The organism is Candidatus Arsenophonus triatominarum (assembly GCF_001640365.1).
GTDB lineage: Bacteria > Pseudomonadota > Gammaproteobacteria > Enterobacterales > Enterobacteriaceae > Arsenophonus > Arsenophonus triatominarum.
The window spans coordinates 171,437-229,107 of sequence record NZ_LWMI01000014.1 but is presented as its reverse complement, the minus strand read 5'-3'; the positions used below and the strand labels follow the sequence as shown (position 1 = coordinate 229,107).

The following is a 57,671-nucleotide window of genomic DNA, read 5'->3' as shown; positions in this document are numbered from 1 at the left end:
ATTGATGAAGTCAGTGAGATGCGTGGATGAATTTACTCTATTTAACCATTCTGCTGCCACTATTGGGATTTCTACTGCTCGCATTCTCTCGCGGACGTTGGTCGGAAAATGTGTCCGCTATCATCGGGGTTGGTTCGGTAGGGTTGGCAGCACTGGTAACATTTTGGCTAGCAATTGATTTTTGCGCTAATAATACTGACGGTGGTTATGCTTATCGTCAGACATTGTGGCACTGGATAGCAGTAGGCAACTTTAACATTCCAATTACACTGGTGCTTGATGGTTTATCGTTAACCATGTTGGCAGTTGTGACAGGCGTCGGCTTTTTAATTCATCTATACGCTTCTTGGTATATGCGTGGTGAAGAAGGTTATTCTCGTTTTTTTGCTTATACCAATTTGTTTATTGCCAGTATGGTTGTTTTAGTTTTGGCTGATAACATGATACTAATGTACCTAGGTTGGGAAGGCGTCGGGTTATGTAGTTACTTGCTAATCGGTTTTTATTATACCAATCCAGAAAATGGCAAAGCAGCCATGAAGGCTTTTTTTGTCACGCGGATTGGTGATGTATTTTTAGCCATTGGCATGTTTATTCTCTATAACCAATTTGGCACCCTCAATTTCCATCAATTGAGCATACTGGTACCACAACAAATTAGTGCAGGCTCTTCGCTGATTAATTGGGCTACGCTAATGATCCTTGGCGGTGCAGTCGGTAAATCTGCCCAGTTACCTTTGCAGACCTGGTTAGCCGATGCAATGGCGGGGCCAACCCCAGTATCTGCGCTTATTCATGCAGCAACGATGGTAACTGCCGGGGTTTATTTAATCGCTCGCACGCATAGCCTATTTTTGATGGCGGCGGAAATATTGCACTTAGTCGCTATTATTGGTGCAGTCACCCTGATATTGGCTGGATTTGCGGCCTTAGTACAAACAGATATCAAGCGCGTATTGGCTTATTCGACGATGAGTCAAATAGGTTATATGTTTTTAGCTCTAGGTGTTCAGGCTTGGGATGCGGCTATTTTTCATTTAATGACCCACGCTTTCTTTAAAGCTTTACTCTTTTTATCCGCAGGGTCAGTGATTGTTGCCTGTCACCATGAACAAAATATATTCAAGATGGGTGGTTTACGTAAAACGTTACCTTTTGTTTATGGTTGTTTTTTAATCGGCGGCGGCGCGCTAGCGGCAATACCACTAGTTACTGCTGGTTTTTATAGTAAAGACGATATCTTATGGGGAGCAGCCCTTCAAGGAGAAACAGTTTTACTCTGGGCTGGTATAGTTGGCGCATTTATGACCGCACTTTATACCTTCCGTATGATTTTTATTGTCTTCCATGGCAAAAAACAGACCTCAGCTCAAACTGTCGGCGGTATTAGTCATACTCTGCCGTTAGCGGTATTAGCAGTATTATCTACGGTTGTTGGTGCACAGATTGTTCAACCGTTAGCGGGCATATTTCCTGTCAATGAAATAATCAATGAGTCGGGTAAAGTTAGGCTAGAAATAATTTCAGCAATTGTTGCATTATTGGGGTTGGCACTGGCGGTATTCTTCTATATGGGCAAACGTAAGGTTGTTAAATCAATTGCTAAAAGCGCAGCAGGGCGTTTCTTTACTGTTTGGGGGTATCAGGCTTGGGGATTTGACCAACTTTATAACCTTATTTTTGTAAAACCATTTAAAGCAATTGCTCAATTATTGGCAAATGATCCTGTCAATTCATTAATGAATATTCCCGCTGTGATGTCACGTTGGGGCAATAAAGGCTTAACGTTAAGCCAGAATGGGCAGATCCGTTGGTATTTGGTTTCTATGGGGTTAGGGGCAGTGTTGATGTTAGCACTGTTACTTCTGGTTTAATTAAGGGACATTTTGCGCCATGCTATTACCTTGGCTAATACTTCTCCCCTTCATCGGTGGTGTCTTATGTTGGCTGTCCGAACGATTCAATAAATGGGCACCACGCTACTTGGCACTGCTTGTGATGGGGTTAACACTGCTCCTCTCTGTATTACTTTGGTTGCAGGGAAATTATTCGTTGCCTAATACGTTGGCATTATCCCAATGGCAGGCGATCTTTTTCATGCCATGGATCATGCCATTAGGTATTAATATTGCCTTAGCCATTGATGGTTTATCATTACTAATGATAGTGCTAACGGCTATTATGGGGATTTTTTCTATATTGAGTTCGTGGAGTGAAAATCAACCTAATCAGGGTGCTTATCACTTCCATTTGATGTGGATTTTAGCCGGCGTGATGGGAATTTTCATGGCGGAGGATCTGTTTTTGTTTTTTTTCTTCTGGGAAATGATGTTGATCCCGATGTATTTCCTAATTGCTAATTGGGGACATAAAGGCTCAGAAGAACGTGCACATGTTAATGCTGCAACTAAGTTTTTTATTTATACCCAAGCAAGTGGCTTGATTATGTTGTTGGCTATTGTGGCATTGGCATTGATTCATTATCAATCATCGGGTCATTGGTCATTTGCCTATCACGATCTGTTAAATACAAAAATGTCAGCGCTGACACAGTATTTATTAATGCTGGGGTTTTTTATTGCCTTTGCGGTAAAAATGCCTTTGGTACCTTTTCATGGATGGATGGCAGACGCGCAGGAACAATCCCCAACAGCCGGCTCCGTTGATATTTCAGGTATCATGCTGAAAACGGCTGCTTATGGTTTATTGCGTTTCACCTTACCGCTATTTCCTGAAGCATCGATTCAATTTACCCCTATTGCCATGACGTTAGGTGTGATCAGTATATTTTATGGTGCATGGTTAGCATTTAAACAGACAGATATCAAACGTCTGGTGGCTTATAGTAGTTTGTCGCATATGGGGTTTGTTACCGTCGCTATTTATGCAGGCTCCGGCTCCATCCTTGCTTACCAAGGAGCTGTGTTACAGATGATAGCCAATGGCTTATCAGGTGCGGCTTTGATCATTATTAGTGGTCAACTTTATGAGCGTACCGGAACACGTGATATGCGCATGATGGGCGGATTATGGAAACGGATTATGTGGCTGCCTGCGCTATCACTATTTTTTGCGGTTGCAACCTTAGGAATGCCGGGTACTGGAAATTTTGTCGGTGAGTTTATGATCCTATTTGGTACTTTTGGCCAATTTAAATTTGTGACAATTATTATGGTATTCGGTGTGGTATTTGCATCTATTTATGCACTTTGGATGATGCAACAAGTTTATTATGGTACTGCAAAATCGGAAAAAGCACTGCCTGCTTTAAATGGTCGCGAGATGTTGGTTTTATTGACATTAGCACTGTTATTAGTGGTATTAGGTTTTTATCCGCAACCGGTGTTAGATACTTCAAAAAATGTGATGGAATCACTTCACAGTTTATATTCCATTTCATTTTCAACATTAAGGCCATAATTCGTCATGTCCATAACTTTTGAACAATTGATCGCATTGTCACCACTTTTGATCGTTGGGCTATTAGTGGTGATTGTGATGTTATCCATTGCCTGGCAACGTCATCATTTAATTAATGTCACATTAACAATAATCGGTTTTATTATTGCCCTGCTGTCTTGCTTTTTAATTGGAGATAGGTTGCCGATTGAAGTGACGCCATTAATCTATGTCGATAAATATTCACTTTTCTATAGCACACTGATTTTGATTGCCGGTATTGGCACAGCAATTTATGCCTATCGATGGCTTGCAGGGTATCCGGATAATAAAGAAGAGTTTTATTTATTATTAAGTATTGCGGTAACGGGGGGGATCCTGTTATCAATGGCTAATCATTTAGCAACCTTATTTATTGGTATTGAATTGATTTCATTGCCATTATTTGGCTTGGTTGGTTATGCCTTTACTCAGAAACGTTCATTAGAAGCTAGCATTAAATATATGTTGCTATCCGCCGCCGCTTCTGCATTTTTATTATTCGGTATGGCATTACTTTATGCTGAATCAGGCAGTTTAGCCTTTGCCAAATTAGGTTCAAGCCTAAATGAGCATATTATTCACTATCCAGTCCTTATGGTTGGTTTAGGCATGATGTTGGTTGGTATTGGTTTTAAACTCTCTTTTGTCCCATTCCAATTATGGACGCCGGATGTTTATCAAGGTGCGCCTGCACCAGCTGCGACATTTTTGGCAACTGCCAGCAAGATCGCTATTTTTGCGGTTTTAATGCGTTTACTGATGACATCACCCCTAGCAGAAAGTCAGGCATTATTGTTAGTACTTAGCGTTATTGCCATTGCTTCTATACTGTTTGGTAATTTGATGGCCATTTCGCAACAGAGTATTAAGCGTCTGTTAGGCTACTCATCTATTGCCCATATGGGATATTTGCTACTACCATTAATTGCTTTACGGACTGATAGTGTTGCAGCACAAATTACAGTGTCAATCTATTTTATTGGCTATTTATTCGCTAGTTTAGGGGCTTTTGGCGTGGTAAGTATTCTATCTAGTCCTTACTGTGGCGATGATAAAGACGATATTAGTGCTTATCGGGGATTATATTGGCGCCAACCGGTTCTGGCGATTATTTTGACTATCATGATGTTGTCGTTAGCTGGCATACCGATTACTTTAGGTTTTATTGGTAAATTTTATCTCATTATTAGTGCTATCAATGCCGAGCTGTGGTGGCTAACGGCTGCCGTTATTATCGGTAGTGCGATGGGTTTATACTATTATTTACGTTTTATGGCCAGTTTATATAGCCGTCGTCAGCCAGTAGCAAATAACCAATCTGACAAACAGTTAAATGTTAATTTAGCAACTTTATTTGCGCTATTGTGTGCCGTTATTACAATTTTATTGGGAATATGGCCACAACCATTGTTTGAGATTGCGGTTGCTGCCTTGGCGGCATAAATATCAGTATGCGTAAAAAACCCAGCGCTAATTATCGCTGGGTTTTTTACGCTCAATGTTATTAAAACACGAGTTTCGCACCAATAAAAAACGCTCTATTTTTAAGTTTAATTCAGCATAATATATAAATAGACAAAATCTTATAAATTGAAAGCAACTTATTGTAATTTAAACAAATTTATACGTTTTAGTAACTTGCAAATTAACCATTGCTTTTCAGCCATTTCTGGAATTTTATATGCCTGTGCGAAACTCGTGTAAAAGTGAAAAAAACTAACAAATGTTTTGCTAAAGATACAAATAGCAGAATAAATACGAGGTTAGCCAATTGGCTTGATAAAATGATTTATTGGATGGTAAGTCAAGAGGATAGTAATAGTGGTTAATATTACCGAGTTTATGGCAAGTGTTCATCAATTTTTATCTGAACGACAAATCGATGCAGGAAGTGTGCGACAATATGAATTCCCTTTACCCGCTGATATTACATTTCCTGCTTTAGATTGGTTAGCCAGTCAGCAATTTTATCCTCAATTTTATTGGTATCATCGCGATGGTCATGAAGAAGCGGTTTTACTCGATGAGGTAAAACATTTTAGCAACATTGCTGATGCTGAACAATTTTTACAGCAACAAACAGCAACACCAACCATGCGGATCTGGGGATTGAACGCTTGGCAGCCACTGCCTGATAATGAATATTATGCCGATTTTGTTGGTGATGATAGCTATTTGTTTTTACCACGAATTGAGTTTCGTCATTGTCAGGAAAAGTGGATATTGGCTATCAATATTATTGATCAACAAGATCTGCCACAAGCCCTGCAATTTTTATCCAAATTGCAATCAGTTAAACCCATATTGCCGATTAATAGCCGTATTAAGCGAATTCAACATCTTCCTGAATATCAACAATGGCACGATTTAACCACTCAGGCAGTAGAACTGATTAATAGTGGGGTTATGGATAAAGTTGTGATTGCCCGTCAAACGGATATTCAATTAACCAAACCGTTAAATCCGGCAAGTCTATTGTCGGCAAGTAAAGCGGTTAATGGTCAATGTTATCATTTTATGATGTCCTTTAACGCTCAACATACCTTTTTATCATCAACCCCTGAGCGACTTTATTATCGTAAATTTCAACAACTTTACACTGAAGCATTAGCTGGAACAGTAGTTAATTCATCAGACCCCATAGTCAGAAAAACCAATTCCGATTGGTTAATGCATGATGATAAAAATCAACATGAAAATTTACTGGTGGTGGAGGATATTTGCCAAAGATTGCACAATAATAGTGAAAAAATTGATGTTTCCCCACCTGATATTATTTTATTACGTAAAATTCAGCATTTGCGTCGTCTTATCCATGTCACGTTACATCATGCTAGCGATAGCGACTGTCTATACCGTTTACAGCCAACCGCTGCGGTTGCCGGTGTGCCGAGGAAAATAGCCAAGCATTTTTTACAGCAAAATGAGCCTATTTGCCGCGGTTGGTACGCAGGTAGTGCCGGTTATTTATCACTAAATCGAAGTGAATTTGTGGTTTCTTTGCGTTGTGCACATATCAATTATGATCATCTTCGGCTTTATGCCGGCGCCGGTATTGTTAACGATTCAGATCCGCGGCAAGAATGGCTTGAGGTTGAAAATAAGGCCGCAGGTTTACAAACATTGCTAAATAGAGAAATATTTTGTTGTGAAAGTTGATATTAACAACAAAAATAATTTTTTAGCGTCATTTTATTGAACTGGAATAAGGAAAATAACGTAATTTTACTTAAAATTGCTATTATTTTATTTCTTATTTCTGCTTTGAGTTATATATGTCGCATAGTGTTTTTAACCGTCAATGGGCGGAAATCATTTTGGAAGCATTAACCAGACATGGTTTAAGTCATGTATGTATTGCGCCAGGTTCTCGCTCTACGCCATTGACATTAGCAGCTGCGGCACATAGTAAATTAATTTGCCATACTCACTATGATGAGCGAGGATTAGGCTATTTTGCTTTAGGCTTGGCTAAAGTTATTAGCAAACCGGTGGCGGTTATTGTCACTTCTGGTACCGCAGTAGCTAACTTATATCCTGCTTTAATAGAAGCCGGCTTGACCGGTGAAAATATCATTTTTTTAACCGCCGATAGACCTGCTGAATTAATTGATTGCGGTGCTAATCAGGCTATCCGACAAACGGCTATTTTTGCTGATCATCCGGCACAAACATTAGCATTGCCTAGCCCAACACAAGCTATCAATGCACAATGGTTGGTGAGTACTATTGACAATGCGATGAATAATCTTTCTCACGGCACTTTGCATATCAATTGCCCATTTGCTGAACCTTTATATGGTGACACCTCAGTACAAATTGACTGGCAAAATTCACTGGCTAGTTGGTGGCAATCTTCGACACCCTGGTTGATAGGTTCTAGATCCAGCTCGCTAGCATTAGTCGTTGATTGGCATGTTTGGCGACAAAAAAAAGGTCTCGTGATTGCGGGCAGAATGCGGCCTGATGAGGGAGAAAAAGTTGCCCAGTGGGCAGAAATGCTAGGCTGGCCAGTTATTAGTGATGTTTTATCACAAACTGGGCAACCTTTACCATGCGCTGATCTCTGGTTATCCGTAACAGCGGCGAAAAACATTCTGCAAAATGTAGAGTTAGTCGTCCAGTTTGGCTCAAGTTTAACCAGTAAACGTTTATTAGAATGGCAAGCACAATGCCAGCCAGAGGAATATTGGATCATTGATAGCATTCCCGGTCGTTTAGATCCGACTCATCATCGTGGTAGACGGTTGGTTAGTTCCGTATCTGACTGGTTAATTGCGCATCCGCCAATTACCTGTTTGCCTTGGGCGCATGCATTGGCAGAAATTGTCAATAACGTTCATAGCACGGTCAGTAAACAGTTTGCACAACAATTTTCAGAGGCCGCTATTGCTCATCAACTTGCACAATTGTTACCGACAGATGGGCAACTTTTTGTTGGTAATAGTTTGATTGTCAGATTAATTGATGCCCTCGGCCAATTACCGACCAGTTATCCAATCTATAGCAATCGTGGAGCGAGTGGTATTGATGGTTTGATTGCTACGCTAGCCGGGGTGCAAGCTGCCAATGCAAAATCCACGTTAGGGATTATCGGCGATATTTCGGCGCTTTATGACTTAAATAGTCTAAATTTATTACGTGCTTGCGTGGCACCCATGGTGTTGATTGTGGTGAATAATAATGGTGGCCAAATATTCTCTATGTTACCTACTCCTGAGATGGAAAGAGAACGTTTTTATTGTATGCCTCATCATTTGCAATTTAAGCATGCGGCCGCTATGTTTGGACTATCTTACTCCTCACCATCAACTTGGCATCAGTTAAAAGATACCATCAACAGTTATTGGCAGCAGGGCGGCAGGGCGTTGATGATCGAATTGTTAGTAGCCGATGATGAAGGTGCGAAAACACTCAATCAGCTTGTTAACCAGATGACGGGATTATGATGCTATATACGCGACGATATCATGAAAAATGTGCTGGAACATGGTTAGTTTGGTTACATGGTCTACTTGGCAACGGCAGTGAATGGCTACCTATTATAGAACAATGTGTTAATAGTCCGTCACTCACAATTGACTTACCGGGGCATGGGCGCTCACCTCACATTCAATTAGCCGATTTTTCTCACGTAAGTCGGCTAATTGAGCAAGCTATTGGGGCTAATCAAATTGATAGTTACTATCTAATCGGCTATTCGTTGGGTGGCAGAATTGCTATGTATTACGCCTGTCAGTTTCAACCCACTAAACTAAAAGCCTTGATTGTTGAGGGGGCTAATGTTGGTTTAAGACAGCCAACGGATTGCCTGCTACGTATAAAGCATGATCGGTCTTGGGCAAAGCGCTTTCGATGTGAGCCAATGGATAGTGTCTTATCTGACTGGTATCAGCAAGCCGTTTTTGATGACTTATCTGCCGAGCAACGGCAACAATTAATTACTGAACGCGGCAATAACCGTGGTGAATATGTTGCTCATTTATTGGAAACGACTTCACTAGGTAAACAACCTTTTTTAGTCAATAAATTATTACAGCGAAACTACCCTTTTAGCTACCTCTGTGGTGAGTATGACGAAAAATTTTGCTCTATCTCACAACAATTTTCGTTACCACTTATTCGGATACCTGGGGCTGGGCATAATGCCCATCGTAGTAATCCTGTTGCTTATGCTACAGCAGTGGAGCGTTTTTTAACATTTTCTGACGGAAGGAATTGAATATGCAGTGTCTTAATGAAGAACAACTTTATGTTGCTGCTCAATGGCATGATTATTCAGCCCAATTTGAAGATATTCTTTATCATAAAACCAAAGATGGGATTGCTAAAATTACAATCAATCGTCCACATGTTCGTAATGCATTTCGGCCACAAACTGTCAAAGAGATGATCCAGGCGTTATCCGACGCCCGTTACGATAATGCGATAGGTTGCATCATTTTAACCGGCCAGGGTGAGAAAGCCTTTTGTGCCGGCGGTGATCAGAAAATTCGTGGTGATTATGGTGGCTATCGAGATGATAATGGCGTTCATCACTTGAATATTTTAGATTTTCAACGGCAAATTAGGACCTGCCCAAAGCCGATTGTTGCTATGGTTGCCGGTTATGCAATTGGCGGTGGGCATGTATTACATATGATGTGTGATTTAACCATTGCTGCTGACAATGCCATATTTGGTCAAACGGGGCCTAAGGTTGGTTCATTTGATGGTGGTTGGGGAGCGTCCTATATGGCACGCATCGTTGGACAAAAAAAAGCGCGCGAAATTTGGTTCTTATGCCGTCAATATGATGCACGGTCAGCACTAGAGATGGGATTGGTAAATCAGGTTGTGTCTTATGCTGAACTGGAGCGTGAAACGGTAGGCTGGTGTCGTGAGATATTAAAAAATAGCCCAATGGCACTACGTTGTCTAAAAGCAGCGCTGAATGCGGATTGTGACGGCCAGGCCGGTTTACAAGAGTTAGCCGGTAATGCAACCATGTTATTTTACATGACCGAAGAAGGTCAGGAAGGGAGAAATGCTTTCAATGAAAAACGGCAACCTGATTTTTCAAGCTTTGAGCGTAATCCATAATGCGTAAGGCGGCAATATATCAATTTAGTCTACCTATGGAAGCAGGGATCGTATTAAGGCAGCAGCGATTAAAAACCCGTGATGGTTTTCTTATTCATTTACAGGAAAATGACTCCCAAGGTTGGGGTGAAATTTCACCTTTACCCGTGTTTAGTGTCGAAACACTGGAAATGGCCAGACAATCATTGCAAACAGGCTTACATAACTGGTGCCAGGGTGCAACAGTTAAAACGTGCCATATTCCATCAGTGGCTTTTGGGCTCAGTTGTGCGCTGGCTGAATTAAAGGCTGAATTACCTGAAATAACCCATTATCCAAAAGCTCCCCTTTGCACCGGTGATCTGGATGCGCTTATTTTACAATTAAATGGTGCTAGAAGTGAAAAAGTGGCTAAGGTTAAGGTTGGTCTTTATGAGTCGGTGCGAGATGGGATGGTGGTTAATTTGCTACTTGATGCGGTTCCTTTATTGCGTTTACGGTTGGATGCTAATCGAAGCTGGAACCAATCACAAGCCGCCGCGTTTGCCAAGTATATTAAGCCAGCCAATCGCAGTAGAATTGATTTTATTGAAGAGCCTTGTAAAACCATGCTTGACTCATTAGCGTTTGCTCAACAAACGGGGATCGCTATTGCTTGGGATGAAAGTGTGCGCGAACCTAATTTTAAACTTGAAAAACAGCCAGGTGTTAGCGCCATTATTATTAAACCTACCTTACTAGGTAGCTTAAATCACTGTAAGCAACTTATTGATGACGCCAGGGCTTTGGGATTAAATACTGTAATTAGTTCAAGTCTTGAAAGTAGTTTTGGTTTAACACAATTAGCCAGAATAGCAAGCTGGTTAACACCAGAAAACGTTCCCGGATTAGATACCTTGTCTTTGTTCCAGACTCAACTGGTTCGTCAATGGCCTGAAAGTTCATTGCCATTAATCGGATTAAATGAATTAGAACTAATATGGCAGAATGAATGACATTTAATCAATGGCCTTGGATCTATTGGGCAGAAAAATCGCCTGCTGACATTGCACTGATAACCGAGAATAGACAATATAGTTGGCGGCAATTGGTAGCAAAAATTAATTGTGTTGCCGACAATCTCCACCGTCAGTTGCTTGCTCCCGAGCCGATGATCGTCATGCTAAGAGGAAAAAATAGTTTTTCTATGCTGTTATGTCAGCTGGCATTATTGCAGTTGGGGGCGCGTATTTTGCCCCTCAATCCACAACTGCCAGAGAGCACAGTAGTAGAATTAATTTCCGGGTTGTCGGTTGATTATATGATTGATTTTACTGATCAACCGTTGTTTTTGCCGAAGGTAAAATTATTAGACTATCGCGCAGTAATAGCAAAATTGGTTAATCATCAACATGGTATTATTGGCACGGTACCTTTTATGCCATTGCTGCCGGCGACATTAATATTAACCTCGGGTTCAACCGGTATGGCGAAAGCGGTGGTGCATAATATTACCGCTCATCTCAATAGTGCTAAAGGTGTGCTTTCGTTATTACCATTTGAACGTGAGGATTGTTGGTTACTTTCTTTACCGCTTTTTCATGTCTCAGGTCAGGGGATTGTTTGGCGGTGGTTATATCGAGGAGCAAGATTAGCAATAAAAGCAACCATTTCATTACCACATGCATTACAGCAATGCAGCCACGCTTCTTTAGTACCCACTCAATTATGGCGTTTATTGAAGATAAAAGAGGTTGAGCAAAAATTTAGTTTACAAAATGTGTTATTAGGCGGTGCGATGATCCCACATGAGCTAGTCACTACGGCTAAGCAGCATGGCATCCGCTGTTGGCTAGGCTATGGTATGACAGAAACAGCCTCCACGGTTTGCGCGAAACAAGCAGATAGTAGTCTAGGCGTTGGTTTACCTTTAATCGGCAAGTTTCTTCGCTTAGTGAATAATGAAATTCATATTCAGGCTGATAGTTTGGCATTAGGCTATTGGTGGCAGGGTAAAATCTTACCCTTAGCATTAGTTAATGGTTGGTTTGCTAGCCGTGATAAAGGTACTTTTGCGGGTGGTGAATGGCGGATCTTAGGTCGATTGGATAATCAATTTTTTAGTGGCGGGGAAGGTATTCAACCCGAAGATATCGAATCGATATTGAATAGTCATCCTGATATTAAACAGAGTTTTGTCATTCCGATGGCTGATAAAGAATTTGGTCACCGTCCAGTTGCGGTCATTGAGTCTGATAATCAACAACTGGTAACCAGCTTAAGTCAGTGGTTAAATCATCGACTAGCGGCTTTTCAACGACCTATTGCTTATTATTTATTGCCTAGCATGTTAATCGATAATGCCGGCATTAAGCTTTCACGTCGCAATATAAAGCAATGGCTTTTGCAGCATCATAATGATAATAAAGTGGATTAAGATAATCTGGTGCTGGCTTTAAAGTGATAATAGATAGTAATATAGCTAGGCGACTTAATTTTGATTACAGCATATGTATTAAAAACAGGTCATCGATAGTGCATCCTGTTTCCATCTTTTTACGTTTAGCTTGAGACCATTTATGTTCTATAGGATTTAAATCTGGTGAATACACAGGCAAATATTCTATCTGGTGTCCTGCGTTTATAATTGCCTGTTCAATATTCTTACCTTTGTGAAAGCTAGCGTTGTCCATAAAAATAACAGAATTTTCAGGAAGTTCTGGGAGCAATATTTTTGTGATCCAAACATAAAAAACATCACGATTAATATTGCAATCAAATAATCCGATAGCAAAAAGGGTTGTTCCCAATAAAGCGCCAATAACATTTGTTCTTCCCTTAGCACCCCAGTTTTTCAGGCCAAAACAACGGTGACCTTTTGGGGAATAGCCGTGAGTTCGTGGAGTGTCATGTGAAAAACCACTTTCATCAATAAAAACAACAGATTTATCTTTTTTTTCATACTGTTGTCTTTTTTGCTGATGTGCCAGCCTGTCGCTTTCGTTGGTTTTTGGATGGAATAGAGTTTTTTTTATAGGTTAATCCCAGCTTTTTAAGGGATTGCCAAATAGTCTTTTTACAAACACCGAATCGCTCTGCCCGTTCCTTTTGGTAAGCATCTGGATACTGTTCCACATCTTTTGCTAAAGCATTTTTATCGAGCTTCCTCTTACGTGGCGTTGAATTTTTTGGCTCTGGTCGTTTAAGCCAACGTACTAAAGACGCTTTTCCAATACGGAATTGTTTCGCAGTTTCTCGAATTGTTAAACCTTCGGCTTTCCTTACAGATATTACTTTACGTCGAAAATCAATTGTATAACTCATAACACACCTTGTAATCAAAATTAAGTCGCCTAGCTATATATATCCTTGGCTAAATACAATTTTTAGACTGCATCAGCGTAAAAAAGATCCGGAGAGGTTTTACTCTCTGTTTGCTAGCAAGCAATTTTATTTATGCTGTTTTTTTTGCCATTTTTCTAATGCTTTTTCAACCCCCTTAACCATATTTAGGGTGTACCTTGCTAAATAGCGCAACCTGCCGTTGCTGGGTTTCAATTGAACACGAGTTTCGCACAAAACTAATTTGGGTACGCTAATAAAACACGGATGTGCTTAGTAATAGCATTTTTGATTACGTCCCAATTTTGTTGATAAAGGGTTATTTTTTCAGATATACGACGTTTATGTTGTTCAAACCACGCAGAAATAGCGAGAAAATATGATTTCTTTGCGCTCGGCTCGTGCGAGCCTGACAGCGTCCAATACCACAATTTTGTTTAACTTCTCGATGATAAACTTCAACAGACCAACGGGCATTCATGATAGATTTGACGTATTGACGGGTGGGATTGTCTTTGTTTGTTATAGCTAGGCGACTTAATTTTGATTACAAGGTGTGTTATGAGTTATACAATTGATTTTCGACGTAAAGTAATATCTGTAAGGAAAGCCGAAGGTTTAACAATTCGAGAAACTGCGAAACAATTCCGTATTGGAAAAGCGTCTTTAGTACGTTGGCTTAAACGACCAGAGCCAAAAAATTCAACGCCACGTAAGAGGAAGTTCGATAAAAATGCTTTAGCAAAAGATGTGGAACAGTATCCAGATGCTTACCAAAAGGAACGGGCAGAGCGATTCGGTGTTTGTAAAAAGACTATTTGGCAATCCCTTAAAAAGCTGGGATTAACCTATAAAAAAAAACTCTATTCCATCCAAAAACCAACGAAAGCGACAGGCTGGCACATCAGCAAAAAAGACAACAGTATGAAAAAAAAAGATAAATCTGTTGTTTTTATTGATGAAAGTGGTTTTTCACATGACACTCCACGAACTCACGGCTATTCCCCAAAAGGTCACCGTTGTTTTGGCCTGTAGTGGTCAACTAAAATTGGCCACCCTACCTGACTGTTCACGGAACAGTCGCTCTGATTCGTTTGGCGTTAATCCACCGTTATACCAGTGAGGTCTTATATCGCTATAGTAGTGGGTTATGTAGCGAATAATGGCTGACTGAGCAGTACTAAAGCTTTGGTAGCCAGTCGTTGGCACCCATTCGGTCTTCAGACTACGGAAGAATCGTTCCATCGGACTATTATCCCAACAATTCCCTCTGCGACTGATACTTTGGGTCATCTGATAACGCCACAATGCCTGCCTATACTGACGACTGGTATAACCTGTTTGGGATGCCCACGTAGTTCCCAAGCCATTTGTAGTGCTTTGGCGGTTAATTCTGAGTCTGGTGCAAATGACATTGCCCAGCCCACCGGTTTTCGGGCAAACAAATCCAATACCACAGCCAGATAGGCCCATCGTGAGCCTGTCCAAATATAGGTTACATCGCCGCACCAAACCTGGTCAGGCTTTGTAACAGCGAACTGCCTATTGAGCAGATTTGGAATATCAATACGTTCATTTCCACCGCGGTTGTATTTATGTTTTCGCTCTTGGCAACTGACGATGATTAATTCTTTCATCAACTTACCCGCTAACCACCGCCCAAGTTTCACGTTGTGTGTATTGGTAACCATCGTGGCGATAGTCCTTGCGCCAGCAGAGCCGCCACTAACGTTCCACGCTTCGCTGACTAGGCTACGTTTTATCGTCCGCTCAATATCTGGCTCCTTAGGCCGACACCAATAGCGATAACTGATTCGGTGAACAATTAAAAATACGACACAAAGTTTTCACCGGATAAAGCACTCTTAGCTTTTCAACTACCGAAAATTTTTCAGTGAGTCGGACATTAAGAGCGCAGTAGCCTTTTTTAAGATGTCATTCTCCATTTCCAGCCGGTGGATTTTTTTCTTCATTTCTCTGAACTCAATTTGTTCAGGTGTTAATGGCAGACCAGGCGATGTTTTCCCTTGACGTTCTAAACGAAGGGCTCTTACCCACCGGCTAATCGCTGAAAGACTGACGTTCATGCCTTTCGCGGCTTCCTGGTAGGTGTAATTTTGGTCAAGGACTAATTTGGCGGTTTCACATTTAAATTCAGCAGTAATTATTTTACTCATTTCGGCACCTATAAAAATTATGAGGTGAGCATATCACCTCAACTTAGGTGGCCAGATTTAGTATGTCACTACAGGCCTGAAAAACTGGGGTGCTAAGGGAAGAACAAATGTTATTGGCGCTTTATTGGGAACAACCCTTTTTGCTATCGGATTATTTGATTGCGATATTAACCGTGATGTTTTTTATGTTTGGATCACAAAAATATTGCTCCCAGAACTTCCTGAAAATTCTGTTATTTTTATGGACAACGCTAGCTTTCACAAAGGTAAGAATATTGAACAGGCAATTATAAACGCAGGACACCAGATAGAATATTTGCCTGTGTATTCACCAGATTTAAATCCTATAGAACATAAATGGTCTCAAGCTAAACGTAAAAAGATGGAAACAGGATGCACTATCGATGACCTGTTTTTAATACATATGCTGTAATCAAAATTAAGTCGCCTAGCTATACTCTGTAATCAATACGGCCGTTTTTGGCTGTAAATTTGAAAACAGTCACCCAACCGTAGCCTCGTAAGTGTATTGGAGTTCCTTCTTCTGAGATGTCTAACTTGTTCAGTTGTTTGTTATGGTTAACAATCCTGTTTTTCCTCAGCGTAGTTATCCAAACACAACCATGAGAGCGAATTGATTTCAGATTATCCAGGCTAGAATACCAGGCATCCATCACTACCGCTTCTGGTATGATCCCTCTTTTTTTAGCAAGAGCGAGCATTTCGGAAAAGTGCGTGTTTTTTGTTTTTCCATCATAATCTTTATCATAAATACGATAATCAATAGGAATTGATTCAACAGTTGTTAGATTATGCCAACGTAAATTAACTAAACCTATGCCGGCAATAACATCATGTTCATTACCTGAATATTGATAATGGACCATCTCTATTTTTTTACTACGTGTTTTGGCAATCAATAAGCGTGTTGCTTAATAGTGAAATAAGGGTATTTCGGTGATTGAAGTAAATTTTAGGCTGTTCTGAGATGGAAATTCCAAAGACCGGCACTAAGGAGTAAAAAGGTATCATCAATAAAGGGTCTACGATTCCGTAAAATTTGGGTCATACAACCGAGGCGCTTGATACCCGCGATGGCGTGTTCAACCGTAATACGGATGCCCGAGATTATTTTATTTTCTTGTTTTTGTTCAGGCGATAAAGGTCTTTTTCGAGTTCCTTTTTTTGGGATTTGTGTATTAGGATGCTGTTTATCTATACCTTGAAAACCGGTATCGGCCCAGATGGTTACCTCAGGGGGAATATGGCGAATTATATCGACTTTATCGAGTAAGCGTTTATCGTGACGGCGCCCATTTTTGATCATGGGGATAAATCCAATTTTCCTCGTTTCGTCAGTCATAATAAGCCCTTTTCGAGTGGTCTGTCTTTTCTTTCCCGAATACATTTTTTTTCGCCGACGCAGATTCTTAGGCTTTTGGACAGGTCGCTCTGTCCCATCAATAAAGACGTCTTTAACTCCAGGAAAGGCGCGAAAAAATTCCTCAGCAGAGCGAATTTGACGAGCGGGCAAAACACATTCTCGCCCCAAGGTCATCTCTAAAACCGGCAATAATATTTTTACCCAGCGACATACCCGTGTTCTATCTAAACCAAAAAGAAGTCCTTGCAAATCATAGGTCGGATAACATTTTAAATACAATAAAATAAAAAGCAGTTTATCTAATGGGGTTGGGATAAATCCTTTCTGCCCTGCACCCATTTGCCGCTCGTGATCTTTTCGATTCTTTTTCCGATAAATCAAATAACAAGCTGAAAATTCAGCGGCTAAATTTTTCAATTCTTCGACTGATAATCCAATGATTGCTTTACATAAACGATTATCTCGTAACAACCGCTCTTTGTTGATCATTTCAAACCGTTATTTTCTAAGTTAAACCTCTTTTTATTGTCTATAGCGTGACAAAAAATGCAAGTCTCTATTCAGCAACTATTTTAATGTATCATCGGCAATTAGTACGCAAGGGCTTTTTTTGTCTATAGAAGGTTGAACTAATCGCCATAAGTCTTTAGGTCGAAAACATCTACTTTTTAGCCATCGCTAACAGTGTCATGAGATAAAGGCGATGGGCTTACTTCTGATAACGCCAAACCAGAGTATCTTACACTGCTTACTTGTAAGAATGTTTTATAACCTGAGTTCGGGATAAGCGATAGTTGCGAGAAAATAAAAATAGCCGATTTATCAAAAAATATTTTAAAATCAATAAGATAAAAAAGAAGGAAAATTCTTAGTGATAGCAGGTTAAAAAAGAAGCTATTAAAATCATGAAAAAAACCAAAATTAATACTGTTTTATGTAATTATTTTAAATTAACTATTTGAATACGTGATAAAAAATTAGGATCCTTATCCCGAACTCAGGTTTTTATAGATATTTTTAATGCATGGATAACCGGACAAAATATGAACACCCTAATTTTTTCTTGTTTTTAAATTTATACTTCTTTTTTGGAGATTGCGAAACTCGTGCCTATTTCAGAGAAGATTTTTGCCCGTGTATATTGGCTAATATCATGGGTAACGGTAAAAGTACCAAATGCCCCAGAGCCCTTGGCATGCATACGGCGTTCAGGAATAACTTTACGATCAAAGTGAGCCAATTTTTCTAAAAACCAAACATCTTGTAATAACATCGGGCCTCTAGGGCCTGCGGTGATAACGTTATTATTATCAACGACGGGTGAGCCTGCAGCGGTAGTAAGACCTTCTTTTTTCTCCATTACTCATCTCCAGTTTTAGTTGAAATAGATAGAAAATGTATTTAAAAACAATTAGCAGGTGTTACATAATTTTTATTAATCTTATTAAAGTCATATCAAATAGATTATCTAAGCTAATAAAATATATAGCCAATCAAAAATACTTATTGCTGCGATATATCAGAGCAAAAAATGTTTTTTACAAAAAAATAATAATAATTCGAAAAAAATGAAATATATTGTTGATATTTTAGTAACCAGAATAATTAGTAGCTTAGGATAACTATTTTAATGAAAAAATTTTTATTACCGGTCTTACCTTTAGGGCCTTTTAGCGCTTATATTGGTGGAAAAGCTTATTATTTATCACCACAAGATAATAATAACGGTTTTGCCTTTGCGGCTGGTGTTGGTGCTAATTGGCAAATTATGCCATCGCTGGCTTTATATAGGGAAATTTATGGTTCACCGCGTGATTTCACTTCGGGCAATCATGCTTATCAGGAAGCGGATGTGGGCATCAAATATGAAGTGATTAAACCATTAGCGATTGATTTTGATTATCATTTTATCAAACTGCAAGGCAAGAGTCAACATCCTAACAATACCATTGCAGATGGTTTTTATCTTGGTGCAGGCGTCAGTTTCTAGTTGCTTAATTGTTCGCACCATATGAATTATGTGGTGCATTACTTTTCCTTTATGTCAAAAGTGTTATCCAACAGCAGGTAACATACCACTAACAATACCAATCTGAATTAAAATCACGGCAACACCACAAATTAGCACTATTAGTAATGCGGGCGTTCCACCTTTAACCCGATAACGATTAGTTTTGTTTGCTTCGATTTTTCTGACGCGCATCACCATCAAGGTTGGCAGAATGAGTGCTAAAATCGATAAAGCAACGGCTGCATAGGTTAAAGCTTGAACAAAACTACTGAAAAATAGCGCGCAAACCAGCGGTGGCAGGAAGGTTAATAATCCACTCTGTAAGCGACCAAATGGCGTATTTTTACGTTTAAACATATCGGCCAAATAGTCAAATAAACCCAGTGTAACACCCAAAAAAGAGGTCGCCAACGCCAGATCCATAAATAGGTTAACAGCAATATTCACTTGTGAAGTAGCTACGATATCATTTATTGCACTCAGTAATCCGTTTAAACCCGACTGGTTGGCTAATATACCGATAAAGGTGGTTTGTGGGATAGCCCCTAAGGTGGCTATCTGCCATAAGATATAAGCGAATAGTGGGATAGCACTACCAATAATAAAAATTTTACGTAATTTATTGATATTACCATCCATATAGCTTACCAAGCTCGGAATACTACCGTGAAAGCCAAATGAAGTAAAAATGACTGGGATCGCTGATAAGACTAATCCTTTTTCTACTGGCATAGTGGTAAGATTAATATTTTCTACGTTGGGCATTATGACGACTAGCATGATGAGCAGAAAAACAATTTTTGCGATAAATAAAATGCGATTTATCAAATCGACTGAATGAGTGCCAATACAGACAATCGTACCGCCAATAATGGTGAATAAAATAATTGCAGAATTGATGCTAATATTTATACCTATCCAAGATGAAAGGCTATTAGCGATCAAAACCCCTGCGCCACCAATATAAGCGGTCGCTAACGCATACATCAATAGTAGCATGCTTAAACTGGTTATCACTCTTCCAGGTAAACCAAGATAACGTTTGGCAATAGAGCCTAAACCTAAATGTGCGGGGTTGTATTGATATACTTCGACTAATAATAGCGCGGTATAACTCATTAAAGCCCATAACCCAATTAGCATAAGTGCAATCATGGGAAAACCAACGCCTGATGCGGCAAGCGGCATTGCCAACATACCGGCACCGATTGTTGTGCCAGCAACAATTAAAATACTACCCAGTGTGAGATTTCTCACAAGTGATCCTGAGCCTTATAGCGCTAAATTTAATATGGGGCAGAGTAACTGATTGGATTATTATGTGTCAAATTAATATTACGTTTTATGGAATTTTATATTTACATTATCAGTCTGAACAGTAGTTAATTGAATGATGATCAGGAATAATATAAAAATTCGATTAGAGAGTGATAGTTAAGCTAGTTTTATACCAATCATTGGAATTTAGTTATAAAAGAGAATATTTACGATCAGGATGATTTTTTTATTGCCTATAGCCATAGCCAGTTTCCTCGTTCTGTTGATGGATTAAATGCCGCTGGTGAATGGCCAGCATTACAAAGTTTATTACCTAATTTTCAAGCTAAAACAGAACAGTATTAGATTTGGGCGGTGGTTACGGTTGGCATTGTTTATATGCAGCAGAGCATGGCGCGAGAAAAGTGATTGGTACAGATATTTCGCAGAAAATGTTAAAGGTAGCAAAAGAAAAAAATTGCTTTCCTGATATCATTGAATATCGGCAACAAGCGATAGAGGATATTCAGTTTGCTAATGCTAGCTTTGATCTGGTTGTCAGTTCGCTAGCATTACATTATGTCGCTGATTTTGCTCAAATATGCCATAAAATCTACGCTTGTTTAACTGAGAAAGGCCAGTTTATATTTTCGATCGAGCACCCAGTTTTTACTGCTCATGGTTCACAAGATTGGTGTTGTGATAGTTCAGGCGCTAAGCTCCATTGGCCAGTTGATAACTATTTTAACGAAAGTGCGCGTCAGACAGAATTTCTCGGTCACAAAGTGACGAAGTACCATAAAACCTTAACAACTTATTTAACCAGTTTATTAACAGCCGGATTTTCTATTGAGCGACTCATTGAACCTCAGCCGGCTGATTATTTGTTAGATAAAATTGATGGCATGAGAGATGAGCTACGACGTCCGATGATGTTGCTGGTGGTTGCTGAAAAAGCGTAAATACTCTTATTGTTAGCGCCCGCTCCACTGGTGTTATTGATTGATATCAATATCGGTGAGAAGCCGGCAACTACAGGCTAATATCTCATCTTTATCAATGAAAGCTATTGGTTTATAACGATATGCCACTTTTCCTTTTCGCAGACGAACCTTGCAGGCACCACAAAAGCCTTCCCGACATTGAAATTCAATTTGAATTTTACTCTGTTCAAGAGCATCAAGTAGACTAGTATGTTGTTCGGAATGAAAAGGGATCATTATGCCCCGCGCGTTGCGCAGGGTAATTTTATAGCTTGCCATAACGGTTATAACTCAAAGTTACCCAATTCATCGGTATCGACCTGAGCATCAATTTGCCCTACCAAGTAAGAACTCACTTCTACTTCTTGTGGGGCCACCTGAACGTTATCAGAAACTAGCCAGGCGTTGATCCATGGGATTGGATTAGAACGAGTTTCGAAGTGTAATTTTAATCCAACCGCTTGCATGCGAATATTGGTAATATATTCGATGTATTGACATAAAATATCTTTATTGAGACCGATCATAGAACCATTCGAGAAGAGATATTCTGCCCACTCCTTTTCCTGTTCGGCGGCTTGCACAAACAATTTGTAACACGCTTCTTCACACTCTTTGGCAATGATGGCCATTTCAGGATCATCTTGACCAGAACGCATCAGGTTTAACATATGTTGGGTGCCAGTGAGATGTAAAGCTTCATCACGGGCAATCAATTTAATAATTTTAGCGTTTCCTTCCATCAATTCACGTTCAGCAAAGGCAAATGAGCAAGCAAAGCTGACATAAAAACGAATAGCTTCTAATGCATTAACACTCATCAAACATAAATAGAGCTGCTTTTTCAAATCGTGTAAAGAAATAATGACATTTTTGCCATTAATTGTATGATTGCCTTCACCTAACATATGGTAATAGCTGGTCATCTCAATTAAATCGTCATAATAAGTGGAAATATCTTTTGCCCGCTTTAAAATTTCGTCATTAGTTACGATATCGTCAAAAATAATTGATGGGTCATTAACAATATTACGAATAATATGAGTGTAAGAGCGCGAATGAATAGTTTCTGAAAATGACCAGGTTTCTATCCAGGTTTCAAGTTCAGGAATTGAAATAAGGGGCAGTAGTGCCACGTTAGGGCTACGTCCTTGAATAGAATCTAATAGTGTTTGATATTTTAAGTTACTGATAAAAATGTGTTTTTCATGTTCAGGTAGCGCTTGATAATCAATACGATCACGAGAAACATCAATTTCTTCTGGGCGCCAGAAAAAAGAGAGTTGTTTTTCAATTAGCTGCTCGAAAATAGGATATTTTTGCTGATCATAACGGGCAACATTGACAGGCTGTCCAAAGAACATCGGTTCTTGCAATTGATCGTTTTTGGTTTGCGAAAATGTTGTATATTGGTATTCCATACGTCCTCACGTTAAATCTTACAAGCGCCGCCATCACAATCGCTGTCAGCTGATTCAATAACCTCTTCAATATCGGCTTGGCTATCTTCTGCACCATCACGGGTATTATGGTAATAAAGAGTTTTTAACCCATATTTATAAGCGAGTAACAAATCTTTCAGTAATTGATTCATTGGAACTTTATTATTTGGGAAGCGGGTTGGATCATAATTCGTATTAGCAGAAATTGATTGATCAATAAATTTTTGCATAATACCAACCAACTGCAAATAACCGTCATTGTTGGGCATTTGCCATAACAGTTCATAATCATCTTTCAAGCGTTCGTATTCAGGTACAACTTGACGCAAAATACCATCTTTGGATGCTTTAATACTGATATAGCCTCGCGGTGGTTCAATGCCATTGGTGGCATTGGATATTTGCGAAGAAGTCTCTGATGGCATCAAGGCGGAAAGCGTTGAGTTACGCAAACCATATTGCTTGATATCTTTGCGTAAAGTTTGCCAATCATAATGTAGCGGTTCAGATGTTAGTGCATCTAATGATTTTTTATAACTATCAATCGGTAAAATACCTTTTGCATAAGTGGTTTCGTTAAACCATGGGCAAGCACCTTGCTCTTTTGCCAGTTCATTGGATGCCTTCAATAAATAATATTGGATAGCTTCAAAGGTTTTGTGGGTCAGATTATTGGCACTACCATCAGAGTAGTGAACGCCATGTTTAGCTAAATAATAAGCATAATTTATGACGCCAATGCCTAAAGTACGACGACCCATAGAGCCTTTTTGCGCAGCAACAATCGGATAGTTTTGATAATCGAGCAGTGAATCTAATGCACGCACCGCTAATACCGCCAACTCCTCCAATTCATCTAATGAGGTAATGGCACCCAAATTAAAGGCGGAAAGAGTGCAGAGAGCAATTTCACCATTTTCGTCGTTAATATCATTTAAAGGCCTGGTTGGCAAGGCGATTTCCAGACAGAGGTTTGATTGACGAATTGGCGCAACTTTAGGATCAAATGGACTATGGGTGTTACAGTGATCGACATTTTGAATATAAATACGTCCAGTTGACGCTCGCTCTTGCATCATAAGTGAAAATAGATCGAGCGCTTTAACGCGTTTTTGACGTATGTTTGCGTCTTGTTCATATTTTAAATATAAACGTTCAAATTCGCGTTGATCAGCGAAAAATGCTTCATATAAGCCGGGCACATCAGAAGGGCTAAAGAGGGTAATTTCTTTACCTTTGATAAGGCGTTCATACATGAGTTTGTTAATTTGTACGCCATAGTCCAGGTGACGAACACGATTACCTTCAACGCCACGGTTATTTTTCAATACTAATAGGCTTTCAACCTCTAAATGCCAGAGCGGATAAAATAGCGTGGCGGCACCACCACGCACGCCACCTTGAGAACAAGATTTTACCGCAGTTTGGAAATGTTTATAGAAAGGGATACAGCCCGTATGAAACGCTTCACCTCCCCGAATTGGACTACCTAGTGCGCGAATATGGCCGGCATTAATACCAATACCGGCACGTTGAGAAACATATTTTACAATCGCGCTGGAAGTGGCATTAATTGAATCAAGGCTATCGCCACATTCAATTAATACGCAAGAACTAAATTGGCGAGTTGGGGTGCGTACCCCCGCCATAATCGGGGTAGGTAGTGAAATTTTGAAAGTTGAAATTGCATTATAAAAACGATGAATATAGTTTAACCGCGTCTCTTTTGGATAGCGTGAAAAAAGGCAAGCTGCAACAAGGATATAGAGAAACTGGGCACTTTCATAAATTTCACCGCTTACCCGGTCTTGCACTAAGTATTTGCCTTCTAATTGCTTAACTGCCGCATAGGAAAAATTCATGTCACGCCAGTGATCCAGAAAACTATCCATCTGCTCGAATTCTTCAGCTGTATAATCTGTCAGCAAATGCTTATCATATTTACCTATTTTAACCATATGCAAAACATGATGATATAGTGCTGGTGGTTCAAATTGGCTATATGCTTTTTTGCGTAGATGGAAAATAGCTAATCGAGCTGCAAGATATTGGTAATCGGGTGTATCAGCTGAAATAAGATCTGCCGCCGCTTTGATCATGGTTTCGTGAATATCGGACGTTTTGATGCCATCATAAAACTGGATCTGAGAACGTAGCTCCACTTGTGAAACAGATACATCCTTTAGGCCTTCAGCTGCCCAGGTAATGACTTTATGGATTTTATCAAGATCAATGCGTTCTTTATGTCCATCACGTTTAGTGACTAATAGACTTTGGTTCATGGGTAGATACACTTAAAGTTAACTAGCTAAATATTTATCGATCACTGCACTCAATGGTTAATAAAAAAATACAAAACGGTGGGCTGTTAATAGCATATTATGTTTGTATTTTGAACTAAAATGGAGAGCAGCAAACACAATATATAGTGTTTGATTGCGTTTATATTAACAAGATAATGGTATTTGCTACTTTTATCAAGTCTATAAAAAATGGGGTTTTTAGCAATAATCCAGCGCTAAATTTTGTTAATTGGCCGATAACTCTGTGTGATAATAGAAGAATATTATAATTTATGTTATCGGCAATGGTGAAAAATAAATTTAATAATGACCTACTGACTGCTGCTTTCTTCAGCAAATGTTAACAATTATTTGTATTTGACAAGTGCAACATATAATTAACATCAACATTTGAGCCTAACGAAAATTTGTTGCTGATCGGATTATAATGTAATCCGATCATATGTTGTTCTTGTAAAGAGGTTTTCTCTATCCAACTGAGTAGCTCTGAAGGTCGAATAAATTTTTTTACATCATGAGTACCTTTGGGAACTATTTTTAAAATATGCTCAGCGGCAATAATTGCCAATAACCAGGCTTTTTTATTACGATTAATAGTAGAAAAAAATACATGACCCCCCGGTTTGACTAATTTTGCGCATGATTGAACGACAGACTCAGGATCGGGCACATGTTCCAGCATTTCCATACAGGTAACGATATCATAAGTTTTAGGGTATTTTTCGGCATGACTCTCAGCGGTTTCCTGTAGATAGTTGATCTGCATATTGCTTTCTAATGCATGGAGCTTTGCGACTTCCAGCGGCTCTGCGGCCATATCAATTCCTGTTACCAGGGCGCCTTCTTTAGCCATACTTTCTGATAAAATTCCGCCGCCGCAGCCAATATCGAGTACTTTTTTACCAAACAGACCATTAGCTTGTTGCAGGATATAGTTTAAACGTAATGGATTAATCCGATGAAGAGGTTGGAATTCATTCGTTTCATCCCACCAACGAGTAGCAACAGAGCTAAATTTGTCGATTTCAGCTAGATCAACATTTGCCTGGCTGAGCGAATTCTTGTTATTCATCAGAAAATTTACTCCTTAATTTTTTTATTAACATAGACTGTATAATGGCATTAGATCATTATACATGTTTTATTGAACATTATGCGTTTCCTGTTTTTATAAAATGGCGATTTTGTGGTATAATTTTACTCTTTAATGAATAAGGAGTATGAGGGACAGTGGCTCCATGAGTGACATAGCAAGAGAAATTACCCCGGTCAATATCGAAGAGGAGCTGAAAAGCTCTTATTTGGATTATGCGATGTCTGTAATTGTTGGACGCGCCCTTCCAGATGTACGAGATGGATTAAAGCCTGTTCACCGTCGCGTATTATATGCGATGAATGTGTTAGGCAATGATTGGAATAAACCGTACAAAAAATCAGCCCGTGTAGTCGGTGACGTCATTGGTAAATACCATCCTCATGGCGATAGTGCTGTTTATGATGCGATAGTACGTCTGGCACAACCTTTTTCAATGCGTTATATGCTAGTTGATGGGCAAGGTAATTTTGGCTCTGTTGATGGCGACTCTGCTGCGGCTATGCGTTATACCGAAGTACGCATGGCAAAAATTGCCCATGAATTGTTGGAAGATTTAGATAAAGAAACCGTTAATTTTATTCCTAACTATGATGGTACAGAGCAGATCCCTGATGTTATGCCAACGCGGGTTCCAAACTTGCTGGTTAACGGCTCTTCAGGTATCGCTGTTGGCATGGCTACCAATATTCCACCTCATAACCTTAGTGAAGTCATTGATGGCTGTCTGGCTTATATCAATGATGAAAATATTAGTATTGAAGGATTACTTGAGTATATTCCAGGTCCTGATTTTCCAACCGCTGCAATTATTAATGGTCGCCGCGGTATCATCGACGCATATCGGACAGGACGTGGTAAAGTCTATATCCGTGCACGTGCTAACATTGAAGTTGATGATAAAAGTGATCGTGAAACAATTATTGTCAATGAGATCCCTTATCAGGTTAATAAAGCTCGTTTAATTGAAAAAATTGCAGAATTGGTTAAAGATAAGCGTGTTGAGGGGATTAGCGCATTACGTGATGAATCTGATAAAGATGGCATGCGTATTGTTATTGAAGTAAAACGAGATGCAGTGGCGGAAGTGGTACTGAATAATTTGTATTCCCTCACTCAACTTCAAGTCTCATTTGGCATTAATATGGTTGCCTTATGTGATGGCCAACCTAGACTTTTAAACTTAAAAGAAATTCTTGAAGCTTTTGTTCGCCATCGTAGAGAAGTGGTCACTCGACGGACTATTTTTGAATTGCGTAAAGCGCGTGAACGGGCTCATATATTGGAAGCCCTCGCCGTCGCATTAGCAAATATTGATCCGATTATTGAACTTATCCGCCAAGCATCAACGCCTCATGAAGCGAAATTGGCTTTGATTGCTCGTCCTTGGCAATTAGGTAATGTTTCTGCCATGTTAGCCAGTGCAGGTGATAACGCTGCTCGTCCTGAATGGCTTGAACCCCAATACGGTGTGTGCGATGGTCAATATTATTTGACTGAACCGCAAGCTCAGGCAATTCTTGATTTGCGTTTGCAAAAATTAACTAGCTTAGAACATGGCAAAATATTGGATGAATATAGTGAGCTGCTAAAACTGATTGCAGTATTGCTATATATATTAACCAGCCCAGAACGGTTAATGGAAGTTATCCGTGAAGAGCTGGAAGCTGTTAAAGATCAGTATCGTGATGTCCGTCGGACGGAAATTACTGAAAATAGCGCAGATATTAATATCGAAGATTTAATTACCCAGGAAGATGTGGTCGTCACCTTATCACATCAGGGGTATGTTAAATATCAGTCACTATCTGATTACGAAGCACAGCGACGTGGGGGTAAAGGTAAGTCGGCAGCGCGTATTAAAGAAGAAGATTTTATTGAGCGTTTGTTAGTTGCCAATACCCATGACACAATTCTATGCTTCTCTAGCCGTGGCCGTCTCTATTGGATGAAAGTTTACCAATTGCCCGAAGCTAGCCGTGGCGCACGTGGACGACCAATAGTTAATTTATTACCGTTAGAACAAAATGAACGTATTACCACAATTTTGCCAATACGTGAATTTGATGATGGTCATTATGTATTTATGGCGACCGCGAGTGGTACAGTTAAAAAGACATCACTAAAAGATTTTAGTCGTCCCAGAAGCGCCGGGATCATTGCAGTTAATCTTAATGATGGCGATGAGCTGATTGGCGTTAATTTGACTGCTGGTAAAAATGAGGTAATGCTTTTCTCTGCTGGTGGTAAAGTTGTTCGTTTTGCGGAAAATGCGGTTCGTCCTATGGGACGTACCGCAACGGGTGTTCGAGGTATTAAGTTACAAGCTGGCGATAAGGTCGTTTCGTTGATTGTACCTCGTGGTGAAGGTGATATTTTAACCGTTACAGAAAATGGTTATGGTAAACGAACTGAGCAGAGTGAATACCCAACAAAATCTCGTGCTACTCAAGGTGTTATTTCCATTAAGGTTAGTGAACGTAATGGTAATGTGGTCGGAGCAATTCAGGTAGAAAAGACTGATCAAATCATGATGATCACGGATGCTGGCACCTTGGTGCGTACCCGAGTTGCAGAGGTTAGTATTGTCGGTAGAAATACTCAGGGTGTCACTTTGATTCGTACTGCTGAAGATGAAAAAGTAGTTGGTTTACAACGCGTTGTTGATCCTGAAGAAGAGGAAGATGATAACCAAACGTTAACAGAATATACAATCAGCGTAAAAGTAGAGCATGATATCAATAACGTAGAAAATCTTTCGCTTAATTAGTGATCGATTAGTTTTGTCTGAGCGGGCACAGTAGGTGCCCGTTTTTACGCTTTATGTCAATTCATTATTAGTGATAACTTTTTATTATTCCGCTTATCGTATATGCTTTACCATTGATACACTTCTTTTATAGTTAGGACAGTGTTTGAGATATCTATCTTCATTTAGAACGTCATTGAAAATTTCTCGCTATTTGTTCCGTACTCTTGGCGTTATGCTGTGGGCGATGGGAGCTGTAATCACACTTTTTTATCTATTTAATATCTTTAATGAAGTTAAATCTGATATACATCAACAGTATTCATCTACTTATGACAGTATGGTTGAATACGTGCATTATACGGATAAAACCCTGCGATCAATCCAATATATGGTAGATAGCCATATCGAAAAATTAGCGGTAGATCCTAATTATATGCCTGTCTTGCCAAAACAACTTAATTTCACCTACTTACCCCTAACTGCAGATGCTGATTGTAGCAAATTGCATGAAACATCAAAGAGTTACTTAGTCCCATTTAATCAGTTATTCTCTTTTTGGCGAAATAATATTGTGCCACCACAAGGCTTAAAAACGGTTTTTATTGTTGGCCCAGAAAGTAACTGTATGATTGATTTGGCTATCCGAAACAGTACTACCAGTCTTCAATCGTTAAAAAAAATAATCCATGAAAATATGCGGACTTATATGAGCTTGAGGGCACAAGGAAGAGAACAAAATATTTATTGGATCGCACCAGTGTCGGGGACTGATAATGGTTCTTTCTACATATTAGCGCCTATTTATGATAAAGGGACTTTGATTAGTCTAATTGGTCTAGAACGTTCAATACGCTTGGAGCAATTTAATTTACGCTATGAAAGGCCAATTAGTACCTTCGTTTTAAATGCAAATAATAGATTAGTATTACATTTTCCGTATGATAGCAATTTAAGATCTGATGATTATGTTTATCAGTTAGAAAACTTTCATTTTGGCTATGATAATGATTTTAGTCGATTAATTTATAAAAATCGCTTACTACCTTCGTTATTAAGTGTTGTTTTTTCTGTACCTATTAGTGATATTCTTAATGAATTTAAGCTGTCAATTATAAACGGCATTATGTTAAATATAATCTCATTTATTTTAATTACTTTTTTGATCTGGCTATTAGAAAGGAAGATGTTATTACCGGCAGAAGATAATGCCATTCGTTTAGAAGAACATGAGCAATTTAATCATAAAATAGTGGCGTCGGCGCCGGTTGGTATCATTATTTTACGCCTTGTTGATGGTGTTAATATATTGAGTAATGAACTGGCCCATGATTATTTTCGATTATTAAGCCATGATGATAAAACCCGCATCCTATCGATTATTCAAGATAAATCTAGTAGTTATATTGATGTTGTTACTACCAGTCATACCCATTTACAAATAAGTTATGTTATTTCTCGCTATCAAAATAAGGAAGTGGCCATTTGTGTTTTGGTTGATATTAGTGCCCGTGTTCAGATGGAAAAATCTTTACATAATATGGCGCAGGCATCAGAGCAGGCTAACCAAGCCAAATCTATGTTTTTAGCAACCGTTAGCCATGAATTACGAACACCACTCTATGGCATCATTGGTAATTTAGAGTTATTGCAATCCTATGAATTACCCATTCAAGCTGATCGCCTTTTGACGACAATGGATCACTCTTCATCATTATTATTAAAAATAATTAATGATATTTTAGATTTTTCAAAAATTGAATCTAAGCAACTTAATATTGATCCAGCACCGTTTAATTGTCGTGAAGTTTTCTCATTTATTATTTCTAATTATATCCCGCTGATAGGTAAAAAGGGTCTTTCGATTTATTACTATATTGATCCTAATGTACCCGATATTATTAATGCCGATTCGGTTCGAGTACAGCAAATTGTTTCTAATATTCTCAGTAATGCGATTAAATTTACAAAAACTGGTTTTATTCTGTTAAATATTTTTATAAGAGATTTTTATATTTATATTGAAATTAGGGATACGGGGATTGGCATGCCCGATAATATATTAATGCAACTTTTTGATCCTTTCTTTCAGATTAAAGTTAATAATGAGAATTTTTCCCAGGGAACTGGTTTGGGGTTACCTATTTGTGAAAAATTAATTAACTTAATGGACGGCGATATTGAAGTTAACAGTCAGGTTGGTATAGGTAGTAGTTTTACCGTTAGGCTACCTTTGTTTGATAGTGAATATGTGGTTTGTCGCCACCCAGAATATCGGCAAAATTTTCGTATCGGTCTGTATTTTTTTAATCATCATCTGCGAGATTATCTACAAACTTATTTAGACTACAATGGCTTTAAGATAACGACAGTTTGCAATGAACACAGTAAAGATAAAATATATGATTTGATTATTACTGATTATGAAGGCTTGGTGGCTGAAAGTAAATTTACACTTAGGCTATTTTCAACTTTTATCGGTGAACCCCAGGAATATGCAAAAAATGATTGGTTTCATAATACTTACCAACTTGATAAATTAGGTGGTTTTATTGATCAATTAGTGATGGAAAATGGTGAGCAAGAGGTTGTTAATCCATCTTCAATAATGTCGCTACCAGATAAAAAATTATGTTTTCTAACGGTATTGATTGTTGATGATCATCCAATTAATCGGAGTTTACTGGCTGATCAGCTGAAATCAATAGGCTTTAATATAATACTTGCTGAAGATGGGCTAATCGCTTTGGATTATGTTCGACAAAATAATATAGATATTGTTTTGACAGATGTAAATATGCCTAATCTCGATGGTTATGGTTTGACAAAGTTAATTAGAGAAGAAGGTTATGCTATACCCATTGTTGCTTTAACGGCTAATGCAATGGCAGAAGAAAAGCAGCGTTGCTTAAGTGTAGGAATGGATGACTGTCTATCCAAACCGGTTACATTAAAAAAATTAAAGCAATCGCTGTTGCGGTGTTGCGATGTTAGTATAATTAGCAACACAAGAGAATAATGATTAAATACTATTTTAATATTCAAATGATTATTAATTTATAAAAACAGAATGGAAAACCGATTAACCTTATTCATTACCCATAAGATTAGGATCAATCAGTTTTTTATTTGTATCATATTACTAGTTAATTTCTTTCTCAATTGTGACTGAAGAAAGATAATTTAATAATGCTATATCATTTTCAACACCGAGTTTTAACATAGCCGACTTTTTTTGGCTACTAATTGTTTTAATACTTCGATTAAGTTTTTTTGCAATTTCGGTGACTAAAAAACCTTCCGCAAATAGGCGCAACACTTCACTTTCTTTTGGCGATAAACGTTTATCGCCATAACCATTCGCATTAACTTTCTCCAATAATTTCGATACATTTTCAGGAGTGAATTTTTTTCCTTTTTGTAAGGCTGATAATGCCTTTGGTAAGTCGGCAGGAGCGCCTTGTTTCAATACGATGCCTTCGATATCTAAATCTAACACAGCACTGAGTATTGCGGGATTATTATTCATGGTAAGGACAATTATTGATAGGTTAGGGTAGTGGCGTTTAATGTATTTAATTAATGTAATTCCATCACCGTATTTATCACCGGGCATCGAAAGATCAGTAATTAGAATATCTGCTTTAAGTTTGGCTATATTATTGATAAGAGATGTGGAATCTTCAAATTGACCAACCAAATTAATTCCCTCGATTTGCTCAAGAGATTTTCGTATACCAAATAGTACAATAGGATGATCATCAGCGATAATGACATTAAGGTTATTCATTTTATTGGTTGCCCTCTGGCATTAGTTTTTTGATAAAGACATCAATATCTCTAATGCTATTTAAAATCTCAAATTCATTATTATCTGCTATGTGTTGTTCTAATTGCTCACATGCTTTTTTAAGAAGCTCAAAGTTCAGCATAGCAAAAACACCTTTTAGTCTATGTGCTATATCTTTTAGTTTTTTTAAGTTACCTTTTTCTTGGTTAGTATACAGCTTATTAATATCTATAGGTACTGTAGTAAGGAATAAATTACGATAGTCACTATCAGAAAGCTCTTTTTTATAATCCTCAAGGATTATAAGGTTTGAATTATTGTTATGATTGATGATAGTAAATATTGATTTATCGGTTGATTCTTGCTCAGCAATCAAATTACCTTCGATTAAGATAGAAATTGCATTAATAAGTTCATCATTAAAATTGAAATTACATTTTATCAAATTTTGTTTTACTACTCTATAATTAATAATATTATCAACAAGGTAAATTGTCGGTTTATTATATTCTGTTTTATGATCAGTTATAAATAAATCATAGGATGAATGACAATTATTTTTAGCTATATCAGAATAATTAGCTCCATAAATCATTAAATGCTGCTGGATAATTTTATGAATTTCAGGATTTCTAATATCAAGAAGTATATTAATACCATCAAGAAGCGGTAATGATTTGGAACTTTGTTCATTTTCTAATTCTAAGGGCAATGTCACTGTATAATGAGAACCGATTCCAACTTTACTTTTTATGAAAAATTCACCTTTCATACGGTAACATAGCTGATGACATAGATAAAATGTCATTCCTGAATTGGATAGTGTTCCGTCATTGTCTGTTGAACTAGCAAAAGGCATGTGGATATTTGCCAGATCCATAGCATTAAGTCCTATACCGCTATCAATGATCTCAAGGGATAGACGTTTAGTTGCATAGTTTACTATAACAGTAATTTTGCCAAAATTAGTTGTATTGATTGAATAACTCAATAGAAGTGAAATTATTTTAAATAAAGCGTTATTATTTGTGGTGATGTGTTGTTCATAATTTAAATTATTATGATAGTAAAGTGAAAGACCTTTGTTGACAAGCAGTGATATTTTTTCTTTTAGTATTTTATTCATCATCTCAGCGATTGAGACAGGTTTAAATTCATTTGGTTGCTCTAATTTCCATTCACCAGATTCAATGGTATTAAGTAAAGCAAGATTATCTATCCAGTTAACAATATAATGTGTTCTAATTAATGATTCATTAATTAAATATTTTATGTTGTGATTATCAGAGGTTTCTTTGATTTGGTTAATCAGACTATTAATTTCTATAATGGGAGTATGGATCTCTTTACACATGTTAGACAACATCGAGCGTCGGACTTGAATATTTTTTTCATGCTCATGTTTAGCCATCAGTAATTTTTTATTTGTTAGTGCTTCTTTATCTTGATCATGAATAAAAAACATATAAGTATTATCTAATAATTGATTATTTAGTAATTTTATTTCATAGATAGTATCTTCAATTGAAATTTGAATAGCCCCATGATGCTGGATTGCCATGTCACGAATACGTATCAAGTCCATATGGGGTAAAAGTAATTCAGCTATTCCATTACTCATAATTTTGCGATTGGTTGTGAAATTATAAAGTAGAAAACCAATAGGAATATTTGAAATAATATAGTTGCTAATTGTGTTTGTAATTTGTATCTCGTGAAACATATTTTGGTTAGGGGCAACAAAACGTGTTCTAATATACAAGCTGCCAACAATAGAGATGGTTGTAAAAAAACAAATGGCGATTATGGCCCACAAATTATTATATAAAAGATCCCACAAGATATCTTTAATTGGTAATTGATATACTAGCCGGTAAGTTGTTGTTCCGTGAATGGGTTGGGTAAATTGTAGTGAGAGACCATTAAATTCAATATCAATTAGGTTTCCATTGTTGTGTATTATGTCATTTGAAAAGGTAATTGATAAATATTCAGGATTAATGTTTTTTGAGAGTAATAAATTTATCGGTAATTCAAAAGTTATAATGGTAGTTAATTGGCCTGGTGAGTTGAACATCGTGCGGTAAGTATAATAGTATGAATTATCATAGCGTGTACGATGAATATTTGACAAGCTTTCTCGTTTGTCTATAGCCGATGATAATGTCAACATCACAGAGCGTTTTTCTTCTGCGGTTAAGGTTAAATAACTCTCTTTATAGCGAATCTCTGGTTTTAGTATCGAATGGGTAGTTACCAGCAAAAGTGTATTATCAGGACCATTGAGATAGTACATCGAACTGTATTCATTTTTAGCGCCCCAGATTATGCCCATATAGTTAGATAGTTTATAGGCCAGATTAATATTAGTATTATTTTGCCGGCCAAAAATAATGGCATCGACATGTCGCTCGTAGTTATTGATCCAAAAAATATCAGGGCGCAGTTTTATGGGTAAGGGGGTATCACTCTTAGTTTCATCCTCTCCATCGTTTGCAATATAATAGAGTTGACTTGCGTAATAACGGTAATCTTCAATTTCATATTCAAGTTGTTTAGTGATGTTACTGAGTGCATTTTGACTATTATTGATCCAATTATGAAAGTAATTGTAGGCAAATAGAAATAACAATAATACAAGCGAGCTGATAAACATTATAAAAAAGCGAGTTAGCGATGAAAGTTGTAAAGTTGGTTGTTTATAATCCATTGGTAGAAGAGGCGCCTTTCTTACTTAAACATGAAGAAAAAAATTAGTATGTTGATTGCTATTTAAACAATTCTGTCTTATTATTTTAACAGGTAATTTCGGATAGTATAATTTTAATGCTCAAACTTTGAGCAAATGATGAAAAAAATAGTATTTTTTTATATTAAGGTCTAGACAAGGTCATCACATTTCGCCATAATTCCGCGCCATGGAAGGATGGCCGAGCGGTCGAAGGCAGCGGTCTTGAAAACCGCCGATGGGAAACCATCCTAGAGTTCGAATCTCTATCCTTCCGCCAAATTCGCCGGCTTAGCGCAGTTGGTAGAGCGAATAACTTGATGGTTAAGAAATTGAATTGCACTTAAGGTGAGGAGTAAAAGCCATCCATTATTGCTAAAAGGAGAGAGAATCGGTTTATTGGAACTGTTGCAGGTCGAATTTTCATCAGATAGTGTGTTTTTTCATCTAACACCCTAATTTTAGAGACATTAACCCTAGGTTTAGCTGAGTAACCCTCGTTTTTTCTCCAGGTTATCCAGTCTTTCTGACAACAATTCCGTTGCCTGTTTGCCAGCTTGATGTATAAGAAATTAATATCCGAAATGGTTACTCATTGACCTGAGCCATGATGAAATCCTTTTTATTTTCTTCTAAATTTTGCCAAAATTATGTTGAAGGTTGAGATAAGGAACGGAATAGATGGTTAAAAAACGATTAATTATTAATCAATTTTGAACAAAAGGATAGATCTACCCTGTCGTGAGTTTTTATCGCCACCGCAAACAAGCCAGATCATGGTGACGTGCCATAAGTTCTTTACGATTCAATCCAAAATTCATTCCTGCGAAAAGTAATTTTTTCCCACATAAGAGACAAGCAAGTGGATCGACTTTAAAGACGTGTTGATACATGTTTCGCCAGGTGATTTTTTTAGCGGGTTTTTTATCTTGCTGGGCTAAAGGATAAACAACCTCCGTTAACATTTTTCGCATCCGTGCTGATGGACTTAAAAAGCCGTAATAGCGGATCATGTGAAACCATTTTTCTGGCACATGAGACGCAAACAGGGTAATAAATTCATCGGATGTCATGACCAGGTCTTCCTGTTTTTTCGTGCGGTGGCTCTTATAGCGTAACGTGTGTTATCTTCGCCGGAATAATGTTTTAAGCGACTGAGCGAGACAGGGGGTTTCTTTAGATAAAATCAGAGATAAAGGGTGACATGGGTAATATTGGAAAGAATATCAGAAAGATTAATATTCCACCCGCGCTTGTAGTGAGTGTTAAGTAATTGATTCCATGATGCTTTACTTCTTTCTTCAGCTTTAAGCTCATCGGGAATGGTGAGCGTGTAATAATGTTTTCTCAATAATGCCGTTATCGCCACATTGTCATAATGTTTTCGCGATAAAAGCTGATATCCCGCCAGGTATTCTTTTTAGTCACCCCGCCGGCTGTGGTTGAAAAATGAATATGCGGATGCCATTTTTGGTCTCGTCCCCAGGTATGGTATAGTAGCTCAGACTTGATCTGACAGTTACCGGTTATTTATACAGTACCTGTCAGGTTAAATTTGATTTAAATCTTTCTCTCTCCAAAGTTGTTTTCCATCGTGTAAAGTTGCCGTAGGAGTTCGACCGCAACACATTTTTCCTTGATGAGTGCGTTGGTTATTATATTCCGCTAACCATTTATCTAAATCAGCTTGTAATTCATCTAAATCCCTATAGATTTTCCTTACGAAAAGCCACCTGATAGAACTCTTGTAATACAGTTTTAGAAAGCGTTCACAAATCCCATTGGTTTGAAGTGAACGAGCTTTAGTTTTTGTATGATCAATATCATTGATAGCGAGATAAAGTTGATAATCGTGATGTTCAACTTTACCACAATACTCACTGCCTCTGTCCGTCAGTATACCACGAGTTTCGCACCAATAAAAAAACGCTCTATTTTTAAGTTTAATTCAGCATAATATATAAATAGACAAAATCTTATAAATTAAAAGCAACTTATTGTAATTTAAACAAATTTATACGTTTTAGTAACTTACAAATTAACTATTGCTTTTAAGCCATTTCTGGAATTTTATATGCCTGTGCGAAACTCGTGTATACGTAACACCGGTAACCCATGCTGGGAATAAAAAGGGATTTAATAAGTCTGCCGCCGTTATCGCGCTTTTTGTTGTGTAAAGCTTACAATGAACGACTTTACTGTAAGTATCAATGTAAGTTTGTTGATAAACACGACCAACGCCTTTTAAATGACCGACATAAAAAGTATCTTGTGAACCCAGATAACCTGGATGCGCTGTTTCAATCTCACCACAGGCTTCATCATCTTGCGCTTTCTTTTCTAGAGCACTGATTTGTGATTCTGACAGGATAATTCCTTCTGTTGCGATTTTATCTTCAAGCGCTTTTAGGCGTTTTGTAAAATTTTCGAGATTATGGCGCAGCCAAATAGAGCGAACGCCACTCCCCGAAACAAAAATGCCTTTTTTTTCTTACACTGCTTACTTGTAAGAATGTTTTATAGATATTTTTAATGCATGGATAACCGGACAAAATATGAACACCCTAATTTTTTCTTGTTTTTAAATTTATACTTCTTTTTTGGAGATTGCGAAACTCGTGTAATAGATTTATTGTTGAACAGGTTTTTTTCATTTTCCAGTGTGTGAAAGACTAGTGTCATTGACACTGAATCTCGGGTTATCGGTGAATTGGAATGGGTATTATTTAAGATGCAGCTGTCTTCGTTGAAAATATTTTTGTCATATGTGGCGTTGTATCTAAATGATAGCCATATGCACTATAGCAGGAGTAGAGTGAGGCTTCCCCTATGATTAATATAATATTTTTATTATTATTGTCTTTTTTAGATAATATTGCATGATTAAATTTTTCAATTTCGGCTGTATTTGCATATTTATTATTTTCATATGATGAAATTAATAAATAAACCACGTCACCAAATACTAAAGGGACTTTATGATGAAAAAAAATCCCAAGCTCTTTTCTATCTTCTTTGATATTAGAAATTAATCTGTTTTCATCTTTTATATCTAAAACAACCAGGATCATCGAAAGTGCTGTAAACGATAATGCTGAGTACAATAATAGAGAGATATTTTCTAAATTATTCTTGATTCTTGTTATTAGATAAAATAAAAAAGCAGTAAAAATCAATGTAGGAAAAATTAGCTTCAGCAGTAAACTGCCTGACATAAAGAGAGCTTCATTTGTGTTGGTTTCAAGGATGGAATGGAGAACGGAGATTATTATATATCCGTTAAAATTTAACGGATATATAACCTTTATATTTAACCTGAGTTCGGGATAAGAAATAAAGTGAAAGTCTTGCTATTCAAATAGTTGAATGCGCATATTTCGTTAAAATACTCTAACAATCTGGTTAAAGCGTAGAGCATTGTTAAACAATTATGGAAAATCTTACTGAACTTTATTGCCTGATGGATGATTTTTGTAAAGACTTCGAGCCAAAAATGCATGAAATTTTGCTGAATAACGGCAGTAAGCGTCGTAGACGGTCTACTCAGCTTTCATTGGCTGAAATGATGACACTGGTTGTTTTGTTTCATCAACTCCGATTCAGCCAATTCAAGGTATTTTATCTCTATCATGTCGTTTATATCTCAGGAAGGAATTTCCTAACTTGCCATCATATTCGCGCTGCGTAGAGTTACTTCCGCGCAGTGCCTTAGCTTTAACGGCACTGTTTGAGTCAATTAAGGGAAAGTGTACGGGTCTGTCGGTTGCCGATTCTACTCCGATAGCTGTGTGTGATAACTTACGGATCCGCCGGCATAAAGTCTTCGATGGGATAGCTGAACGAGGAAAAACCTCAACAGGTTGGTTCTTTGGTTTCAAACTTCATGTAATTATCAATCATTTGGGGGAAATACTCAGTTTTCGACTTACACCAGGAAACACAGATGATCGGAAACCATTACCTGAGCTGATAAAAGATCTTTCTGGTTATTTGTATGCGGATAAAGGGTATTTATCGGCTTCACTGAAACAGCAACTGAAAACAATGGGAATTAACCTCATAACGAATACAGACTTGTTTCGACAAAGCCATCTTGCGTCATCGTTCTGTCATTGAAACGGTATTTGATGAGTTAAAAAATCTTTGTCAGATAGAGCATACGCGGCACCGCTCTCCTGCTAACTTTGTAGTGAATTTATTAGCCGGGCTGCTTGCATATTGTTTAATTCCATCTAAACCAAAGATACCTATGGCAGGAACATATCTTCAAGCATAATTGATAATGCTTATCCCGAACTCAGGTTATATTTATAAAGAATAAAAAAAGTAATCCAATTAGTTTTGGTAATTTATTCTTATTTACACGAGTTTCGCACCAATAAAAAAACGCTCTATTTTTAAGTTTAATTCAGCATAATATATAAATAGACAAAATCTTATAAATTAAAAGCAACTTATTGTAATTTAAACAAATTTATACGTTTTAGTAACTTGCAAATTAACCATTGCTTTTAAGCCATTTCTGGAATTTTATATGTCTGTGCGAAACTCGTGATTTATTATTAATAAAAAAGTAATTAAGAGAATAATAAAACTAGATATATGCGGTAGTCTTGATTCTTCTTTGAAAACAAAAAGATTTAATAAAACTGAGAATATAAATAATAATAGTAATATTATATAGTTAAGGTATTTTTTTGCGATTTTCATATAATTAATTTATTAATCTGCAATAAAAAATGAAGAATATATAACTTTTCAGCTAGCGGTATTGAATATATCTTTAATTTGTTTTAATAGCAGGTTGGTATTCCTATGTATACTTAGTATTTTTTTGTGTTGCTAAATAGAGCGAAATGGCTAAAAAGTAACGCCAATTCAAAAAAATTAAAAGATAATACAAAACTATATTACAATTATTTTAAAACTATTTAAAGTTATTTTATATCACAATTGATACAGCGATAAATAATTAATAATGACATTTTAAGCTTTATTTAAAATATTACTTATATCATTAAATTAGTAAAAAACTGCATTTATCGTTAGGCTAAAGCCGAGAATAAACGCAGCATATTTTATACCTCAGATAACAAATTATCACGCTAAAACCACAATATTTACCTTATTCGCTGTTTGCTATTTAGCATAATGTCATGGCGCCATATCTGACGGTAATTTTGTATAGTCAATTCGTTTATTATTAAAGTCAATAACACTATTTTGTTGATGACAAATATCGTTTGAAATCATATGACAGGAATGGTCAATACTGGGATCGTCAATGCCTGACCATTCAGAAAATAGAGTTAAAAAGTTAATTCCACTTCTAGCAGCAGTAATGTATTGCTGGTCGTTAAAATTATAAGAACTAATAAATAGTGGTACTTCATAATCCTGACGGTATTGATCATTATGGGTAAGTTTTAGGTCACTAGGGTTATTTTTATTGACGAAACCGAGGCCATGATCAGAAAAATAGATCATTGTCCATTTTGATTTGCTGTCGGTTAAATATTGATGAATTGTTGCTAATAGTTGATCAGTATTTTTTATGCTCTGTATATAGCATGAAATCTCTTCACTTTTGTAAAAAGTTTCATAGTGATCATTAGTCCTTGCGCAAGCGCGAGAATGACTACCAATTAAATGAACAATAATGAATTTTTTGGCCTGAGGGGCTTTGATTGCTGTTGCGATTTGTGGCAGTAATTCATTATCATTGATCTCTTTACTATTATAACCTGCTCTTTTCAGAAAAAACGAATGATCTGCTTTTTTCCCCATAGAGGCAATTGGTGTGTCGTAGATACCAACAGCTCCCTGATTTGACAGCCAATAGGTAGTAAATCCCCATTTTTTTGCCAGCGCAATAATGCTATTGGCTAATTTGGGCGCTTGAGTCAGGGAACTGGTTAATGATGGAATAGTTGATGAAGCGGCTGAAATATAATGGTTGAATAGAATACCATTAGCGCTATCCATAAATGGGGTATTATTAATTGGAAAGCCATAAACATGCATAAAATCGCGTCTAGCGCTTTCACCAATCACCATAACATAGGTATCAAATGGCGTGGCAGTATTGTTTGGCTGGAAGTCATCTGTTTGAGCAAGTAAACTAAAAAGTTTATTGGTTTCTTCTTTGGCACTATTGAAGTCTTTGACAAATTTGATTTCTGGATAACCGCTATTTAAAATATCGAATTCACCCGTTTCTTTATAATCTTTTATTGGGCCATATAGAAGAAACGTCAAAAAGGTAATAAAAGCACCAATCTTTGTTTTGTTACCGGTTTTAAGCTTAAATGTTGTACAGAAAAAGCCGAACAGTAAAATAAATAATGATCCAGCATAAAGATAGTATGGAATATTACTAATAAATTCTATTGCTTCACTTAAATTGGTATAAGTAACTGATGTTGCTATGGTTAGTGAGGGAGTACCATAGAGTAGCATAATCGGAAAATATAGCGCTGCAATAATGGCGAATATAATAATGAATCCACTATATATTATTCGTAACTGATTGATAACGATTAGCAATGCGACGATACCCGCTGTATAGTTTAGTCTTGGTGGGTAACCCATAGCGTAATGAATTAGGCTGAATAATATAATAAGTAGCAATATTTTCAGCAAAAAATTTCGATCATCATTTATTAATTTTTTTATCATTTACTATATCCGATTTAGATCAGTGACTACCCTTAATGCAACAATACACAAAGTTAAATTAGTTAATTTTATTAATAGCATAAGTGATTTTTGGGGTGGTTTATTGATGTTATTTATTATTATGAGATGGCTATTAATTAGTTTTAAAGAGTTATTAAATCATAAGTTGATATTATATTATAACTATTTTTGCGATTTAAATTAATATTTGAGGTTTTTATTCGTGGACCAAGCCCAAAAATATGTTTATTGGATGCGAAAAGCTATTTTACTAGCCAAAAATGCTCAAGAAAAAGGTGAAATTCCTGTTGGCGCGGTATTAGTACATGAAGATAAATTGATTGCAGAAGGTTGGAATCATCCTATTTTGTCTCATGATCCATCCGCTCATGCGGAAATTTTAGCTTTGCGGGCAGCTGGTCAATCTTTACAAAATTATCGCTTACTCAATACTACGCTTTATGTGACACTCGAGCCTTGTATTATGTGTGCCGGAGCTATGATCCATGCACGCATTAGTCGTTTAGTATATGGTGCCTCTGATCAAAAAACTGGCGCTGCTGGTTCAATTATTGATGTTTTTAATCATCCGGATATGAATCATCGTATTCTGGTATTGGGAGGGGTTTTGGCCGATGAATGTTCGGTGATGTTAAGTGGTTTTTTTCAACAGCGGCGAGCAGAAAAAAAATTGGCTAGGAAAGGGCAGCGTTGATAAATTAAATCTGCCTAAGTCGCCTAGTAAGGTGGCTTAGGCAGAAATAGAAGCTAATACTGTTTAGTAATGATTAGCTAAATTAGTCACTACTTTTTTCTTTGCTGCTGGTTCTAGAGAATAATAGAGGATCCCTTGCAGCGAGCTTCATATTTTGATTCATTTTCTTATTCTGTAGGTAATCCACCAAGCTTTGGTGATAACGGCGAATATTTTCCACATAGCGATAGGCTTCATAGCCACGTGCATAACCGTAGGTTAATTTAGCAAAATATTTTTTCTTGCTAAGTAGCGGCAGTCTGGCTTTTACATCTAACCAACTGTCTGGATCTCCGCCTTGTATGCGTGTCAGTTTCCTGGCATCAAGCATATGTCCCAACCCCATATTATAGGCCGATAAGGCAAACCAAATGCGATCATCAGGCGCAATAGTGGTTGGTAAGCGCGAAATCAGATATTGCAAGTAAGCGGCGCCACCTTTAATACTTTCCTCTGGATCCAGCCTATCTGACACACCCATAGTTTGTGCGGTAGGTACTGTTAGCATCATTAAACCACGAACACCGGTGGGTGATGTGGCTAGTAGATCCCAGTGTGATTCCTGCCAGGAAATTGCTGCTAGTAAATGCCAATCTATATTTTCTGCATATTTTTTAAACAGATGTTTATAGGTTGGCAAAGTTTTATTAATTGCAGTAATAAAAGAAAGCGTATCAAAATAGTCAAAAGTAGCAACATGGCCAAAATATTTTTCATCTAAACGTGTTAAAAGTTCTTCTTCATTACTTTTATTAAAGAAGTCTAACATTGCTGCATTTAGACTATTATCTTTTGAGCGTTTCATATACCAATTAAAGCTATGATCGTCGCTAACATTAAAAGCAACAGCAATGTTTGGATGAATTCGTTGCTGCATAGCGACGACAATAGAATTTTCTAAGGTATAATCAATTTTCCCTTCGGCTAGTAGTTGCAATAACTCAGTCGCATTATAATGACAGGTTTCTTCCCACTGAAGATTTGGATATTTTTGCTTCAACTGTTGCAGCGTATTAGCGTTTACTGAATCAGTGGCAACGACAAACTTTCCTTTTACATCGTTCAAAGAGCGTGGACGACTTACCCCTTTGCGATAAATTAGCTGCTGGGAAACGGTATAGTAGGCAGGGCCAGGCTTTGCTTTATCGAGGCGCTTCTCATTATAAAGAAGTCCTGCAGTAATAAAGTCACTATTACCGTTTTCAAGGTCATTAAAAAGTTGATTGATATTTGAACGTACATTGATACGTAGCTTTACGCCAAGGTAATCGGCAAAGCGTTTAGTCAGTTCGTAATCAAATCCGCTTGCTTCTTGCTTATCGTTAAAGGACATAAGGGGTGAATTAATGGTACTTACACGTAATTCACCGCGAGAAATAATTCTTTTCACCTGGTCTTGCTGCTGGTTGGGCCATTCAATATTAAGTGTAATGACACCAACAGAAATTATAGAGACAATAACGATAGCAAGATAATTAATTCTAATATTAATCAAATGGTTATATCTCGTTAGTTAAACATATTTTCTTAATTAAAATGACCAAATTATAGCCAATTTTTTAAGAGTCAAATATTCTGCTTAACAAAAGTAGAATTTGCAACTTAATTTAATCTATTTTATATATCTTTAATATTTACAGGTGCGTGATAAATGTGTACGCAAACGGTTTCGTAACGGTTCATGATGCTTTATAATAGCTTTCCAGTTTTCCTGATACATATCCTTCAGGCCAGCTTTATAAGTTAAGAGAATCTATTACTATGGAAATTCTGCGTGGCTCACCCGCTTTATCGATATTTCGCATTACTAAGCTTCTTTCCCTATGCCAGCAGCAGCAACTACTGGTTACTGACATTTATGCTGAATATGTACACTTTGCTGAACTTGGTGCTCCATTAAATCAGGATGATCGACAAAAACTAAGTCAATTGCTTCATTATGGTCCTTCATTAACTGAGCAACAGCCGGCTGGCCAGTTACTCTTGGTTACTCCTCGGCCAGGCACTATTTCATCCTGGTCTTCAAAGGCAACGGATATTGCTCATAACTGTGGATTACAGCAGGTTATCCGGCTTGAGCGTGGAATTGCTTATTATATTATTTATTCCTCGCCATTGGATATATCACAATTGGATGATTTATCTGTCATTTTGCATGATCGGATGGTTGAAACTGTTTGGACTTCTTTCGAGCAAGTAAAATCACTCTTTATGCACCATAAGCCGGCTCCGATGGTGACGATAGAAATATTAAAAAACGGTCGTCGTGCACTTGAATTGGCAAATACTGAATTAGGGTTAACGTTAGCCACAGATGAAATTGATTATTTAATGGATGCCTTCCAAACATTAGAACGTGATCCAACGGATGTTGAGCTCTATATGTTTGCGCAAGCTAATTCAGAACATTGTCGGCATAAAATATTTAATGCCAGTTGGGTTATTGATGGTAAATCACAACCTAATTCTTTGTTTAGTATGATAAAAAATACTTATCAACAAACGCCAGATTATATTTTATCAGCTTATAAAGATAACGCTGCCGTAATGGAAGGATCGAATATTGGGCGTTTTTTTCCTGATCCAGTAACCGGCAAGTATGATTATCATCATGAAAATGCTCATATTTTGATGAAAGTAGAGACCCATAACCACCCAACAGCTATTTCTCCTTGGCCTGGTGCTGCCACCGGTTCAGGTGGAGAAATACGTGATGAAGGGGCAACAGGGCGTGGTGCAAAGCCTAAAGCCGGTTTAGTTGGATTTGCTGTTTCTAACTTACGTATTCCAGGTTTTAAACAACCTTGGGAACAAAATTTTGGCAAACCACAGCGTATTGTTAGTGCGCTTAATATTATGCTTGATGGGCCATTGGGTGGTGCCGCTTTTAATAATGAATTTGGCCGACCCGCTTTATTAGGTTATTTTCGCACTTATGAAGAGCTAGTGAATAGTCATAATGGAGCAGAATTACGCGGTTACCACAAACCGATTATGTTAGCAGGTGGTATAGGTAATATTCGGGCAGAACATATTGAAAAGGGCAATATTCCAGTTCGCGCTAAATTAATTGTATTAGGTGGTCCATCGATGAATATTGGGCTGGGAGGTGGCGTAGCTTCATCGATGACTTCAGGGGAGTTTGATATTGATCTTGATTTCGCTTCGGTGCAACGTGATAACCCTGAAATGGAGCGTCGTTGTCAAGAGGTTATTGATCGGTGCTGGCAGTTGGGTACTGATAATCCGATCCTATTTATTCATGATGTTGGCGCTGGTGGGCTTTCTAATGCTATGCCTGAGTTAATGAATGATGCTGATCGAGGTGGAATATTTGAACTACGTCAAATATTGAATGATGAACCAGGCATGAATCCTCGTGAGATTTGGTGTAATGAATCTCAAGAGCGCTATGTATTAGCTGTTTTACCTGAACAACTTCCCCTATTTGAGTCTATTTGTCGTCGAGAACGCGCGCCATATGCTATTGTTGGTGAAGCGACGGAAAATCGGGATCTTGTTCTTAATGATAGTTATTTTACTAACCAGCCTATTTGCATGCCGCTAGATATTTTGTTAGGTAAAACGCCTAAAATGCTACGTGATGTTAGTTCTCAATTTGCTGCCGGTAAGCCGATTAATCGAGAAATGATAACCTTAACCGAAGCAGTTAAACGGGTATTACATTTGCCAGCAGTAGCAGAGAAAACTTTTCTGATTACTATTGGTGATCGCAGTGTTACCGGAATGGTGGCACGCGATCAAATGGTTGGCCCTTGGCAGATCCCTGTTGCTGATTGTGCGGTCACGACAGCTGGTTTAGAAAGTTATTATGGCGAAGCTATGTCGATCGGTGAGCGCTCACCCATTGCGCTCTTGGACTATGCGGCATCTAGTCGGATGGCGGTTGGAGAAGCGTTGACCAATATCGCTGCTGCTTGTGTTCAGGACTTAAAACGGGTGAAGCTTTCCGCTAATTGGATGGTAGCAGCGGGACATCCTGGTGAAGATGCCGGTTTGTATCAAGCGGTGAAGGCTATTGGTGAAGAGCTATGTCCGGCATTAGGTTTAACCATCCCGGTTGGTAAAGATTCTATGTCAATGAAGACCACCTGGCATGATGGCGAACAGATTTGTGAAATGACGGCGCCGCTTTCTGTGGTTATTACCGCTTTTTCTCGGGTTGAGGATGTTCGTCTGACGGTTACACCTGAACTGAAAAGTGATCAAGATAATGCATTATTATTAATTGATCTCGGGCAAGGTCATAATGCATTGGGAGGTTCAGCACTTGCACAGGTATATCGGCAAATAGGTGATCATGCCCCGGATGTCCGTGATGCTAAATTATTAACCGGTTTTTTTAATGCAATTCAGGCGATTATAAAAGAACAAAAATTATTAGCTTACCATGATCGTTCCGATGGTGGCCTGTTTGTTACATTAGCAGAAATGGCATTTGCCGGTCATTGTGGTTTAGATATTGATATCGGTCATTATGATAAAGATATTCTTGCTGCTTTATTTAGCGAAGAATTAGGGGCAGTCATCCAGGTTAAGCAAGCGGATAGGGAAATGGTGGAAACATGCTTGGCCGGGCATGGGTTGGCTGGATGTGTACAGTATCTTGGTATGGCAATTAAAGACGATATTGTTACTATCAATAGTCACGGTAGAGAAATTTATCGTGAAAAATGTAGCCAATTGCGTTTATGGTGGGCTGAAACTACCTGGCAAATGCAACGTTTACGTGATAATCCTGCGTGTGCAGATCAAGAACATCAGGCTAAACAAGATCTGACAGATCCTGGATTGAATGTAAAAATAAACTTTGACCCAGCAGATGATATTGCAGTGCCTTATATTATGACAACCCCGTCGCCTAAAGTGGCTGTTTTACGTGAACAGGGTGTCAATTCCCATGTTGAAATGGCGGCCGCATTTCACCGTGCAGGTTTTACTGCCATTGATGTGCATATGAGTGATTTGTTAGCAGGCAGAGTAACACTCGCTGATTTTCAGCTATTAGTTGCCTGTGGCGGCTTTTCTTATGGTGATGTATTGGGGGCAGGAGAAGGCTGGGCAAAATCAATTTTATTCAATTCACGCGTACGTGACGAATTTGCGGGCTTTTTTACTCGTTCTGATACTTTATCATTAGGCATATGTAATGGCTGTCAAATGATGTCTAATCTCAATCAGTTGATTCCAGGTGCTGAACATTGGCCACGATTTGTACGTAATCGTTCAGAACGCTTTGAAGCGCGTTTTAGTTTGGTAAAAGTGATGGAAAGTCCTTCACTATTTTTACAAGATATGGCTGATTGTCAGTTACCAATAGTGGTATCTCATGGTGAAGGTCAAGTTGAAATGCGAGACATTGCGCATCTTGACCAGTTGGAAAAAAATCATTTAGTTGCGCTACGTTTTGTTGATAATTATGGTCAGGTTACTCAACAGTATCCAGCAAATCCAAATGGATCGATTAATGGTATTACTGCAGTGACCAGCTTAGATGGGCGGGCGACTATAATGATGCCGCATCCGGAGCGAGTATTTCGTACAGTTACCCATTCATGGCATCCGCCAGAATGGGGCGAAGATAGCCCCTGGATGCGTATTTTCCGTAATGCGCGGCAGCAGCTGGGTTGATATTGATATAAATGTTTCTCTATGGCTAATTAACCTGAGTTCGGGATAAGCATTATCAATTATGCTTGAAGATATGTTCCTGCCACAGGTATCTTTGGTTTAGATGGAATTAAACAATATGCAACCAGCCCGGCTAATAAATTCACTACAAAGTTAGCAGGAGAGCGGTGCCGCGTATGCTCTCTATCTGACAAAGATTTTTTAACTCATCAAATACCGTTTCAATGACAGAACGATGACGCAAGATGGCTTTGTCGAAATAAGTCTGTTCAACAGGCTTCATTTTCTTCTTGATATTCGTTATAAGGTTAATTCCCATTGTTTTCAGTTGCTGTTTCAGTGAAGCCGATAAATACCCTTTATCCGCATACAAACAACTAGAAAGATCTTTTATCAGCTCAGGCAATGGTTTCCGATCATCTGTGTTTCCTGGTGTAAGTCGAAAACTGAGTATTTCCCCCAATTGATTGATAATTACATGAAGTTTGAAACCAAAGAACCAACCTGTTGAGGTTTTTCCTCGTTCAGCTATCCCATCGAAGACTTTATGCCGGCGGATCCGTAAGTTATCACACACAGCTATCGGAGTAGAATCGGCAACCGACAGTGCCGTTAAAGCTAAGGCACTGCGCGGAAGTAACTCTACGCAGCGTGAATATGATGGCAAGTTAGGAAATTCCTTCCTGAGATATAAACGGACATGATAGAGATAAAATACCTTGAATTGGCTGAATCGGAGTTGATGAAACAAAACAACCAGTGTCATCATTTCAGCCAATGAAAGCTGAGTAGACCGTCTACGACGCTTACTACCGTTATTCAGCAAAATTTCATGCATTTTTGGCTCGAAGTCTTTACAAAAATCATCCATCAGGCAATAAAGTTCAGTAAGATTTTCCATAATTGTTTAACAATGCTCTACTCTTTAACCAGATTGTTAGAGTATTTTAATAAAATATGCGCATTCAACTATTTGAATAGCAAGACTTTCACTTTATTTCTTATCCCGAACTCAGGTTAAATACGATAATCAATAGGAATTGATTCAACAGTTGTTAGATTATGCCAAAGTAAATTAACTGTATTAGTCTTAACTTAATCTGACAATTCTTATTTAAAAAAGAGCGTTACCGGTTTTAATTAACATCATTAGATGATTAAATAAAAGGTAATTCTATGTATCAAACAAATAATCCTATCACAAACATAAAGTCGGGTTACTTAACCTCGCTGAAGAGCTTAATAACGTCTCAAAAGCCTGTAAGATTATGGGGGTATCCCGAGATACGTTTTATTGCTACCAGGAACTTGTTAACGATGGTGGGATAGACACTTTAATTAATCAAAATCGACGGGTGCCTAGCGTAAAAAATAGAGTAGACGAACAGATTGAAAGCGCTGTAGTTGAGTCCCTGCACACGGTCAACACCGCAGTAGTAATGAACTAAGAAAAAAAAGCATTTTTGTTTCGGGGAGTGGCGTTCGCTCTATTTGGCTGCGCCATAATCTCGAAAATTTTACAAAACGCCTAAAAGCGCTTGAAGATAAAATCGCAACAGAAGGAATTATCCTGTCAGAATCACAAATCAGTGCTCTAGAAAAGAAAGCGCAAGATGATGAAGCCTGTGGTGAGATTGAAACAGCGCATCCAGGTTATCTGGGTTCACAAGATACTTTTTATGTCGGTCATTTAAAAGGCGTTGGTCGTGTTTATCAACAAACTTACATTGATACTTAATCATTGTAAGCTTTACACAACAAAAAGCGCGATAACGGCGGCAGATTTATTAAATGACAAGGTTCTCCCTTTTTATTCCCAGCATGGGTTACCGGTGTTACGTATACTGACGGACAGAGGCAGTGAGTATTGTGGTAAAGTTGAACATCACGATTATCAACTTTATCTCGCTATCAATGATATTGATCATACAAAAACTAAAGCTCGTTCACTTCAAACCAATGGGATTTGTGAACGCTTTCATAAAACTGTATTACAAGAGTTCTATCAGGTGGCTTTTCGTAAGAAAATCTATAGGGCTTTAGATGAATTACAAGCTGATTTAGATAAATGGTTAGCGGAATATAATAACCAACGCACTCATCAAGGAAAAATGTGTTGCGGTCGAACTCCTATGGCAACTTTACATATTTTCTCGCTATTTCTGCGTGGTTTGAACAACATAAACGCCGTATATCTGAAAAAATAACTATTTATCAACAAAATTGGCATGTAATCAAAAATGCTATTGCTGAGCGCATCCGTGTTTTATTAGCGTACCCAATTTAGGTTTGTGCTAAACTCGTGAGGAGATAAAATCACGAGTTTAGCACCAATAAAAAAACGCTCTATTTTTAAGTTTAATTCAGCATAATATATAAATAGACAAAATCTTATAAATTAAAAGCAACTTATTGTAATTTAAAAAATTTATACGTTTTAGTAACTTGCAAATTAACCATTGCTTTTAAGCCATTTCTGGAATTTTATATGCCTGTGCGAAACTCGTGAAAATGTAGTTTTTGCGCGGTTGATTGAAAATAAGTAAAAATGAATTTCATTATGAGCTAAATTTAGCTGAAATTTGATGTTGATTATTATTAAAATTATTTGAATTTGCTTATTAAATCTTATAACTGTCGTCAATTAGCTAAGTGATAAAAATAAGTTGTCTCTAATTGGAGACATTTAATTGTATGATTTTTTGTTAGTATTTGATTCACTCAATGAAATGTCGCTAATAGGCGACACTTTTTATTAAAGTCATGGCATTAAATTTAATGAAAAACCATTTTAAATGCTTAAAATTTTTATTTTATTTTAAATTTCAATAACTTAATGAAACTTTTAAAAAGTTGGCATATAAGGTGCATATTATATTGGGCAGTCGCTCATTCAACTTTTTATGTTGGTCCCAATATAGAGGGATGCACACCACATAAGCCAGGAATGATGCCAAAAGTCAGGTGCCTACCGTCCCAGCAGCATGATATTTGCTTATAAACAAGCTTTATCAAACATCGGGCGACACGTGGAGTGAGGCACCATCTATTAAAAATTCGCTGCTCTCCTCGCCAATATCGGTGGGGCGCAGTGAACTATTTAATAAAGTATTTATTGCTGCTTAAGCGCATGAATATTATTTACTCTCCTTGCCTTATTCCCTTATTAATTAATAATGTTACCCGCAATTTTGGTGATTAAAAGACTGTTTTTCACATAACAATCAAATTAGAAATTTTTTATTACACGAGTTTCGCACAGGAATATAAAATTCCAGAAATGGCTTAAAAGCAATGGTTAATTTGCAAGTTACTAAAACGTATAAATTTTTTAAATTACAATAAGTTGCTTTTAATTTATAAGATTTTGTCTATTTATATATTATGCTGAATTAAACTTAAAAATAGAGCGTTTTTTTATTGGTGCGAAACTCGTGTATTAAATAGGCAGGCAAATTCACTATCGAATATAAGTTCTGTTACCATAATAGTATGAATAGGTAATGAGATGATTTCTTTGAATAAGTGGCATTCTTTTCCGCGTTCACTACGCCAACTGGTGGTGATGGCTTTTTTATTGGTTCTTTTGCCATTATTAATATTGGCATACCAGGCCTATCAAAGTTTAGATCAATTGAGTAATCAAGCGGCTGATATCAACCATACCACTTTGCTTGATGCGAGGCGCAGTGAAATCATGACGAGTACCGCGCTTGAAATGGAGCGTAGTTATCGTCAATATTGTGTGTTAAACGATCAAACTTTTGCTGCTCTATATAAGAAAAAACGGCAAGAATATAGTGAGATGCTAGCTCGTCAAATGACTATTTTGCCTGATAAAAACCAAATCGCGACTATTCAAACCTTACTGGAAGATCTCTCCGATTTAAAATGCGAAAATAACTCACCTATCCCGGCAATGGCGACGGCACTTGAACGTTTTTCGGTTACCAATAATCAGTTAGTACAATTAACACGCGATGTTGTATTTGGACGTGGTACGCAATTGCAGAATGCAATTGCTGAAAAAGGTCAATATTTTGGTTGGCAAACGCTAATTGTGTTTTTATTGAGTGTATTATTAGTTGTGTTGTTTACTAGAATGATTATTGGTCCGGTTAAAGCTATTGAGCGGATGATTAATCATCTTGGGGCAGGAGGAACACTTTTCACCAGACTTGAACGTTTTAAGGGCCCTAGTGAGTTACGTTCATTAGCTCAGCGTATTGTTTGGTTAAGTGAGCGACTTAGTTGGTTGGAATCACAACGGCATGAATTTTTACGTCATATTTCTCATGAATTAAAGACACCTTTAGCCAGTATGCGTGAAGGGGCTGAACTATTAGCTGATGAAGTAGCAGGACCTTTGACTTTAGAACAACGAGAGGTTGTCGCTATTTTGGATAATAGTAGTAAACATTTACAACAACTCATTGAGCAATTATTAGACTATAACCGTCAGTTAGCCGATGGGCCAGCACAGATTCAGCAAATTGATTTAACCAAGTTAGTGGCAAATATCGTTTCCTCACATAATCTAACGGCTAGAGCCAAAAATATTCAAACTGAAATTGAGTTAAATATTACTCATTGTTGTGCAGAGCCAACTTGTTTGGCAAGAGTGATCGATAATCTCTATTCTAATGCAGTGCACTACGGTTCTGAATCGGGTAAGATCTGGATAATAAGCAATGAAACTGATGATAAACTCCAAATCGATATCGCTAATACAGGAACACCTATCCCAGAATCTGAACAAAATATGATTTATGAACCTTTTTTTCAAGGATCTTTATTGCGTAAAGGGGCAGTAAAAGGGAGCGGGTTAGGATTAAGTATTGCCCAAGATTGTATTAAAAGAATGAATGGTCAATTGTTGCTTATTGATTGTCAGTTTGCTGATGTCTGTTTTCGTATTGAGCTACCACTAACCACAGAGTATGAATAATGCCAAATTGGTCTAATTACAACACCCTAATAGCCGCCGGGATAATGCGGAAAACATGGCATATTGCATCTGCGAGGCTAAGTTGTGGGGGATTTTTTTCCACTAAATGGAAAATAAAGTTAACAACACTTTTTTTACCTTTTTTATTAATAGCTTGTAGTAAATATCACCATCCATTACCATTGGATATGATAAATGAATCGATACCAATAGAAGAACGTATAACAGATTATCGCTATGTTACTTGTGAAAAAATATGGAATATAGATAGTGAGAATGCTTCAGATAATCCGCTTTACTGGTTGAGAATAGTTGACTGTGCTAATCGATTGAATAAAGAGCAGGCGGGTTTGATGGCTAAAACGATTCATTTAATTAATTGGCAAAATGTTTTTCGGCATAGTATTTTACTCGATGTTGCAGAACCAACCGTCACTGCCCGGCGTAAAATGATTGATAATTTGAATATTTATAGTTTGCAGTTCCCTTCACCTATTCGCCCACTATTAGAATTATGGCGTGAAAAGCAAATCCAGATTGTTAATGTTGAAGAAGCAAATGCTAAATATTTACGTTTACAACAAGAGAGCGATAATAAACTGGATCGTTTAGCTGAACAAAACGCTCATCTAACCTATGAATTAAATATTGTCTCACGTAAGTTGGAAAATCTGACCGATATTGAACGACAACTTTCTTCACGCAAACAGCAGGAACAAGCTGTTTCAAGTGGAAAAATGGATAAAAGCAGTACCAATTCAACAGCAAATAGCGCAGAGACGAAAACGACAGATGTGATTAAAGAGTTTCATCAGGTTGATAAAAGCGGAGAAAATCCCCAATGACAGTGCATAAATCAGCCAATCTATTATTGGTAGATGATGATCCCGGTCTATTGAAATTATTGGGTATGCGTTTGACTAGTGAGGGATTTAAGGTGGTTACCGCAGAAAATGGTTTGGATGCCTTGAAAATTCTAACAAAAGATAAAATTGATCTGGTTATCAGTGATTTGTGTATGGATGAAATGGATGGCATGGTACTTTTTGCGGAGATACAGAAACAGCAGCCAGGCATGCCAGTCATTATTTTAACGGCGCATGGTTCAATCCCTGATGCGGTAGCGGCAACACAAAGAGGGGTATCGAGTTTTCTCACTAAACCGGTTGATCGTGATGCCCTCTATAAAGCGATTGGTGAAGCCTTGGCTATGTCAATTTCCGTTTCTGATGAAAATTGGAGTGAGGAAATTGTCACTCGTAGCCCGATAATGCTTCGTTTATTAGAACAAGCACGTATGGTGGCGCAATCTGATGTTAGTGTATTAATAAATGGGCAAAGTGGTACTGGTAAAGAAGTGTTGGCACGAGCAATTCATCGTGCTAGTCCTAGAGCTAAAAAACCCTTTATTGCAATTAACTGTGGGGCTTTACCTGAGCAGCTTTTAGAATCGGAGCTGTTTGGTCATGCCAAGGGCGCTTTTACCGGTGCGGTTACACATCGTGAAGGCCTATTTCTCGCTGCGCAAGGTGGGACACTATTTCTCGATGAAATTGGTGATATGCCTTTGTCTCTTCAAGTGAAACTATTGCGGGTTTTGCAAGAACGTAAAGTGCGGCCTTTAGGCAGTAACCGTGATTTGGATATTGATGTTCGAATTATTTCAGCGACCCATCGTGATTTACCAAAGGCAATGGAAAAAAATGAATTTCGGGAAGATCTCTATTACCGTTTGAATGTGGTAAATATCAAAATTCCTACCCTTAATGAGCGTTCGGAGGATATCCCTTTATTAGCAAATCATTTGTTAAGGGAATCAATAAAGCGTCATAAACCTTTTGTGCGTAGCCTATCGAGGGATGCAATGAAATGTTTAATGGCGGCAAGCTGGCCGGGTAATGTAAGGCAATTAGTGAATGTTATTGAGCAGTGTGTTGCATTAACAACCGCGCCGGTTATTAGTGAAGCATTAGTTATTCAGGCGTTGCAGGGCGAGAATACTGCATTACCTACTTTTGTTGAGGCTCGCAATCAATTTGAGCTTAATTATTTGCGTAAATTGTTACAAATGACAAAAGGTAATGTTACCCATGCCGCGCGTATGGCAGGTCGAAACCGAACGGAGTTTTATAAGTTATTAGCCAGGCATAAACTGGATGCTAATGATTTTAAAGAATAATTTTTATTATGTCTGGAGAATGAAATTTTATGAACCGAACGCTGAATATTGCACTAGCGCAATTAAATTGGCTGGTAGGTGATATTGAAGGCAACTGTGAACGCATGTTGCAGGAAGCTAAGGCTCAACAGTTACAGGGTGCAGATCTTATTCTGTTTTCGGAATTAGCTTTAACTGGCTATCCGCCCGAGGATTTACTTTTTCGGCCGGATTTTTACCAACGCTGTAGCAAACAGCTTGATCGTCTGAAAGATGCTAGTCAAAATATCGCCATTGTCGTTGGTCATCCATGGTGGCAAAACGAAAAATGTTATAATGCATTGTCATTTTTCTGGCAAGGGCAGTTAGTGTCGCAATATTTTAAGCAACAATTGCCTAATTATGGTGTTTTTGATGAAAAGCGTTATTTTCATTCAGCTAACGAAACTTGTGTAATACCTTTTAAAGGTTACAAGTTAGGTTTTTTAATTTGTGAAGATGTCTGGTTTGATGAGCCAGTTGATGCAATTAAAGCCCAAGGCGCTGATGTCCTCATTATCATTAATGCTTCACCTTACAATCGTGAAAAGCCGCATATTCGTTCAACATTATTAAAATCACACTGCCAAAGAACACAATTACCAATTGTCTATTTAAACCAGGTTGGTGGGCAAGATGAGCTCATCTTTGATGGCGGCTCAAAAGTATTTAATGGTAAGGGTGAGATAACTCATTATTTAGCGCAGTTTGCTGAGCAAGTTCTCCAGTGTAAATTTAATGATGATGAACCACTGCCAGTGACTAATTTAGCAAAAACTTTATCACCGATAGCCCAGGTTTATGAAGCATTAGTCATGGCAACCCGTGACTATATTAATAAAAATGGATTCTCTGGCGTTATTTTGGGATTATCAGGCGGAATTGATTCAGCTTTAACCTTGGCTATTGCAGTAGATGCTTTAGGTAAAGATAAAGTTCAGGCAGTAATGATGCCTTTCAAATATACCGCTGAAATGAGTATCCATGATGCCAAAGAGCAGGCAGCATTGTTAGATATTGAATTTGCGATAATATCTATTGAAGCTATGTATGATGCATTTATGGCAGGTTTGTCACCATTATTTACAGGCATGGCGCCCGACACAACCGAAGAAAATTTGCAGGCTCGCTGTCGGGCTATCATTCTGATGGCAATATCGAATAAGCGTGGCCGTTTAGTATTAACGACCAGTAACAAAAGTGAGTCCGCCGTTGGTTGTACCACTCTTTATGGTGATATGGCCGGCGGTTTTGCGGTGCTTAAAGATGTACCAAAGATGTTAGTATTTGAGCTAGCAAAGTATCGAAATACGATTTCACCAATCATCCCTCAGCGCGTGATCGAACGTCCGCCTTCTGCTGAGCTAGCGCCAGGGCAGCTCGATCAGGATAATTTACCCCTTTATCCGGTGTTGGATGCGATCCTGGAAGGTTATGTTGAACAGGATAAATCGGTCAGTGAATTAGTTGCGGTTGGATTTGATGAAGTAACAGTTCGTAAAGTGATCAAATTAGTTGATATTAATGAATATAAACGGCGTCAGGCACCGATAGGTCCGCGCGTTACAATGCGAAATTTCAACAAGGATAGGCGTTACCCAATTACTTCGGCTTTTGGTCATAAAAACTGGCGATAATAGGATAATTTGATGAAAAAAATTGATGCAATTATCAAACCTTTCAAGCTGGATGATGTAAGAGAAGCTTTAGCAGATGTCGGCATAACCGGAATGACAGTGACGGAAGTAAAAGGATTTGGACGCCAAAAAGGTCATACAGAACTTTATCGTGGTGCTGAATATATGGTTGATTTTTTGCCTAAAGTAAAAATTGAAATTGTTGTTCCGGACGATATTGTTGACCGTTGTATTGAAACGATAATACAGACGGCACAAACGGGAAAAATTGGTGATGGCAAAATTTTTGTTTATGATATTGCTCATGTGATCCGTATTCGAACCGGCGAGCAGGATGAAGCGGCTATTTGATTTTTAAGGGTAACAGATGGTTGAAAGTTACAAAGGAGTTGATATGGAATCTGTAACTTTTTGTTCCACCTGTTACCACTTACCCTGGTTTTAGTGAGGGTTTTAATTATTATTGTTCATTTCCCTCAATAACTTTATGTGGTCCAAAACACTCATAGTGGATGTGACTGGTATTTACTCCCATGGCGAGCAACTGTTTGGCAATAAATTTCAT

The 57,671-nt window shown here is 37.8% G+C and carries 39 protein-coding genes, 1 tRNA gene and 12 pseudogenes (2 of these 52 running past the window's edge); 27 read left to right on the top strand and 25 right to left on the bottom strand.

Annotated features, from left to right (window positions below; all coding sequences use genetic code 11):
• The 10 genes from nuoK to menE form a co-directional block, all read left to right on the top strand.
• Positions 1–30, top strand: the 3' portion of a protein-coding gene (gene nuoK, locus AYJ55_RS13635) for an NADH-quinone oxidoreductase subunit NuoK (RefSeq protein ID WP_026822041.1). 273 nt of this gene lie to the left of the window's left edge; 30 of the gene's 303 nt are visible here — the last part of the coding sequence; its start codon lies beyond the left edge, outside the window; the stop codon is at positions 28–30.
• Positions 27–1,874, top strand: a complete 1,848-nt coding sequence (nuoL, locus tag AYJ55_RS13630; RefSeq protein ID WP_063656931.1) for an NADH-quinone oxidoreductase subunit L — start codon at positions 27–29, stop codon at positions 1,872–1,874. Before nuoK ends, nuoL begins: the two co-directional genes overlap by 4 nt.
• A gap of 19 nt (positions 1,875–1,893) precedes the next feature.
• The gene (gene nuoM, locus AYJ55_RS13625) at positions 1,894–3,420 is read left to right on the top strand and encodes an NADH-quinone oxidoreductase subunit M (RefSeq protein ID WP_063656930.1); all 1,527 of its coding nucleotides are present in this window, start codon (positions 1,894–1,896) and stop codon (positions 3,418–3,420) included.
• 6 nt (positions 3,421–3,426) lie between these two features.
• Positions 3,427–4,884 carry an NADH-quinone oxidoreductase subunit NuoN gene (gene nuoN, locus AYJ55_RS13620; RefSeq protein WP_063656929.1) on the top strand — a complete coding sequence of 486 codons (1,458 nt, stop codon included), beginning with the start codon at positions 3,427–3,429 and terminating at the stop codon, positions 4,882–4,884.
• Between the two features lie 378 nt (positions 4,885–5,262).
• Entirely contained in the window at positions 5,263–6,600 is a 1,338-nt protein-coding gene (gene menF, locus AYJ55_RS13615; RefSeq protein WP_245677363.1) for an isochorismate synthase MenF, read from the top strand.
• Positions 6,601–6,716: 116 nt separating this feature from the next.
• Positions 6,717–8,390 (top strand): 2-succinyl-5-enolpyruvyl-6-hydroxy-3-cyclohexene-1-carboxylic-acid synthase, encoded by a 1,674-nt coding sequence (menD, locus tag AYJ55_RS13610; RefSeq protein ID WP_063656928.1) that lies wholly within the window; start codon positions 6,717–6,719, stop codon positions 8,388–8,390.
• Positions 8,387–9,163, top strand: coding sequence for a 2-succinyl-6-hydroxy-2,4-cyclohexadiene-1-carboxylate synthase (gene menH, locus AYJ55_RS13605; protein WP_187153267.1), 777 nt, complete (start codon positions 8,387–8,389; stop codon positions 9,161–9,163). The genes menD and menH overlap by 4 nt, the downstream gene beginning before the upstream one ends.
• Positions 9,164–9,165: 2 nt before the next feature.
• On the top strand, positions 9,166–10,023 hold the full coding sequence (menB, locus tag AYJ55_RS13600) for a 1,4-dihydroxy-2-naphthoyl-CoA synthase (RefSeq protein WP_063656926.1): 858 nt from the start codon (positions 9,166–9,168) through the stop codon (positions 10,021–10,023).
• Entirely contained in the window at positions 10,023–10,997 is a 975-nt protein-coding gene (menC, locus tag AYJ55_RS13595) for an o-succinylbenzoate synthase (RefSeq protein WP_063656925.1), read from the top strand. Before menB ends, menC begins: the two co-directional genes overlap by 1 nt.
• Positions 10,994–12,418, top strand: a complete 1,425-nt coding sequence (gene menE, locus AYJ55_RS13590) for an o-succinylbenzoate--CoA ligase (protein ID WP_063656924.1) — start codon at positions 10,994–10,996, stop codon at positions 12,416–12,418. Before menC ends, menE begins: the two co-directional genes overlap by 4 nt.
• Positions 12,419–12,482: 64 nt before the next feature.
• Here the strand turns inward: menE and AYJ55_RS13585 are convergent, their stop codons facing one another.
• The 3 genes and pseudogenes from AYJ55_RS13585 to AYJ55_RS31975 all read right to left on the bottom strand — a co-directional run.
• Positions 12,483–12,971 (bottom strand): IS630 family transposase, encoded by a 489-nt coding sequence (locus AYJ55_RS13585; protein ID WP_063653499.1) that lies wholly within the window; start codon positions 12,969–12,971, stop codon positions 12,483–12,485.
• Positions 12,940–13,305, bottom strand: coding sequence for an IS630 transposase-related protein (locus tag AYJ55_RS13580; protein ID WP_063653415.1), 366 nt, complete (start codon positions 13,303–13,305; stop codon positions 12,940–12,942). The genes AYJ55_RS13585 and AYJ55_RS13580 overlap by 32 nt, the downstream gene beginning before the upstream one ends.
• 257 nt (positions 13,306–13,562) lie before the next feature.
• Positions 13,563–13,849, bottom strand: a pseudogene (locus tag AYJ55_RS31975) (transposase); the annotation flags it as partial.
• 35 nt (positions 13,850–13,884) lie between these two features.
• On the opposite strand from AYJ55_RS31975, the gene AYJ55_RS31970 reads away from it, so the two are divergent.
• Entirely contained in the window at positions 13,885–14,358 is a 474-nt protein-coding gene (locus AYJ55_RS31970) for an IS630 transposase-related protein (RefSeq protein WP_063656922.1), read from the top strand.
• 3 nt (positions 14,359–14,361) lie between these two features.
• Here the strand turns inward: AYJ55_RS31970 and AYJ55_RS13565 are convergent.
• Positions 14,362–15,500: pseudogene (locus AYJ55_RS13565) on the bottom strand (IS3 family transposase).
• 76 nt (positions 15,501–15,576) lie between these two features.
• Here AYJ55_RS13565 and AYJ55_RS13555 point away from each other — a divergent pair.
• The gene (locus AYJ55_RS13555) at positions 15,577–15,933 is read left to right on the top strand and encodes a transposase (RefSeq protein WP_074168062.1); all 357 of its coding nucleotides are present in this window, start codon (positions 15,577–15,579) and stop codon (positions 15,931–15,933) included.
• Positions 15,934–15,955: 22 nt separating this feature from the next.
• On the opposite strand, the pseudogene AYJ55_RS13550 reads toward AYJ55_RS13555, so the two are convergent.
• The 4 genes and pseudogenes from AYJ55_RS13550 to AYJ55_RS13540 form a co-directional block, all read right to left on the bottom strand.
• A pseudogene (locus AYJ55_RS13550) lies at positions 15,956–16,420 on the bottom strand (IS701 family transposase); the annotation flags it as partial.
• Between the two features lie 53 nt (positions 16,421–16,473).
• Positions 16,474–17,373, bottom strand: coding sequence for a transposase family protein (locus AYJ55_RS13545; RefSeq protein ID WP_063653812.1), 900 nt, complete (start codon positions 17,371–17,373; stop codon positions 16,474–16,476).
• Between the two features lie 84 nt (positions 17,374–17,457).
• Positions 17,458–17,669: pseudogene (locus tag AYJ55_RS36085) on the bottom strand (IS701 family transposase); the annotation flags it as partial.
• Positions 17,670–17,992: 323 nt separating this feature from the next.
• Positions 17,993–18,244 (bottom strand): annotated as a pseudogene (locus AYJ55_RS13540) (catalase); the annotation flags it as partial.
• Between the two features lie 270 nt (positions 18,245–18,514).
• Here AYJ55_RS13540 and AYJ55_RS13535 point away from each other — a divergent pair.
• Positions 18,515–18,874, top strand: coding sequence for a YfaZ family outer membrane protein (locus tag AYJ55_RS13535; protein WP_063656918.1), 360 nt, complete (start codon positions 18,515–18,517; stop codon positions 18,872–18,874).
• A 63-nt stretch (positions 18,875–18,937) separates the two neighbouring features.
• Here AYJ55_RS13535 and tyrP read toward each other — a convergent pair whose 3' ends face one another.
• Complete coding sequence (tyrP, locus tag AYJ55_RS13530) at positions 18,938–20,092, bottom strand: tyrosine transporter TyrP (RefSeq protein WP_425393801.1); 1,155 nt, start codon at positions 20,090–20,092, stop codon at positions 18,938–18,940.
• Positions 20,093–20,517: 425 nt separating this feature from the next.
• Between tyrP and AYJ55_RS13525 the strand changes: the two are divergent.
• A pseudogene (locus AYJ55_RS13525) lies at positions 20,518–21,114 on the top strand (class I SAM-dependent methyltransferase); the annotation flags it as partial.
• A gap of 33 nt (positions 21,115–21,147) precedes the next feature.
• Here the strand turns inward: AYJ55_RS13525 and yfaE are convergent.
• The 4 genes from yfaE to ubiG form a co-directional block, all read right to left on the bottom strand.
• Complete coding sequence (yfaE, locus tag AYJ55_RS13520; RefSeq protein ID WP_063656916.1) at positions 21,148–21,414, bottom strand: class I ribonucleotide reductase maintenance protein YfaE; 267 nt, start codon at positions 21,412–21,414, stop codon at positions 21,148–21,150.
• Positions 21,415–21,419: 5 nt separating this feature from the next.
• Positions 21,420–22,556, bottom strand: a complete 1,137-nt coding sequence (gene nrdB, locus AYJ55_RS13515) for a class Ia ribonucleoside-diphosphate reductase subunit beta (protein ID WP_063656915.1) — start codon at positions 22,554–22,556, stop codon at positions 21,420–21,422.
• 11 nt (positions 22,557–22,567) lie between these two features.
• Positions 22,568–24,859, bottom strand: a complete 2,292-nt coding sequence (gene nrdA, locus AYJ55_RS13510) for a class 1a ribonucleoside-diphosphate reductase subunit alpha (protein WP_063656914.1) — start codon at positions 24,857–24,859, stop codon at positions 22,568–22,570.
• Between the two features lie 361 nt (positions 24,860–25,220).
• The gene (gene ubiG / locus AYJ55_RS13505; protein WP_063656913.1) at positions 25,221–25,952 is read right to left on the bottom strand and encodes a bifunctional 2-polyprenyl-6-hydroxyphenol methylase/3-demethylubiquinol 3-O-methyltransferase UbiG; all 732 of its coding nucleotides are present in this window, start codon (positions 25,950–25,952) and stop codon (positions 25,221–25,223) included.
• A gap of 166 nt (positions 25,953–26,118) precedes the next feature.
• Between ubiG and gyrA the strand changes: the two genes are divergently transcribed.
• Positions 26,119–28,743 carry a DNA topoisomerase (ATP-hydrolyzing) subunit A gene (gene gyrA, locus AYJ55_RS13500; RefSeq protein ID WP_162505567.1) on the top strand — a complete coding sequence of 875 codons (2,625 nt, stop codon included), beginning with the start codon at positions 26,119–26,121 and terminating at the stop codon, positions 28,741–28,743.
• 145 nt (positions 28,744–28,888) lie between these two features.
• Positions 28,889–31,741 carry a two-component system sensor histidine kinase RcsC gene (rcsC, locus tag AYJ55_RS13495; protein WP_074168061.1) on the top strand — a complete coding sequence of 951 codons (2,853 nt, stop codon included), beginning with the start codon at positions 28,889–28,891 and terminating at the stop codon, positions 31,739–31,741.
• 123 nt (positions 31,742–31,864) lie between these two features.
• Here rcsC and rcsB read toward each other — a convergent pair whose 3' ends face one another.
• Together rcsB and rcsD are read right to left on the bottom strand one after the other, a co-directional pair.
• On the bottom strand, positions 31,865–32,512 hold the full coding sequence (gene rcsB, locus AYJ55_RS13490; protein ID WP_032114652.1) for a response regulator transcription factor RcsB: 648 nt from the start codon (positions 32,510–32,512) through the stop codon (positions 31,865–31,867).
• A 1-nt stretch (position 32,513) separates the two neighbouring features.
• A complete protein-coding gene (rcsD, locus tag AYJ55_RS13485) occupies positions 32,514–35,222 on the bottom strand; it encodes a phosphotransferase RcsD (protein WP_063656911.1) in 2,709 nt (902 codons plus the stop codon).
• 210 nt (positions 35,223–35,432) lie between these two features.
• Here rcsD and AYJ55_RS13480 point away from each other — a divergent pair.
• Positions 35,433–35,520 (top strand) — tRNA-Ser (locus AYJ55_RS13480).
• A gap of 469 nt (positions 35,521–35,989) precedes the next feature.
• Here AYJ55_RS13480 and AYJ55_RS29100 read toward each other — a convergent pair.
• From AYJ55_RS29100 to AYJ55_RS13470, 6 genes and pseudogenes are all read right to left on the bottom strand, one after another.
• A pseudogene (locus AYJ55_RS29100) lies at positions 35,990–36,349 on the bottom strand (transposase); the annotation flags it as partial.
• A gap of 77 nt (positions 36,350–36,426) precedes the next feature.
• Positions 36,427–36,609, bottom strand: coding sequence for a hypothetical protein (locus tag AYJ55_RS29095; protein ID WP_162505565.1), 183 nt, complete (start codon positions 36,607–36,609; stop codon positions 36,427–36,429).
• The gene (locus tag AYJ55_RS36080) at positions 36,600–36,752 is read right to left on the bottom strand and encodes a transposase (protein ID WP_425393805.1); all 153 of its coding nucleotides are present in this window, start codon (positions 36,750–36,752) and stop codon (positions 36,600–36,602) included. Before AYJ55_RS36080 ends, AYJ55_RS29095 begins: the two co-directional genes overlap by 10 nt.
• A gap of 37 nt (positions 36,753–36,789) precedes the next feature.
• Positions 36,790–37,062 carry an integrase core domain-containing protein gene (locus AYJ55_RS33230; RefSeq protein WP_281181145.1) on the bottom strand — a complete coding sequence of 91 codons (273 nt, stop codon included), beginning with the start codon at positions 37,060–37,062 and terminating at the stop codon, positions 36,790–36,792.
• Between the two features lie 272 nt (positions 37,063–37,334).
• A pseudogene (locus AYJ55_RS26210) lies at positions 37,335–37,728 on the bottom strand (transposase family protein); the annotation flags it as partial.
• 238 nt (positions 37,729–37,966) lie between these two features.
• Complete coding sequence (locus AYJ55_RS13470; protein ID WP_063656910.1) at positions 37,967–38,455, bottom strand: hypothetical protein; 489 nt, start codon at positions 38,453–38,455, stop codon at positions 37,967–37,969.
• Positions 38,456–38,670: 215 nt separating this feature from the next.
• Between AYJ55_RS13470 and AYJ55_RS13465 the strand changes: the two are divergent.
• Positions 38,671–39,516: pseudogene (locus tag AYJ55_RS13465) on the top strand (IS982 family transposase).
• Between the two features lie 878 nt (positions 39,517–40,394).
• Here the strand turns inward: AYJ55_RS13465 and AYJ55_RS13460 are convergent.
• On the bottom strand, positions 40,395–41,918 hold the full coding sequence (locus tag AYJ55_RS13460) for a phosphoethanolamine transferase (RefSeq protein ID WP_063656909.1): 1,524 nt from the start codon (positions 41,916–41,918) through the stop codon (positions 40,395–40,397).
• Positions 41,919–42,141: 223 nt separating this feature from the next.
• On the opposite strand from AYJ55_RS13460, the gene tadA reads away from it, so the two are divergent.
• Entirely contained in the window at positions 42,142–42,633 is a 492-nt protein-coding gene (tadA, locus tag AYJ55_RS13455) for a tRNA adenosine(34) deaminase TadA (RefSeq protein ID WP_281181141.1), read from the top strand.
• Between the two features lie 82 nt (positions 42,634–42,715).
• Here tadA and mltF read toward each other — a convergent pair whose 3' ends face one another.
• Positions 42,716–44,167, bottom strand: coding sequence for a membrane-bound lytic murein transglycosylase MltF (mltF, locus tag AYJ55_RS13450; RefSeq protein WP_063656908.1), 1,452 nt, complete (start codon positions 44,165–44,167; stop codon positions 42,716–42,718).
• A 266-nt stretch (positions 44,168–44,433) separates the two neighbouring features.
• Here mltF and purL point away from each other — a divergent pair, with 266 nt between their 5' ends.
• Positions 44,434–48,324: a phosphoribosylformylglycinamidine synthase gene (gene purL, locus AYJ55_RS13445; RefSeq protein WP_063656907.1), complete on the top strand. Its 3,891-nt coding sequence runs from the start codon at positions 44,434–44,436 to the stop codon at positions 48,322–48,324.
• A gap of 59 nt (positions 48,325–48,383) precedes the next feature.
• On the opposite strand, the pseudogene AYJ55_RS13440 reads toward purL, so the two are convergent.
• Positions 48,384–49,225, bottom strand: a pseudogene (locus AYJ55_RS13440) (IS982 family transposase).
• Positions 49,226–49,500: 275 nt separating this feature from the next.
• Between AYJ55_RS13440 and AYJ55_RS29080 the strand changes: the two are divergent.
• From AYJ55_RS29080 to glnB, 7 genes and pseudogenes are all read left to right on the top strand, one after another.
• Positions 49,501–50,531: pseudogene (locus AYJ55_RS29080) on the top strand (IS481 family transposase).
• Positions 50,474–50,611: pseudogene (locus AYJ55_RS36075) on the top strand (IS701 family transposase); the annotation flags it as partial. The pseudogenes AYJ55_RS29080 and AYJ55_RS36075, both read left to right, overlap by 58 nt.
• Positions 50,612–51,832: 1,221 nt before the next feature.
• Entirely contained in the window at positions 51,833–53,272 is a 1,440-nt protein-coding gene (locus AYJ55_RS13430; RefSeq protein ID WP_063656906.1) for a sensor histidine kinase, read from the top strand.
• A gap of 44 nt (positions 53,273–53,316) precedes the next feature.
• The gene (gene qseG, locus AYJ55_RS13425; RefSeq protein ID WP_187153266.1) at positions 53,317–54,117 is read left to right on the top strand and encodes a two-component system QseEF-associated lipoprotein QseG; all 801 of its coding nucleotides are present in this window, start codon (positions 53,317–53,319) and stop codon (positions 54,115–54,117) included.
• A complete protein-coding gene (gene glrR / locus AYJ55_RS13420) occupies positions 54,114–55,451 on the top strand; it encodes a two-component system response regulator GlrR (RefSeq protein WP_063656905.1) in 1,338 nt (445 codons plus the stop codon). The genes qseG and glrR overlap by 4 nt, the downstream gene beginning before the upstream one ends.
• A gap of 29 nt (positions 55,452–55,480) precedes the next feature.
• The gene (locus AYJ55_RS13415; protein ID WP_063656904.1) at positions 55,481–57,106 is read left to right on the top strand and encodes an NAD+ synthase; all 1,626 of its coding nucleotides are present in this window, start codon (positions 55,481–55,483) and stop codon (positions 57,104–57,106) included.
• Between the two features lie 12 nt (positions 57,107–57,118).
• Positions 57,119–57,457 carry a nitrogen regulatory protein P-II gene (gene glnB, locus AYJ55_RS13410; protein WP_063656903.1) on the top strand — a complete coding sequence of 113 codons (339 nt, stop codon included), beginning with the start codon at positions 57,119–57,121 and terminating at the stop codon, positions 57,455–57,457.
• 109 nt (positions 57,458–57,566) lie between these two features.
• Here glnB and AYJ55_RS33225 read toward each other — a convergent pair whose 3' ends face one another.
• Positions 57,567–57,671: the final stretch of an NO-inducible flavohemoprotein gene (locus AYJ55_RS33225; RefSeq protein ID WP_074168060.1), read on the bottom strand. The gene runs 282 nt beyond the window's last position; the window shows 105 of its 387 coding nt (coding positions 283–387); its start codon lies off the right edge, out of view; its stop codon occupies positions 57,567–57,569.

Bases quoted from the DNA above. Each gene is read 5' to 3' on its own strand.
- nuoL (WP_063656931.1), top strand. From the start codon at position 27: ATGAATTTACTCTATTTAACCATTCTGCTGCCACTATTGGGATTTCTA.
- nuoM (WP_063656930.1), top strand. From the start codon at position 1,894: ATGCTATTACCTTGGCTAATACTTCTCCCCTTCATCGGTGGTGTCTTA.
- nuoN (WP_063656929.1), top strand. From the start codon at position 3,427: ATGTCCATAACTTTTGAACAATTGATCGCATTGTCACCACTTTTGATC.
- menD (WP_063656928.1), top strand. From the start codon at position 6,717: ATGTCGCATAGTGTTTTTAACCGTCAATGGGCGGAAATCATTTTGGAA.
- menH (WP_187153267.1), top strand. From the start codon at position 8,387: ATGATGCTATATACGCGACGATATCATGAAAAATGTGCTGGAACATGG.
- menB (WP_063656926.1), top strand. From the start codon at position 9,166: ATGCAGTGTCTTAATGAAGAACAACTTTATGTTGCTGCTCAATGGCAT.
- menC (WP_063656925.1), top strand. From the start codon at position 10,023: ATGCGTAAGGCGGCAATATATCAATTTAGTCTACCTATGGAAGCAGGG.
- menE (WP_063656924.1), top strand. From the start codon at position 10,994: ATGACATTTAATCAATGGCCTTGGATCTATTGGGCAGAAAAATCGCCT.
- AYJ55_RS13580 (WP_063653415.1), bottom strand. From the start codon at position 13,305: ATGAGTTATACAATTGATTTTCGACGTAAAGTAATATCTGTAAGGAAA.
- AYJ55_RS31970 (WP_063656922.1), top strand. From the start codon at position 13,885: ATGAGTTATACAATTGATTTTCGACGTAAAGTAATATCTGTAAGGAAA.
- AYJ55_RS13545 (WP_063653812.1), bottom strand. From the start codon at position 17,373: ATGATCAACAAAGAGCGGTTGTTACGAGATAATCGTTTATGTAAAGCA.
- AYJ55_RS13535 (WP_063656918.1), top strand. From the start codon at position 18,515: ATGAAAAAATTTTTATTACCGGTCTTACCTTTAGGGCCTTTTAGCGCT.
- tyrP (WP_425393801.1), bottom strand. From the start codon at position 20,092: ATGTTGGCAATGCCGCTTGCCGCATCAGGCGTTGGTTTTCCCATGATT.
- yfaE (WP_063656916.1), bottom strand. From the start codon at position 21,414: ATGGCAAGCTATAAAATTACCCTGCGCAACGCGCGGGGCATAATGATC.
- nrdB (WP_063656915.1), bottom strand. From the start codon at position 22,556: ATGGAATACCAATATACAACATTTTCGCAAACCAAAAACGATCAATTG.
- nrdA (WP_063656914.1), bottom strand. From the start codon at position 24,859: ATGAACCAAAGTCTATTAGTCACTAAACGTGATGGACATAAAGAACGC.
- ubiG (WP_063656913.1), bottom strand. From the start codon at position 25,952: ATGAATAACAAGAATTCGCTCAGCCAGGCAAATGTTGATCTAGCTGAA.
- gyrA (WP_162505567.1), top strand. From the start codon at position 26,119: ATGAGTGACATAGCAAGAGAAATTACCCCGGTCAATATCGAAGAGGAG.
- rcsB (WP_032114652.1), bottom strand. From the start codon at position 32,512: ATGAATAACCTTAATGTCATTATCGCTGATGATCATCCTATTGTACTA.
- rcsD (WP_063656911.1), bottom strand. From the start codon at position 35,222: ATGGATTATAAACAACCAACTTTACAACTTTCATCGCTAACTCGCTTT.
- AYJ55_RS13470 (WP_063656910.1), bottom strand. From the start codon at position 38,455: ATGTCAGGCAGTTTACTGCTGAAGCTAATTTTTCCTACATTGATTTTT.
- AYJ55_RS13460 (WP_063656909.1), bottom strand. From the start codon at position 41,918: ATGATAAAAAAATTAATAAATGATGATCGAAATTTTTTGCTGAAAATA.
- purL (WP_063656907.1), top strand. From the start codon at position 44,434: ATGGAAATTCTGCGTGGCTCACCCGCTTTATCGATATTTCGCATTACT.
- AYJ55_RS13430 (WP_063656906.1), top strand. From the start codon at position 51,833: ATGATTTCTTTGAATAAGTGGCATTCTTTTCCGCGTTCACTACGCCAA.
- qseG (WP_187153266.1), top strand. From the start codon at position 53,317: ATGCGGAAAACATGGCATATTGCATCTGCGAGGCTAAGTTGTGGGGGA.
- glrR (WP_063656905.1), top strand. From the start codon at position 54,114: ATGACAGTGCATAAATCAGCCAATCTATTATTGGTAGATGATGATCCC.
- AYJ55_RS13415 (WP_063656904.1), top strand. From the start codon at position 55,481: ATGAACCGAACGCTGAATATTGCACTAGCGCAATTAAATTGGCTGGTA.
- glnB (WP_063656903.1), top strand. From the start codon at position 57,119: ATGAAAAAAATTGATGCAATTATCAAACCTTTCAAGCTGGATGATGTA.